56 protein-coding genes, 1 tRNA gene and 2 pseudogenes (1 of these 59 cut by a window edge) are annotated in these 55629 nt (G+C 62.7%); 25 read left to right on the top strand and 34 right to left on the bottom strand.

The window, feature by feature from the left end; translation table 11 throughout:
• Both FE851_RS09310 and folP read left to right on the top strand, forming a co-directional pair.
• Window positions 1-72, top strand: the 3' end of a protein-coding gene (locus FE851_RS09310; protein ID WP_017182051.1) for a site-specific DNA-methyltransferase. 1059 nt of this gene lie to the left of the window's left edge; only the last 72 of its 1131 coding nucleotides appear in the window; its start codon lies beyond the left edge, outside the window; the stop codon is at window positions 70-72.
• Window positions 73-213: 141 nt separating this feature from the next.
• The gene (gene folP, locus FE851_RS09305; RefSeq protein WP_145201865.1) at window positions 214-1335 is read left to right on the top strand and encodes a dihydropteroate synthase; all 1122 of its coding nucleotides are present in this window, start codon (window positions 214-216) and stop codon (window positions 1333-1335) included.
• A gap of 14 nt (window positions 1336-1349) precedes the next feature.
• On the opposite strand, the gene FE851_RS09300 is transcribed toward folP, so the two are convergent.
• The gene (locus FE851_RS09300; protein ID WP_145201862.1) at window positions 1350-1985 is read right to left on the bottom strand and encodes a hypothetical protein; all 636 of its coding nucleotides are present in this window, start codon (window positions 1983-1985) and stop codon (window positions 1350-1352) included.
• A 73-nt stretch (window positions 1986-2058) separates the two neighbouring features.
• The gene (locus FE851_RS09295) at window positions 2059-3507 is read right to left on the bottom strand and encodes a sigma-54-dependent transcriptional regulator (protein ID WP_017182054.1); all 1449 of its coding nucleotides are present in this window, start codon (window positions 3505-3507) and stop codon (window positions 2059-2061) included.
• Window positions 3508-3660: 153 nt separating this feature from the next.
• On the opposite strand from FE851_RS09295, the gene FE851_RS09290 reads away from it, so the two are divergent.
• The 6 genes from FE851_RS09290 (at window position 3661) to FE851_RS09265 (ending at window position 7959) form a co-directional block, all read left to right on the top strand.
• A complete protein-coding gene (locus FE851_RS09290; RefSeq protein ID WP_017182055.1) occupies window positions 3661-3786 on the top strand; it encodes an aa3-type cytochrome c oxidase subunit IV in 126 nt (41 codons plus the stop codon).
• Between the two features lie 36 nt (window positions 3787-3822).
• Window positions 3823-4947, top strand: coding sequence for an NAD(P) transhydrogenase subunit alpha (locus tag FE851_RS09285; RefSeq protein WP_145201858.1), 1125 nt, complete (start codon window positions 3823-3825; stop codon window positions 4945-4947).
• A gap of 136 nt (window positions 4948-5083) precedes the next feature.
• A complete protein-coding gene (locus FE851_RS09280) occupies window positions 5084-5446 on the top strand; it encodes an endonuclease domain-containing protein (protein ID WP_017182057.1) in 363 nt (120 codons plus the stop codon).
• Window position 5447: 1 nt separating this feature from the next.
• The gene (locus tag FE851_RS09275) at window positions 5448-5732 is read left to right on the top strand and encodes a proton-translocating transhydrogenase family protein (RefSeq protein ID WP_006950157.1); all 285 of its coding nucleotides are present in this window, start codon (window positions 5448-5450) and stop codon (window positions 5730-5732) included.
• Entirely contained in the window at window positions 5732-7153 is a 1422-nt protein-coding gene (locus tag FE851_RS09270; protein WP_107123655.1) for an NAD(P)(+) transhydrogenase (Re/Si-specific) subunit beta, read from the top strand. Before FE851_RS09275 ends, FE851_RS09270 begins: the two co-directional genes overlap by 1 nt.
• 116 nt (window positions 7154-7269) lie before the next feature.
• Window positions 7270-7959 (top strand): aspartate/glutamate racemase family protein, encoded by a 690-nt coding sequence (locus tag FE851_RS09265; protein WP_017182059.1) that lies wholly within the window; start codon window positions 7270-7272, stop codon window positions 7957-7959.
• Between the two features lie 129 nt (window positions 7960-8088).
• On the opposite strand, the gene FE851_RS09260 is transcribed toward FE851_RS09265, so the two are convergent.
• The 8 genes and pseudogenes from FE851_RS09260 to FE851_RS09225 all read right to left on the bottom strand — a co-directional run bounded on the left by FE851_RS09260 (window position 8089) and on the right by FE851_RS09225 (window position 15687).
• The gene (locus tag FE851_RS09260; RefSeq protein WP_145201855.1) at window positions 8089-8505 is read right to left on the bottom strand and encodes a DUF2147 domain-containing protein; all 417 of its coding nucleotides are present in this window, start codon (window positions 8503-8505) and stop codon (window positions 8089-8091) included.
• A gap of 132 nt (window positions 8506-8637) precedes the next feature.
• A complete protein-coding gene (locus FE851_RS09255; protein ID WP_130752226.1) occupies window positions 8638-9627 on the bottom strand; it encodes a type II secretion system F family protein in 990 nt (329 codons plus the stop codon).
• Between the two features lie 15 nt (window positions 9628-9642).
• Complete coding sequence (locus FE851_RS09250; RefSeq protein WP_107123653.1) at window positions 9643-10641, bottom strand: type II secretion system F family protein; 999 nt, start codon at window positions 10639-10641, stop codon at window positions 9643-9645.
• A 53-nt stretch (window positions 10642-10694) separates the two neighbouring features.
• Window positions 10695-11990 (bottom strand): pilus assembly protein CpaE, encoded by a 1296-nt coding sequence (locus FE851_RS09245; RefSeq protein ID WP_145201852.1) that lies wholly within the window; start codon window positions 11988-11990, stop codon window positions 10695-10697.
• A gap of 1 nt (window position 11991) precedes the next feature.
• Window positions 11992-12636, bottom strand: a complete 645-nt coding sequence (locus FE851_RS09240; RefSeq protein ID WP_145201849.1) for a CpaD family pilus assembly protein — start codon at window positions 12634-12636, stop codon at window positions 11992-11994.
• A 16-nt stretch (window positions 12637-12652) separates the two neighbouring features.
• Window positions 12653-14146 (bottom strand): type II and III secretion system protein family protein, encoded by a 1494-nt coding sequence (locus tag FE851_RS09235; RefSeq protein ID WP_145201846.1) that lies wholly within the window; start codon window positions 14144-14146, stop codon window positions 12653-12655.
• A gap of 1 nt (window position 14147) precedes the next feature.
• Complete coding sequence (gene cpaB, locus FE851_RS09230; RefSeq protein WP_145201843.1) at window positions 14148-15158, bottom strand: Flp pilus assembly protein CpaB; 1011 nt, start codon at window positions 15156-15158, stop codon at window positions 14148-14150.
• A gap of 51 nt (window positions 15159-15209) precedes the next feature.
• A pseudogene (locus FE851_RS09225) lies at window positions 15210-15687 on the bottom strand (prepilin peptidase).
• A gap of 41 nt (window positions 15688-15728) precedes the next feature.
• Between FE851_RS09225 and FE851_RS09220 the strand changes: the two are divergent.
• Genes FE851_RS09220 through FE851_RS09210 form a run of 3 tightly spaced genes read left to right on the top strand, consistent with a single transcriptional unit; the run spans window position 15729 to window position 17992 of the window.
• Window positions 15729-16691 (top strand): alpha/beta fold hydrolase, encoded by a 963-nt coding sequence (locus FE851_RS09220; RefSeq protein WP_181316581.1) that lies wholly within the window; start codon window positions 15729-15731, stop codon window positions 16689-16691.
• Window positions 16688-17791 carry an NAD(P)/FAD-dependent oxidoreductase gene (locus tag FE851_RS09215; RefSeq protein ID WP_145201835.1) on the top strand — a complete coding sequence of 368 codons (1104 nt, stop codon included), beginning with the start codon at window positions 16688-16690 and terminating at the stop codon, window positions 17789-17791. The genes FE851_RS09220 and FE851_RS09215 overlap by 4 nt, the downstream gene beginning before the upstream one ends.
• Window positions 17792-17815: 24 nt before the next feature.
• Window positions 17816-17992, top strand: coding sequence for a YegP family protein (locus tag FE851_RS09210; protein WP_017182070.1), 177 nt, complete (start codon window positions 17816-17818; stop codon window positions 17990-17992).
• A 323-nt stretch (window positions 17993-18315) separates the two neighbouring features.
• Here FE851_RS09210 and rplI read toward each other — a convergent pair whose 3' ends face one another.
• The 3 genes from rplI to rpsF are packed head-to-tail and all read right to left on the bottom strand — an operon-like array spanning window position 18316 to window position 19598.
• A complete protein-coding gene (rplI, locus tag FE851_RS09205) occupies window positions 18316-18915 on the bottom strand; it encodes a 50S ribosomal protein L9 (RefSeq protein ID WP_017182071.1) in 600 nt (199 codons plus the stop codon).
• A 13-nt stretch (window positions 18916-18928) separates the two neighbouring features.
• Complete coding sequence (rpsR, locus tag FE851_RS09200; protein ID WP_006950194.1) at window positions 18929-19153, bottom strand: 30S ribosomal protein S18; 225 nt, start codon at window positions 19151-19153, stop codon at window positions 18929-18931.
• Window positions 19154-19166: 13 nt separating this feature from the next.
• Entirely contained in the window at window positions 19167-19598 is a 432-nt protein-coding gene (gene rpsF / locus FE851_RS09195; RefSeq protein ID WP_017182072.1) for a 30S ribosomal protein S6, read from the bottom strand.
• Between the two features lie 275 nt (window positions 19599-19873).
• Between rpsF and FE851_RS09190 the strand changes: the two genes are divergently transcribed.
• Window positions 19874-21274, top strand: coding sequence for a GntP family permease (locus FE851_RS09190; RefSeq protein WP_145201832.1), 1401 nt, complete (start codon window positions 19874-19876; stop codon window positions 21272-21274).
• A 19-nt stretch (window positions 21275-21293) separates the two neighbouring features.
• Here the strand turns inward: FE851_RS09190 and FE851_RS09185 are convergent, their stop codons facing one another.
• From FE851_RS09185 to FE851_RS09160, 6 genes are all read right to left on the bottom strand, one after another.
• Complete coding sequence (locus FE851_RS09185) at window positions 21294-21701, bottom strand: BLUF domain-containing protein (RefSeq protein WP_261370885.1); 408 nt, start codon at window positions 21699-21701, stop codon at window positions 21294-21296.
• 144 nt (window positions 21702-21845) lie between these two features.
• Window positions 21846-22250, bottom strand: a complete 405-nt coding sequence (locus FE851_RS09180) for an RcnB family protein (protein ID WP_017182075.1) — start codon at window positions 22248-22250, stop codon at window positions 21846-21848.
• Between the two features lie 198 nt (window positions 22251-22448).
• The gene (locus FE851_RS09175) at window positions 22449-23654 is read right to left on the bottom strand and encodes an ABC transporter permease (protein WP_107123645.1); all 1206 of its coding nucleotides are present in this window, start codon (window positions 23652-23654) and stop codon (window positions 22449-22451) included.
• Between the two features lie 190 nt (window positions 23655-23844).
• Window positions 23845-24546, bottom strand: a complete 702-nt coding sequence (locus tag FE851_RS09170) for an ABC transporter ATP-binding protein (protein ID WP_017182077.1) — start codon at window positions 24544-24546, stop codon at window positions 23845-23847.
• Window positions 24547-24551: 5 nt separating this feature from the next.
• Window positions 24552-26036 (bottom strand): efflux RND transporter periplasmic adaptor subunit, encoded by a 1485-nt coding sequence (locus FE851_RS09165; RefSeq protein WP_145201828.1) that lies wholly within the window; start codon window positions 26034-26036, stop codon window positions 24552-24554.
• Entirely contained in the window at window positions 26036-27478 is a 1443-nt protein-coding gene (locus FE851_RS09160; RefSeq protein ID WP_130752233.1) for an efflux transporter outer membrane subunit, read from the bottom strand. Before FE851_RS09160 ends, FE851_RS09165 begins: the two co-directional genes overlap by 1 nt.
• 179 nt (window positions 27479-27657) lie before the next feature.
• On the opposite strand from FE851_RS09160, the gene fabD reads away from it, so the two are divergent.
• Genes fabD through fabG form a run of 3 tightly spaced genes read left to right on the top strand, consistent with a single transcriptional unit; the run spans window position 27658 to window position 30132 of the window.
• A complete protein-coding gene (gene fabD, locus FE851_RS09155) occupies window positions 27658-28593 on the top strand; it encodes an ACP S-malonyltransferase (RefSeq protein WP_017182080.1) in 936 nt (311 codons plus the stop codon).
• Window positions 28590-29390, top strand: coding sequence for a crotonase/enoyl-CoA hydratase family protein (locus FE851_RS09150; RefSeq protein WP_145201825.1), 801 nt, complete (start codon window positions 28590-28592; stop codon window positions 29388-29390). Before fabD ends, FE851_RS09150 begins: the two co-directional genes overlap by 4 nt.
• Before the next feature lies 1 nt (window position 29391).
• The gene (gene fabG / locus FE851_RS09145) at window positions 29392-30132 is read left to right on the top strand and encodes a 3-oxoacyl-[acyl-carrier-protein] reductase (protein WP_017182082.1); all 741 of its coding nucleotides are present in this window, start codon (window positions 29392-29394) and stop codon (window positions 30130-30132) included.
• Here fabG and FE851_RS09140 read toward each other — a convergent pair.
• The gene (locus FE851_RS09140; protein WP_145201822.1) at window positions 30086-31327 is read right to left on the bottom strand and encodes a glycosyltransferase family 87 protein; all 1242 of its coding nucleotides are present in this window, start codon (window positions 31325-31327) and stop codon (window positions 30086-30088) included. The genes fabG and FE851_RS09140 overlap by 47 nt on opposite strands.
• Before the next feature lie 206 nt (window positions 31328-31533).
• On the opposite strand from FE851_RS09140, the gene FE851_RS09135 reads away from it, so the two are divergent.
• The 3 genes from FE851_RS09135 to mltG all read left to right on the top strand — a co-directional run bounded on the left by FE851_RS09135 (window position 31534) and on the right by mltG (window position 34376).
• The gene (locus tag FE851_RS09135; RefSeq protein WP_006950224.1) at window positions 31534-31767 is read left to right on the top strand and encodes an acyl carrier protein; all 234 of its coding nucleotides are present in this window, start codon (window positions 31534-31536) and stop codon (window positions 31765-31767) included.
• A gap of 180 nt (window positions 31768-31947) precedes the next feature.
• Window positions 31948-33207: a beta-ketoacyl-ACP synthase II gene (fabF, locus tag FE851_RS09130; protein WP_017182084.1), complete on the top strand. Its 1260-nt coding sequence runs from the start codon at window positions 31948-31950 to the stop codon at window positions 33205-33207.
• 197 nt (window positions 33208-33404) lie between these two features.
• Complete coding sequence (mltG, locus tag FE851_RS09125) at window positions 33405-34376, top strand: endolytic transglycosylase MltG (protein ID WP_145204285.1); 972 nt, start codon at window positions 33405-33407, stop codon at window positions 34374-34376.
• A gap of 99 nt (window positions 34377-34475) precedes the next feature.
• On the opposite strand, the gene FE851_RS09120 is transcribed toward mltG, so the two are convergent.
• Together FE851_RS09120 and FE851_RS09115 are read right to left on the bottom strand one after the other, a co-directional pair.
• Window positions 34476-34895, bottom strand: a complete 420-nt coding sequence (locus tag FE851_RS09120; RefSeq protein WP_145201819.1) for a sugar transporter — start codon at window positions 34893-34895, stop codon at window positions 34476-34478.
• A gap of 42 nt (window positions 34896-34937) precedes the next feature.
• Entirely contained in the window at window positions 34938-35357 is a 420-nt protein-coding gene (locus tag FE851_RS09115; protein WP_145201817.1) for a sugar transporter, read from the bottom strand.
• 109 nt (window positions 35358-35466) lie between these two features.
• Here FE851_RS09115 and FE851_RS09110 point away from each other — a divergent pair, with 109 nt between their 5' ends.
• A complete protein-coding gene (locus FE851_RS09110) occupies window positions 35467-36006 on the top strand; it encodes a peroxiredoxin (RefSeq protein ID WP_130752238.1) in 540 nt (179 codons plus the stop codon).
• Window positions 36003-36506, top strand: coding sequence for a 2'-5' RNA ligase family protein (locus tag FE851_RS09105; protein WP_145201814.1), 504 nt, complete (start codon window positions 36003-36005; stop codon window positions 36504-36506). Before FE851_RS09110 ends, FE851_RS09105 begins: the two co-directional genes overlap by 4 nt.
• A gap of 119 nt (window positions 36507-36625) precedes the next feature.
• On the opposite strand, the gene FE851_RS09100 is transcribed toward FE851_RS09105, so the two are convergent.
• Both FE851_RS09100 and FE851_RS09095 read right to left on the bottom strand, forming a co-directional pair.
• Entirely contained in the window at window positions 36626-37852 is a 1227-nt protein-coding gene (locus FE851_RS09100; protein WP_145201811.1) for an NAD(P)/FAD-dependent oxidoreductase, read from the bottom strand.
• 287 nt (window positions 37853-38139) lie between these two features.
• Window positions 38140-39582, bottom strand: a pseudogene (locus FE851_RS09095) (hypothetical protein).
• 188 nt (window positions 39583-39770) lie between these two features.
• Between FE851_RS09095 and FE851_RS09090 the strand changes: the two are divergent.
• The 3 genes from FE851_RS09090 (at window position 39771) to FE851_RS09075 (ending at window position 42863) form a co-directional block, all read left to right on the top strand.
• A tRNA-Thr gene (locus FE851_RS09090) sits at window positions 39771-39846 on the top strand.
• 164 nt (window positions 39847-40010) lie between these two features.
• The gene (locus FE851_RS09085) at window positions 40011-41228 is read left to right on the top strand and encodes a tyrosine-type recombinase/integrase (protein WP_130752240.1); all 1218 of its coding nucleotides are present in this window, start codon (window positions 40011-40013) and stop codon (window positions 41226-41228) included.
• 1134 nt (window positions 41229-42362) lie between these two features.
• Window positions 42363-42863: a hypothetical protein gene (locus FE851_RS09075; RefSeq protein WP_145201803.1), complete on the top strand. Its 501-nt coding sequence runs from the start codon at window positions 42363-42365 to the stop codon at window positions 42861-42863.
• Window positions 42864-43677: 814 nt separating this feature from the next.
• Here the strand turns inward: FE851_RS09075 and istB are convergent.
• From istB to FE851_RS09040, 9 genes are all read right to left on the bottom strand, one after another.
• On the bottom strand, window positions 43678-44436 hold the full coding sequence (istB, locus tag FE851_RS09070) for an IS21-like element helper ATPase IstB (protein ID WP_137114004.1): 759 nt from the start codon (window positions 44434-44436) through the stop codon (window positions 43678-43680).
• Complete coding sequence (gene istA, locus FE851_RS09065) at window positions 44433-45932, bottom strand: IS21 family transposase (RefSeq protein WP_145201800.1); 1500 nt, start codon at window positions 45930-45932, stop codon at window positions 44433-44435. The genes istB and istA overlap by 4 nt, the downstream gene beginning before the upstream one ends.
• 118 nt (window positions 45933-46050) lie before the next feature.
• The gene (locus FE851_RS09060) at window positions 46051-47853 is read right to left on the bottom strand and encodes a patatin-like phospholipase family protein (protein WP_186378793.1); all 1803 of its coding nucleotides are present in this window, start codon (window positions 47851-47853) and stop codon (window positions 46051-46053) included.
• A complete protein-coding gene (locus tag FE851_RS26080; protein WP_186378792.1) occupies window positions 47850-48659 on the bottom strand; it encodes a hypothetical protein in 810 nt (269 codons plus the stop codon). Before FE851_RS26080 ends, FE851_RS09060 begins: the two co-directional genes overlap by 4 nt.
• Window positions 48660-49404: 745 nt before the next feature.
• Window positions 49405-50592, bottom strand: coding sequence for a Fic family protein (locus tag FE851_RS09055; RefSeq protein WP_222422937.1), 1188 nt, complete (start codon window positions 50590-50592; stop codon window positions 49405-49407).
• Between the two features lie 265 nt (window positions 50593-50857).
• Window positions 50858-51334, bottom strand: coding sequence for a MucR family transcriptional regulator (locus FE851_RS09050; RefSeq protein WP_145201794.1), 477 nt, complete (start codon window positions 51332-51334; stop codon window positions 50858-50860).
• A 154-nt stretch (window positions 51335-51488) separates the two neighbouring features.
• On the bottom strand, window positions 51489-51629 hold the full coding sequence (locus FE851_RS26075; protein ID WP_186378791.1) for a hypothetical protein: 141 nt from the start codon (window positions 51627-51629) through the stop codon (window positions 51489-51491).
• Window positions 51626-51826, bottom strand: coding sequence for a DUF5818 domain-containing protein (locus FE851_RS09045; protein WP_145201792.1), 201 nt, complete (start codon window positions 51824-51826; stop codon window positions 51626-51628). The genes FE851_RS26075 and FE851_RS09045 overlap by 4 nt, the downstream gene beginning before the upstream one ends.
• 55 nt (window positions 51827-51881) lie before the next feature.
• Window positions 51882-52778 (bottom strand): HNH endonuclease, encoded by an 897-nt coding sequence (locus FE851_RS09040; RefSeq protein ID WP_145201789.1) that lies wholly within the window; start codon window positions 52776-52778, stop codon window positions 51882-51884.
• Window positions 52779-53216: 438 nt separating this feature from the next.
• Here FE851_RS09040 and FE851_RS09035 point away from each other — a divergent pair, with 438 nt between their 5' ends.
• Complete coding sequence (locus FE851_RS09035; protein WP_145201787.1) at window positions 53217-55040, top strand: ParB/RepB/Spo0J family partition protein; 1824 nt, start codon at window positions 53217-53219, stop codon at window positions 55038-55040.
• Window positions 55041-55082: 42 nt separating this feature from the next.
• Here FE851_RS09035 and FE851_RS26070 read toward each other — a convergent pair whose 3' ends face one another.
• Window positions 55083-55247, bottom strand: a complete 165-nt coding sequence (locus tag FE851_RS26070) for a hypothetical protein (RefSeq protein WP_186378790.1) — start codon at window positions 55245-55247, stop codon at window positions 55083-55085.
• 212 nt (window positions 55248-55459) lie between these two features.
• On the opposite strand from FE851_RS26070, the gene FE851_RS09030 reads away from it, so the two are divergent.
• Window positions 55460-55629, top strand: a 170-nt coding sequence (locus FE851_RS09030; protein ID WP_145204280.1) for an ArdC-like ssDNA-binding domain-containing protein, incomplete at its 3' end; no start/stop codon positions are given.

Here is a 55629-nt window from a genome sequence, read left to right as displayed (position 1 = left end):
GTGGAGGTTGAGGGCAAGTTGCAGCCGATCGACACGCTGCGGCAGACCTATTTGCTGGCGAACGAGCCTTAAGATGACGGGGTGCTCCCGCGCAGGCGGGAGCCCAGCCCTGCCGACAGTTCTACCCTGAAGGGTCGGAACTGGGCTCCTGCCTTCGCAGGAGCACGGGATTGCGTTAAGGGCAGGCCGCCGGACCTGTCAGAAGGATAGTTGATGCTGCCCACCATTCCCGCCGACGCCCGGCTGTACCTGCGCCCGGTCTGGTTCGTGCCGTCGCCCTTTGGCCTGCCCGATGGCGCTGCTGCGCGGATGGGCAATGGGTTGCTGTGGTTCCAGGGTTATGAACTGACCGCCCTGCATGGTCGGGAGCGGGTGGCGCGTGTTACGGTTCCGGTCGCGGCGTTTGGCGATGCCATCGCGGCCCTGCCCGAACCGCTGGCGCAGCGGGCGCGGACGCTGGCCGCCAATATCTCGGCGCAGCGCGCCCCGCTGGTGCTGGGGGAGCGGACCATCCGTTTCGACGGGCCGCAGGTGATGGCGATATTGAACATCACGCCCGACAGCTTTTCCGATGGCGGCAAGCATGTCGGCGACCCGCAGGCAGCGGCGGACGCGGGCTTTGCCATGGCGGCGGCGGGGGCGGCGCTGGTCGATGTGGGCGGGGAATCCACCCGGCCGCGCGCGGAAAAATTATGGGAGGGCGATGAGATCGCCCGTGTCGTGCCGGTCATCGAGCGGCTGGCCGCGTCTGGCGTGCCGGTGTCGATCGACACGCGCAAGGCGGCCGTGATGGAGGCGGCGCTGGGCGCAGGCGCGAAGATCGTCAATGATGTGAGCGCCCTGCAACATGATCCGCGCGCGATGGAGGTGGTCGTGGCGGCGGGCTGTCCCGTCATCCTGATGCACGCGCCATCCGCAGGCGATGATCCGCACGACAATCCTGATGGCTATGGCGATGTGGTGGCGGACGTGTTCGACCATCTGGAGGCACGCGTTGCCGCCGCACTAGCCGCCGGGATTGCCCGCGACAGGATCATGGTCGATCCGGGGCTGGGCTTTGGCAAGGGGCTGGCGGACAATCTGGCGCTGGTCAACCGCCTTGCGACCTTCCAGGGGCTAGGCGTGCCCGTGCTGTTCGCGGGCAGTCGCAAGCGGCTGATCGGCGCGCTGTCGAACGAAGCGCCCGCGTCCGACCGGCTGGGCGGCTCGATCGCGCTGGCGTTCCGCGCGGCGGAGCAGGGCGCGCAGATGGTGCGGGTGCATGATGTGCGCGAAAGCGTGCAGGCGCTGCACCTGTGGCGCGGGCTGGCCGACGCGGGGTTGAGCGCGATTTAAGTCACAGGTGGGATTTAAGGCGCGGTCGGCTTGGCGGCTGCGCTGTTGCCCGCTTCCGCTGGAGCCGCTTCCGCTTCGTCCTTGGGCGGGAAGATGCGCATGCTGTCCAGCGTCTTGTCGACGATCGGCAGATATTGTTCGCTCAGCATTTCGGGATAGACGAAGGTGGCGGTCACGATCGAACCGTTGGGCTGCTTGAGCAGGCGGACCGCGACATTATTGCCTTCGCCGTCATTGGCGGTGCCGCGATATTCATTTTCGCCGATATATTCGCCATCGACGCCTTCGGCCCCGCTGCTGACCGCTTCGACGATCTGCTTGAGCGTTTCGTCATTATCATTCTTTTGCCAGAATACGCGCACGTCCGCGCCCGCGCCCTTATCTTCATAGATTGCGCCGTCGGCGGTGCTGCCCTCTGCATTTTTCGTCCAGCCTTCAGGGAAGCTGATCGAAAAGCCGCGTTCCAGATTGACGTAATTGCGCGGCTCCGCCTCGTCAGCGGCCTGTTGGCTGGCCAGCGCGCTGGCAGCGGCGGCATTGGCGGCGGCGGCCAGCTCCTCCTGGCTTGGCATGTCGGCCACCGGTTCGGTGCGGCCGCAGGCGGCGAGGAGCAGGATGGGCAGGCAGGCGGTGAGGGCGGCGTGTTTCATGCGCCGATCCAAAGCATAGGCAGCATGAGAATACAACGGTCGAGCGATGGGGAGCAGGCGATGGCGCGTCGGTTTACGCCGCGCTGTCGATGCCCAGTTCGGCGAGCTTGCGGTAGAGGGTCGATCGCCCGATGCCCAGGCGACGGGCCACTTCGGTCATGCGGCCGCGATAATGACCGATGGCGAGGCGAATGACATCGGCTTCGATCTCGGCGAGCTGGCGCACATGGCCGTCGCCTTCGAACAGGGTGATGCCTGCGCCGTCGCGGTGCGGCTGGCTGGCGGCGCGCGGGCGGATGGTGAGGCGGTCGATCGGCTCGCCGGTCCTGATCTGGGCCGCGATCTGCGGAAAATCCTGCGGCGTCAGCGCGTCGCCATCGCACAGGACGGCGGCGCGGAAGAGCGCGTTCTGCAACTGGCGGACATTGCCCGGCCAGCCATGCTGCATCAGCAACGCCAGCGCATCGTCGGTCAGGCCCAGGCTGCGCAGACCCGGCTGGGTCGCGATTCGCGCGAGCAGATGGCGGCAGAGCGCGGGAATATCCCCCATCCGTTCGCGCAGCGGCGGGATGGTCAGCTGGACGACGTTCAGGCGGTAATAGAGATCCTCGCGGAAGCGACCGGCCTCTATTTCCTCGATCAGGCGCTTGTTGGTGGCGGCGATGACGCGGACGTCGACATGGATCGGGCGGCGCGCGCCGATCGGCTGCATTTCGCCATCCTGTAGCACCCGCAACAGCTTGACCTGTGCGTCCAGCGGCATTTCGCTGACTTCATCCAGAAAGATGGTGCCGGTGTCGGCGCTGGCGAATTTGCCGACATGGCGGTCGAACGCGCCGGTGAAGGCGCCGCGTTCATGGCCGAACAGTTCGGATTCGACCAGGTTGGCGGGAATCGCGCCGCAATTGACCGTGACCATCGCCTGTTTGTGGCGGGGGGATGCCGCATGGATGGCGCGCGCGATCACATCCTTGCCGACGCCGCTTTCGCCCTCGATCAGGACTGGCACGCGGGCGCGGGCCGCCTTGGCCGCGATGGCGAGCGCGGCGCGGAATTGCGGGGCGGAGCCGACCACATCCTCGAAAGAAAGGGGAGCGGTGATCTTTTCGGTGAGCGGGCGCAGTTCGCCATGGGACGCCCCTTCGCTGATCGTCGCGTTGAGCGCCGCGAGCAGCCGTTCGGGCGCGATCGGCTTCGACAGATAATCGGTCGCGCCCGCGCGCATCGCCTCTACGGCAACGGCGACATTATTGTGGGCGGTGAGAATCAGGATGGGCAACGCGGGGCGACGTTCGCGAATCTCGCGGATCAGACCCGCGGGTTCATAGTCGGGGCTCCACTGGTCAAGAATGATTGCATCTAGCTGCATCCCGTCCTGGGTGCCCAATGTGGCTATTGCGGTTTCGCCGTCGCCCGCAAAGATCGTCCGCCATCCGGCACGCGCGGCCAGCGCCGAAACCAGCCGTCTTTGCGCCGGTTCGTCGTCGATCAGCATCAGCATCGGTATGCCGTCGCGCGCCATCTATACCCCTCAATAGAAACAGGTGACCTATGGTAAGGACGGGGGGTAAAGGCGGCCTTAACCGCGAAAGATTTTCTTGTGCCCGTGCGGGTTGAGGGGGTGCGCGGGACAGGATAAGAGGTTCGCCACAACCGCCACAGAAGGGGACCGGACATGGCGTCTGACGGAAATATCAAGAAAGCGACCGAAACCTATGCCGGATTTGTCGGCGTGATGAAGTGGGGCACGATCGCATCGATCGCGGTGGCCGCGCTCGTGGTGCTGCTGATCTCCAGCTAGGTCGATCACGCACGAACAGGAGGGGATGCCATAATAATGAAGATAGCGGTACTGAAGGAGCAAGCATCGGGCGAGCAGCGCGTTGCGGCGACACCGGAGACGGTGAAGAAATTTATTGGTCTTGGCGCGCAGGTTGCGGTGGAGACAGGGGCTGGCGTGACGGCGTCTGTGGCCGATGCGGACTATGCCGCTGCCGGGGCAAGCGTTGGGGATCGGGCCGCGACGGTGGCGGGCGCGGACATTGTGCTGGGCGTGCAGGGGCCGGATGTGGCGAGCATTGCCGGCGCCGGTCCGGGTGCCTGGATCGTGGCGGGGCTCAACCCCTTTGGCGAGCGGGCGCGGGTCGATGCCTATGCGGCGGCGGGCTATGAAGCGCTGGCGATGGAATTCATGCCGCGCATCACCCGCGCGCAGTCGATGGACATATTGTCGTCCCAGTCGAACCTGTCGGGCTATAAGGCGGTGCTGGATGCCGCCAGCGAATATGGCAAGGCCTTTCCGATGATGATGACGGCGGCGGGCACAGTGTCTGCCGCGCGCGCCTTCATCATGGGCGTGGGCGTGGCGGGCCTTCAGGCGATCGCCACGGCGCGCCGCCTGGGCGCGCAGGTGAGCGCGACCGACGTGCGCGCCGCGACCAGGGAGCAGATCGAATCGCTGGGTGCCAAGGCGATCTTCGTCGAGAAGGTCGCGGGCATCGAGGGCGAAGGGTCCGGCGGCTATGCGACGGAAATGTCGGATGAATATAAGGCGGCCCAGGCCGAGCTCATATCCTCGCACATCGCCAAGCAGGACATCGTCATCACCACCGCGCTTATTCCGGGCCGCCCCGCGCCGCGCCTGATCACCGACGCGCAGATCGCGTCGATGAAGCCGGGCAGCGTGATCGTCGATCTTGCGGTCGAGCAGGGCGGCAATGTCGAGGGCGCAGTGGCGGGCGAAGTGGTGATGCGCCACGGCGTCAAGATTGTGGGCCATCGCAACGTGCCTTCGCGGCTGGCCACCGATGCCTCGGCCCTCTTCTCGCGCAACCTGTTCAACTTTCTGTCCGCCTTCTGGGACAAGGACAAGGGTGCGCCGGTGCTGGACGAGGAAATCGGCAACGCCATCCGCCTGACGCAGGGCGGCAAGGTCGTGAACGAGCGATTGTTGGCCAGTTGATGGCGGATTTGGTCCCTGTCCTCCCCTGCAAGGGGAGGGGGACCGCCAGCTTGCTGGTGGTGGAGGGGTGTCACCCTCTCGATAGCGTGACACCCCTCCGTCTGGCTGCGCCAGCCACCTCCCCTTGCAGGGGAGGATGAGGGTGCTGCAAGGGCAGGTGAACAAGGCACGGCAGCTTCGCAAGGCCATGTCCTTGCCCGAAGTGAAGCTATGGCAGGGGCTTCGCGGACGTCCTGAAGGTTTCAAGTTTCGCCGCCAGCACCCCTCTGGTCCCTATGTCGCTGATTTTTATTGTCACGAAGCGCGGCTGGTGGTCGAGGTAGATGGCGAGGCACATGGCCGGGGCGATGCGCCGGTAAAGGATAAACAGCGTGATAGCTGGTTTGCGGCAAAAGGACTGACAGTCCTTCGCATACCGGCCATCGCAATTTTGAACGATCTTGACACAGCTGTCGCCGGGGTAGTCGCGATGGCGCAAGAGAGGATAGGGGAGGACTAGAATGGACTTTATTTCCATCCTGTCGGTTTTCGTGCTGGCATGTTTTGTCGGCTATTATGTGGTGTGGTCGGTGACGCCGGCGCTGCATACGCCGTTGATGGCGGTTACCAACGCCATTTCGTCGGTCATCATCGTGGGCGCGCTGGTCGCGTCGGCGGAAGCAGGGAGCGCTGCGGCCAAATATCTGGGCCTGCTGGCGGTCGTCTTTGCATCGGTCAACATCTTCGGCGGCTTTGCGGTCACCGAGCGGATGCTGGCGATGTACAAGAAGAAGGAGCGCAAGTGATGCATGAGATCGCACAGATCCCATGGGGCGTGAGCCTGGCCTATCTGGCCGCGGGCGTCCTGTTCATCCTGGCGCTGCGCGGGCTGTCCAGCCCGGCGACGAGCCGTCGTGGCAATCGCATGGGCATGATCGGCATGGCGATTGCGGTCGCCACCACGCTCTACACCCATGATGTGGTGAGCCTGCCCGAAATCATCGGTGCCATCGTCATCGGCGGCGGCATCGGCTTCATCATCGCGCGGCGGATCGCGATGACGGACATGCCGCAACTGGTGGCGGCGTTCCACAGCCTCGTCGGCATGGCCGCCGTCCTGGTCGGCGCGGCCGCCTTCCTCAATCCCGGTGCCTTCGGGATTTTGGACGTAGTGACCGGCGAAATCCACAATGCCAGCCGCATCGAAATGGGGCTGGGCGTGGCGATCGGCGCGATCACCTTCTCCGGCTCGGTCATCGCCTTCCTCAAACTCAACGGCAATATGTCGGGCAAGCCGATCATGCTGCCCGCCCGCCACCTCATCAACTTGGGCACGCTGGCCGCAATCCTGGGGCTGATCGGCTATTTCGTGACCGACCAGAGCCCGTGGATATTCTGGACGGTGACGGCGCTCAGCTTCATCATCGGCTTCCTGCTGATCATCCCGATCGGCGGGGCGGACATGCCGGTCGTTGTGTCGATGCTCAACAGCTATTCGGGCTGGGCCGCCGCGGCGATGGGCTTTACGCTGGGCAACAGCGCGATGATCATCACCGGCGCGCTGGTGGGCTCTTCGGGTGCGATCCTGTCCTACATCATGTGCAAGGCGATGAACCGCAGCTTCATCAGCGTCATCGCGGGCGGCTTTGGCGCCGATGCGGGACCGGCGGGCGCAGGCGGGCCAGTGATCGACCGCGCCTACAAGCGCGGATCGGCCGAGGACGCCGCGTTCCTGATGAAGCAGGCCGACAGCGTCATCATCGTGCCGGGTTACGGCATGGCGGTGAGCCAGGCGCAGCACGCGCTGCGCGAGATGGGCGACCTGCTCAAGGCCGAAGGGGTGAAGGTCAAATATGCGATCCACCCCGTCGCGGGTCGTATGCCGGGCCATATGAACGTGCTGCTGGCCGAAGCGAATGTCTCCTATGACGAGGTATTCGAACTGGAGGACATCAACAGCGAGTTCGCCCAGGCCGACGTCGCCTTCGTCATCGGCGCGAACGACGTCACCAACCCGGCGGCCAAGACCGACAAATCGTCGCCCATCTACGGCATGCCCATCCTGGACGTCGCCAACGCCAAGTCGGTGCTGTTCGTCAAGCGATCCATGGGCGGGGCTGGCTATGCCGGCGTCGACAATGAAGTCTTCTACATGGACAACACCATGATGCTGCTCGCCGACGCCAAGAAAATGGTCGAGGAAATCGTCAAGGGACTGGCGCACTGATAGCGACCTTATTTCCCGTCATTCCAGCGAAGGCTGGAATCTCTCTTTTCTTTCGCTATCAGGCAGAAGAGAATTGAGATCCCGGCTTTCGCCGGGATGACGGGATAGGGGTGACAATGCACAAACTTGGCCTGATCGGCGGTCTTAGCTGGACGTCAACCGCCCGCTATTATGAGATCATCAACCAGGCGGTGCATCGTGCGCGTGGCGGGCAGCATAGCGCGCCGCTGCTGATCGAGAGCCTGGACTTTGCGACCGTTGCGGCCTGCACCAGCGATGAGGAGTGGGACAGCGCGGCGGACGTGCTGATCGCGGCGGCGCGGCGGCTGGAAACGGCAGGCGCGGGCGCGCTGCTGATCTGCGCCAATTCGATGCACCGCGTCTATGACCGGGTGCAGGGCGCGGTGCATGTGCCCATCCTGCATATCGCCGAGCGCGTCGGCAAGAAGATGCAGGCCGACGGCGTCGAAAAGGCCGCGCTGATCGGTACGCGCAACGTGATGACCGAGAAATTCTACCGCCAGCGGCTGGTTGCGCATGGCGTGTCGCTGCTGCCCCCCGACATGGAACTGGCCGACCGGATCGACCGCATCGTCTATGACGAGCTGACTGTCGGCAAGATCAGCCGCGAATCCGAACGCTATATGAAGTCGGAAATGACCGACATCGCCAAGCAGGATGTGCAGGCGGTTGTGCTGGCCTGCACCGAGCTGGAACTGATCGTCGACGTAAAGGCCAATGTGCTGCCGATCTACGACTGCACGTCGATCCATGCCATGGCCGGGGTCGAGTTCATCCTGGGCTAGAGGGACAGCCTTCAGTCAGGCTGCCATCCTCGAACAGCCAGATCATCGCGTCGTCGCGATCGGTAAAGACCTGGACATGAGGGCGTCGCAAGGCGCTCCCTGTTGCCAGGGAGGCGCGCCAGCACGGCCTTAGCGAACCGCCGTCCATGTCTGCGTCTTGCAGAAGAAGGCGATGCAGCCCTGGACTTTCAGGGTGCCATCGGCGTTGCGGCTGATTTTGGACGTGTAGCTTTTGCCGCTTTCCGGGTCGTAGATCGTGCCTTTCCAATGACTGCCGGCGTCGCCAAAGCCGGTCAGCAGGGGCAACCCAACGAGCGGGCGGGAGCGCAGCGCCGGGTCGGCATTTTCGACATCGGTATTCGGGCGGCCCGGCGTGGGTTTTAGGATTTTTTCGATTTTGCCGCAGAGGCTTTTGCCGCACTGGGCGATGTTGACGATGGCTTTGGCCTCGACAGTGGCCCAGCGACCTATGACGGGCTGCGCGGCATAAGCGGGCAGGGTGGTGGCCGTGGTCAGGGCGGCAAGGGCAATGGTGGCAGCTTTCATGCGATCCGTTTCTCCATATCTTTTGCCGGAAGATATGCCGCAAATCGCGACGCCCGCCACCGCCTTTTTTTGGCGGAAGCGGGCGTTTTGGTTGGGAACGCTACGGCAGCGGGCCGCCGTGCGCCGGAATTTTCAGAAGGCCGTGCTGATCGAGCAGGCCGCCGGGCCCAGGATGACGACGAACAGGGTCGGCAGAATGAAGAGAATCAGCGGCACGGTCATGATCGCGGGCAGGCGCGCGGCCTTTTCTTCGGCGCGCATCATGCGCTCATGACGGAATTCGGCGGACAGCACGCGCAGCGCCGAAGCGAGCGGGGTGCCGTATTTTTCGGTCTGGATCATGGTGGTCACCACGCCCTTGACCGCGTCCAGCTTGACGCGGGTGGCGAGATTTTCGAACGCCATGCGCCGTTCGGTCAGGAAGCTGAGTTCGATCGCGGTCAACTGAAACTCGTCGCCAAGCTCAGGATAGGCCTTGCCCAGTTCGCGCGCCACGCGGTTGAAGGAGGCATCGACGGTCAGGCCTGCTTCGGCACAGATGACCAGCAGGTCGAGCGCGTCGGGCAATCCCTTGCGGATCGCGGCGGAGCGCTTCTGCACCTTGTTGTCGATGAAGATGTCAGGGGCTTTGTAGGAAAGCAGCAGCGCGATCGCGAAGGCGAAAAAGCGCTTCACCGGTCCCCATTCCGGCTCGATGCCGACGCCATAGAGCAGCAAGGCCGCTGCGCCGCCGATGACGATCGGCATGATCATGCGGCCAAAGATGACGGCGACGGCCATGTCCTTTGACCGGATACCGGCCTGCGCCAGGCGAATTTGCGCGTCCTTGAGCTGGTCGTCCTGCAGAACCTTCAGGCTCGACAGGAAGGAGCGCATATGGTCCGTCGTCTGGTTGCGCTGGACAAGCTTTGCGCGACGCTTGGCGGTCGATGCGGTGATGCCCGCCTTCAACTGTTCGCGACGATCGTTAAGCGCCTTGACCCGCTTGGCCATCGGATCGCGCACGGTCATGATCGCATAAAGGGCGAACAGCATGGCAAGCGTCGCCAGCGCGGCGAGCAAGGTTCCAAAATCGGTGGCGGTCATGCCGAAAAGTGTGCCGGCAGGGGTAGGGGCGTCCATGTCTCTTATCCCCGATCAGATTTCAAAATTGACCATCTGGGCCATGATGAAGGCGCCAATCGCCATCCAGCACATGCCCCCGATGCCGATCACCTGCATCAGCGAAAGCCCGAAAATGCCCGCCGGATCGGGCGTGAAGAAGGGGCTCATATAGTTGAAGTTGATGTAGCAGATCATGAAGAATACGAGGAAGGGCAGGCAGCCGATAATGTAGGCTGACGCCTTTGATTCCGACGACATGGCGCGGATCTTGAGCTTCATCTGCGCGCGCTGGCGCAGCACGGTGGCAAGGTTCGACAGGGTTTCAGCCAGGTTGCCGCCGGTTTCCCGCTGGATCGCGAGCGTGATGACGAAGAACTGGAATTCGGGCGTGCCGAGGCGATCGGCGGTTTCCTGAAGCGCCTGCTCCATCGTCTTGCCGATCTTGATCCGTTCGGTGATGAGCTTGAATTCCTCGCCTACTGGCCCTGGAATTTCGCTCGACACGATGCCCAGCGTTTCAGCGATGGGGAGGCCGGAGCGCAGGCCGCGCGTCAGCAGTTCAAGCGCGTCGGGGAATTTGGCGTTGAAGCGGTTGATCCGCTGCTTGATCAGGCGGCTGACCCACCAGTGCGGCAGGAACAGAGCGGCGGCCATGCCGACCATGACAGCCATGAGGAACGGAAAGCCGCGCACCATAAGGAACGCCGACAGTAGCAGGAATATGCCCGCGCTGGCGGTCATATACTGGCTGAGCGTCCATTTCTTGCCGGTCATCCTGATCCGCTTGGTCAGATTTTCCGGATTGGGGATCAGCGACACCAGCATCTTGGCTTCCACGCCGGTCGACCGGTTCGTGATCGCCTTGCGCATCCGCGCTTCCAGCAGCGCTTCTGCCGAATCGCTGTGACGGCCGCGGATCATCGCGACCCGGCGCTTGCGCGCCTTTTCCGGCGACGGACCGGCGAACGCTATGATGGCCATGCCCAACATGGTTGCCACCAAAACCGTTATCAGGATGAAATTGCCGTCCATCTGTTCGCCTATTCCCCAGTCAGCGCCGCCGCCCGGTCAGGCGGCGGACGCGATCAATCTTCCAGTGCGGCCGTCTTGGCCTTGCGGCGAGAGGGCATCATGTTGCGGAAGTCGCCGATCTTGCCGAGCAGGGAGTCGCCCTTCTTGCGCGGTGCCGCAGCGCCGGTGGCGCCATCGCCCGCATCGGCCGCGCCAAGCACCTGGTCGAGCAGGGCGGTGCAGGCTGCGCCGACCTTGCTGCCCTTGGCGGCTTCGGCCAATGTTTTGCCGAGCTTTGCCGCCTGCGCGCCAATCCGCAGGTCGAACGGGATGAGGACGTCGACCTTGCGTTCGATCGAGGTTTCGAAATCCTTGCGGCTGATTTCGGGCGAGCCGGGATGGACGCGGTTGGCGACCACCAGCACACGCGATTGCGGTGCGTTGCTCTTGAGCCAGGACAGGATGCGGATCGTGTCGCGTGCCGCCGCCAGCGTCAGTTCGGTCACGACCAGCGTGACTTGCGCGTCGGTCATGAGATGCGGATGCTGGATCAGCATGTTGCGCGGCAGATCGACGACGCTGCATTCAAACACCTGCCGGAATTCTTCCAGCAATTGATAGAAGGCGCCGCCATCGGTCATCATCGGCTGGCTGATCGGCGCTTCGGCAGACAGGATCGCCAGCGTGTCGCTCGCCCGCACCATGGCGCGTTCGATGAACAGGCCGTCGATGCGGCTGGGATTGTCGATCGCGTCGGTCAGGCCACGACCCGGTTCCAGGTCCATCGCCAGCGCATTGGTGCCGAAATGGACGTCGAGGTCGAGCAAGGCGGTCGGACGCTTCTTCTTGTCCGAGAGCATCCATGCCAGCGAGGTGGCGATGCTGGACGCGCCCACGCCGCCGCGCGTGCCGATGACCGCAACGGTCATGTGCGGGCGTTCGGGCGCAGCGTCGCGCGGGGCCATGAACACGGCCTGCGCATTGGCCAGCGCGTCGCGCAACTGGTCGGCGCCAAACGGCTTGAGCAGATAATCCTGAATGCCGCTGGCCACCAGATCGCGATAGAGGCGAACGTCATTGACCTGGCCCGCCGCGATCACGACGGTGCCGGGTTCGCACACTTCCGCCAGGCTGTTGATGTCATTGAGCGGATCGCCGCTTTCGGACATATCGACGAACAGGATTTGCGGCGATGCAGTGATCGACAGGCTCTGGACTGCGTTGCGCATCCCGCCCTTGTTCACCTTTTCCGGTGCCCAGCCCAGTTCGGCGCAGACCGAACGGATCAGATCATAGCTGTGATCGTCGCAGACGAAGGCGTGAAACGGATCACGCTGACCATTGAAACCGGGTTTCCATGGGGCGTTCATGTTACTGGCCTCCTGCTGACATCTGCTTGAGATCGCCAGCGCCCGTTGGCGGCTTGTCGCGATAGGTGGAAATGGCGCGGTTCGACGTGGCCGTACGCAGATTGCTGTCGGTGCCCTGACCCCGGACGAGGTCTTCGGGGTTGGCGACCATCGCGGCCAGATTGCTGTTGGTGCCGCAGCCGAAATTGGACGTGGTGCCCAGATTCATGTCGGTTTCCTGCTTGCTGCTCCAGTCGGGGCAGCCAGGGACGCTGGCGGTGGCGCGGCGCACGATCAGGCGGACGCTGCCCTGGGGCGCATTGCCGGCGGCGGCTGAACTATCCTCTGCGACCAGCAGGCCGTGACGGGCGACGACATCGGCGATGCCCTCGCGAATGCCGGGGCTATAATAGCCAGCATCCGTGACGATCGCGACCTGATCGCCATAGCCAAGCCCGATCGAGGCGAACCAGTCGTTGAGACGGCCTGCTTCATAGGCGGACAGCGAGTCGCCGCTGGCCTGCACGTCGAACGTGTAGGCGGCGTAGCTGACAACCGGCTGATGCACCGATTCGACGCTGCGATTGGGGCTGTCAGTGACACAGCCAGCGAGCGGCAGCGCCAATATGGCGAGGGCGGTGAGAGTCTTGGCGGACAGATAGGTCATGTCTTTGGTCCTTCCGTCAGAAGCTGAAACCGGGGGCAGCTTTGCCGGGCTTGCCCGGCTTTGCGACCGGCGCGGCGGCGGACGCCTGCGGGCCGGGGGTAACCGGCGTGGGCGATCCGGGGGCGCGGCGTGGCATTTCGCCGCGCTTGCCACTGATCCCGTCATTGCCCTGCTCAAGCAGCAACCCCTGACCGATATTGGCGTTGCGGAAGCCGTCGGTCGGCAGGCGCACGTCCGATGCGTTCATCGGCTTCACCAGATAGGGGGTGACGACGATGACCAGTTCGGTTTCGCTGCGCTGGAACTGGCGCGACTTGAACAGGCTGCCCAGGATTGGCAGGTTGCCGATGCCCGGCACCTTGTTGATGCCGTTGCTGGTTTCATTGTTGAGCAGGCCCGCAATCATGAAGGCCTGACCCGAACCCAGCTCCACCGTGGTTTCGGCGGTGCGGCTTTTCAGTGCTGGGACGTTCGCGTTCAGCGTGAAATCCAGGCTGGAAACGGTCGGGCGAACCCGCAGCGAAATGCGGCCATCGGCCAGCACCGTCGGTGTGAAGGCCAGCTGTACGCCATATTGCTTGAATTCGATGCTGTTGCCCTGCGTGCCGTTGCTGACCGTGTAGGGATATTCGCCGCCCGCCAGGAAGCTGGCCGTCTCACCAGACAAGGCAGTCAGGTTGGGCTGCGCCAGCGTGGTGGCAAGGCCGCTCGATTCGGCGAGGTCCAGAGCACCGGCGATGTCCATGCCCAATATGCGAGCAACGCCGCCAAGGCTGTAGCTGCCGTCGCTAGGGTTGTTGAAAGTCCAGGTCTGGCCTGCAGCTGTCGTTGACTGAGTAACGAAGTTGCGTGTGCCGCCTCCGATATTGCCCAGCACCTTGCCACCAGACGTATCCAGGCTGGAGAAATTCGTGCCGATCTTGTGACCGACATCCTTGGCGACTTCGGAAATCTTGACCTGGAGCATCACCTGCAACGGCGTAGCCATGCGCAGGCGGCTGACCACGGTGGTCTCCTTGCCGACAAAGGCCTGCGTCAGCCGTTCGGCTTCGGCGGCATCTTCGGGGGCCTGGATGGTGCCGGTCAGCAGGACCATGCCGTTCATCTTGTTGACTGCGATGTTCGCGCCGGGCATCGCCAGGCGGAGCATGTCATCGATGCTGGTCAGGTTGTTGCCGACACGAACCGTGCCGGAAAACAGTACCTTGCCGTTGGGGGCGGTGGCGAACACGGAGGTTTCGCCTGCCTTCTTGGCAATCAGGTAAAGCTGGTTCTGCGAGCGGACATGGACGTCGACCACTTCGGGATCGCCGATCACCACGTCGGACATCTTGGCGCCCAGGTTGACGACACGGCTGCCGCCGACCGACATGAGGATCGCATTGTCCTGTGCGCTGGACGGCGCGGCGTTGACGGCCGTTCCGGGCACGGCGGTCATGGCGACGGCAAGGCCGAGCGCGATCGCGGGTCCGGCGACCTTGCGCCCGGACATCTGGAGCATCGACTTCATCTTACTTCCCCCCGACCGGAACTTCGGTCACGTTGGTGCCGCGGGCGACGCGGATGACCGGGCCTCTGACGGCAGCCGGTGCGGTAATCTGGGCGCCGGTGCCAGCCATCGCCGGGCCGTTTTCGGCCTTGGCCGGGACCGAGCTGCGCTGGTAGCGCGACACGTCGGCGCCGGTCGAATAGGTGGAGCCGCGATCAATGGGGCGCGACGCGATCTTGGCGATGATCGCCTTTTCCGCGTTCGGGCTGGCGCCATCGGGCAGATCGACATCGGCACCGGCAATGGCAGCGTCCAGATCAGACGCGGTATCGGCGATCGAGCGCAGCGACATCGACAGGGAGCCGATGGTCTGGGCAACCGCGATCTTTTCCGCGATCTTGGGCGTCACTTCGATCGTGACGTTGGAATAGGTACGTACTTCCGGCTTGCCGTCCGCGCCCATCGCATCCATCCGCTGGTCGGTGGCAAGGACGCGCAGGTTGCGCAGGATGGTTTCGGAGACTTTGAGCGCTTCGCCATCGCCACCGCCCGCAACGCTTTGCGTCAGGACCAGGTCGATGCGGTCGCCAGGAAACACGAAGCCCGCGACCGAGCTTTGCGCCGAGACGGGAACGGTGACCGCGCGCATCCCTGCGCCAAGCGCTGCGGCCAGGAAGCCGCGATCGCCGGGCTTGACCAGGCCACCCTGGGTCAGCGGCTGTCCGGCGGAAATGGCGGTGCGTACTACGCTGCCTGCCAGTTTCGCCGGATCGGCCTGACCCTTGAGATAATAGGCCTGTTCGATCAGATCCTTGGGCCAGGGCTGGAAGCGGAAGCTTTCAGCATCCAGGATGGTGCCAACCGGCAAAGCCTTGGTCGCGACCAGCACATGGGGCTGATCGGCCTCCACGGGCATCGACGCGGCATTGACCTGCGGTGTGCTGGAGGAGCTCAACATGCTGCGGGCAAGCAAGGCCGTAGTGACCGCTATGATAAGCGCTCCTACCAGCAGCACGATTTTCTTGGCATCCATGACGAAATTCGCCTCCCTGTAATGGGAGCACTGCCCCCAGTGCTTCACTCATCACGTAAATTGGTTAAAATATCGTTGGCCACGGCAGCAGCCACAGCGCCGCGAGGGAAATCGCCACGCCATAGGGAATTTCAGGTTGTCCCAGCCTGTGGGTCATCTTGTGGTGGATGACGGTGACCAGCGTGACCACGCCGCCCAGCAGCGCCATCAGCATGACCAGCGACAATATCGCCTGCCACGGGAACCACAGCGCCAGCGCGGTCAGCAGCTTCACGTCGCCGCCGCCCATCATGCCGAGCGCGAACAGCGCGGCGAACAGGGTGAAGATGGCTGCGCCGACCAGCAGTTGCACCGCCATGTCGGGCCAGAGCGCATAGCCGTTAGCCAGCCACCAGAGCGGCGCGAGGGCCGCGACCGCCAGGTTGAGCCGGTTGGAGATGATGCGCGCACGCAAATCGGTGACCGCTGCCGCGATCAGCAGTGCGCCAAGGGCGCAGAGCAGTATGATTTTGAAATATTCCCCCGTCATGGGATTTGACCCTAGACCCGATGGCTTACCAAACCGTAACCATGGCCCGCATGGATTCGCCCCGCTTCACTACGCCATCCTTTGACCGCCGCGCCTGGCCGATGGGCGGGCGGCTGGACTATTGGAGCGCGCCCGACGGCTGGCCGATCCGCCGCTATCAACTGGGCGATGGAACGCGGGGCCGGATGCTGGTGCTGGGCGGGCGCGGCGACATGATCGAAAAATATCTGGAGGTGGTCCACCATTGGGCCGAACGCGGATGGGCGGTCACCACATTCGACTGGCGCGGGCAGGGAGGATCGGGTCGGCTGACCGACGATCCGATGACTGGCCATATTGGCGATTTTGCCGACTGGATCACGGACCTGAAGGCGCTGGCGGCAGACTGGCGCGCGGAGGGAGACGGGCCATATGCGATGGTGGCGCACAGCATGGGCGGGCATTTGCTGCTGCGCGCGCTGGCCGAAGGGATGCCAGCGCCCGATGCGGCGGTGACGGTCGCGCCGATGCTGGACGTGCATAGCGCGCCCTTGCCGCGATGGCTGGCCGTGGCCGTGGCGCGGGCGATGCTGTGCCTGGGCCAGGGCGCGCGGCAAGCCTGGACACAGAAGGAAGGGTCCGAACGGCAGCGACGGATACGGCAGAAGCGGCTGACCCATGACCCGGACCGCTATGCCGACGAACTATGGTGGCGTGACCATAGCCGTGACATTGCGCTGGGGCCGCCAAGCTGGACCTGGGTCAGTCAGGCGCTGGAATCGACGCGGGCATTGGCGGAGAGTGATGCATTGGCGCGGCTTGCCGTGCCGCTGCTGATATTGGCGACTCGCGCTGACCAACTGGTGTCCACCCCGGCGATCCGCCGCGTCGCCGCGCGGATTCCCGGTGCGCGATTGCATGTCTATGGGCGAGAGGCCGCGCATGAGATATTGCGCGAACTCGATCCTGTCCGGCTGGACGCGCTGCGGCGGATCGACGCCTTTCTGGACGAGATGGCGGCGTGAGCCATCCCGATATCGTTATTGTGGGCGGTGGCATGGCCGGGGCCAGCCTGGGCGCGGAACTGGTGGGAGAGGCGCGTGTCCTGCTGCTGGAGATGGAGGATCGGGCCGGCTACCACGCCACTGGCCGATCCGTGGCGTTTTGGGAAGAAACCTATGGCGGCGCGGCGGTACAGCCTTTGACGACCGCTTCAGGGCCGTTGCTGAGCGTTCCCGACCCTGATTTTCATGACGGCAGCTTCCTGTCGCCGCGGCGCACATTGCATGTCGGACGGGCCGGGGATGAAGGGCATCGCGATGCGCTGATGACGGAATTTGCGGGCAAGGTGGTTCTGGAGCCTGTCGATCCTGCCGCGCTGGTGCCGGGGTTGCGGCCGGACTGGACCATGGGCGTCATGGAGGCGAGTTGTCAGGATATTGACGTGGCTGCGCTGCACCAGGCCTATTTGCGCCAGTTCCGGCGGCGCGGCGGCGAAGTGCGGCTGGCCACGCGGCTATGTGCGGCGCGCGCCGTGGGTGGTGGCTGGCAGGTGGAGACGCCGGACGGAGTGATCGCCTGCGCGATCCTGATCAATGCGGCGGGGGCATGGGCGGACGATGTGGCGCGCGCCAGCGGCGTCGCGCCGATCGGCTTGACCCCGTTGCGGCGGACGGTGGTGCAATTGGGCGTGCCATCCATGCCATCGCCCGACCTGCCGCTGATCATGGATCTGGCCGGGCGATTCTATTTCAAGCCGGAAGGGCAGGGGCGCGTCTGGCTGACCCCGCATGACGAGGCGCCGTCGCCCCCGTGCGACGCTGCACCTGAAGAACTGGCGGTGGCGGAAGCGATCGCGCGGTTCGAAAAGGCGGTCGACTGGCCGATCGCGCGGGTCGAGCATGTCTGGGCGGGCCTGCGCAGCTTCGCGCCCGATCGTGCCCCGGTATATGGGTTCGACCCGGATAGGCCGGGCTTTTTCTGGTTCGCCGGGCAGGGCGGTTTCGGCATCCAGACCGCGCCCGCCGCCGCGTTGCTGGCGGCCGCCCGGCTGCGCGGGGAAGCCCCGCCGGAAAGCGTTGCAGGCATTGATGCGGATGCCTATTCTCCGACCCGGTTTCGCTGACGAAACGAATCTGGAGAACGGTACATGGCGCACAAGTTCGTGATCGAGAAGAACAAGGCCGGCGAGTTTGTCGCCAAGTTCAAATATAATAGCGAAACGATCTTCTGGACCGAAGGCTATAGCAGCAAGGCCGGCGCGAAAAACGCGATCGAGTCCGTGCTGAAGAACGGGCCGGGCGCGCCGGTCGAAGAGGCGGAATAAGGCGGCTATAAATCCGGCATCAAAAATTCTCCCCTGCAAGGGGAGGCGAATTGCACATAACCTTTCGCGGCATCTCTCCGTCATGCTGAATTTATTTCAGCATCCATTTCTCGTCTCAAGCGGCGGTTTTTGGGCACGATGGATCCTGAAATAAATTCAGGATGACGTCGGGGTATAACGAAAAGTCATATGCAGTTTCCCTCCCCTGCAAGGGGAGGATGAGATTTGGTCATCGCGCCAATATCCGCTCTGCAACTGGCACGACCCCAACAAAAAAGCCGCCCGTTACGGGGCGGCTTTTCTGTTTGATCTCTGACGAAAGCTCAGGCTTCTTCTTCGGCCGGGGCTTCTTCGGTGAGCGCGGCGAGATCGCCGGGTTCAGCGTTGGGATCATAATCTTCGGTGAAGCCGGCTTCGTCCTTTTCGAACAGGTCGGCCATGACGTCGACGCCCTGGCTTTGCAGGTCGGCCTCTTCAGGCGAACGCGCCACGTTCACCTTGATGGTGACGGCGACTTCGGGGTGCAGCGCGACCTTGACGTCGAACACGCCGAGCGTCTTGATCGGGCGTTCCAGAACGACCATCGCCTTGGTGACGTTGGTGATGCCCTGTGCCTGCAGCGCTTCGATGATGTCGCGAACCGCAACCGAACCATAGAGCGCGCCAGCGTTGGACGACTGGCGGATCAGGATGATCTGCGTGCCATCGACGTTGCCGGCGGCTGCTTCGGCGTCCGAACGGCGAGCGGCGTTGTCGGCCTCGATCTTGGCGCGGTTGGCTTCGAACAGCTTCTTGTTGGCGCTGTTGGAACGCAGCGCCTTCTTGTTGGGCAGCAGGAAGTTGCGGGCGTAGCCGTCCTTCACGGTTACGACGTCGCCGATGGCGCCGAGCTTCTCGACACGTTCGAGCAGAATGATTTCCATGGGGCTTACTCCCTTACTTCACGATGTAGGGCAGCAGGCCCAGATGACGGGCGCGCTTGATGGCCTGGGACAGTTCGCGCTGCTTCTTGGCCGAAACGGCCGTGATGCGGCTGGGGACGATCTTGCCGCGTTCGGACACGAAGCCCTGGAGCAGACGAACGTCCTTATAGTCAATCTTCGGCGCATCCTTCGCAGCGAAGGGGCAGCTCTTGCGGCGGCGGAAAAATGGGCGTGCCATGATCTAGATCTCCTTATTCGCCAGCGGCTTCTTCGCGGCGCGGGCCACGGTCGCCACGATCTTCGCGCGGACCACGATCGCCGCGGTCACCACGGGGGCCGCGATCGCCACGGTCGGGGCGGTCCTGCTTGCGCATCATGACCGACTGGCCAGCTTCCAGCTCATCGACCTTGACGGTCATGTAGCGGATGATGTCTTCGTTGATCTGCGTCTGGCGCTCCAGTTCCGCGATCACGCCGCCGGGGGCGTCGATGTTCAGCATCACATAGTGAGCCTTGCGGTTCTTGGCGATCTTGTAGGCGAGCGAACGCAGGCCCCAAGTTTCGATCTTGGTAACCTTCCCGTTATTTTCTTCCACGATCTTGGTGGCGTTTTCCGCCAGAGCGTCCACCTGCGCCTGTGCCAGATCCTGGCGCGCAAGGAACACATGCTCGTAAAGAGCCATGATGCTACCTTCTTCTGTTGGCCGATTGCTGACGCCCACCCCATGTGGAACGCCCCTCCGGCTATCGTCTTTCATGCTCCGCAAGCGGGCCGAGTCACCTCTGGTCCGATGCGAAGGCGCGCCTATGGGGCAAAGGCGGGGGAAAGGCAAGGGTGTGTGAGGTAAATCCATCCGTTCGGGCTGAGCTTGTCGAAGCCTTGTCCTTTCTTCTATCCCCGTAGAGAAGAACGACAGCACTTCGACAGGCTCAGTGCGAACGGTTGAGAGGTTAGCTTATGGCGGTCGGAATTGCAGCACTATCCCTGATCCTGCTGATGATCGCCGCCTATCGGGGGATGAGCGTCATCATCATGGCGCCCTTGCTGGCGATGCTGGCGGTGTTGCTGACCGATCCGGCGGCCGTCCCTGCCGCCTTTTCCGGGCTGTTCATGGAAAAGGTGGCGAGTTTCCTCAAACTCTATTTCCCCGTGTTCCTGCTGGGCGCCTTGTTCGGCAAGCTGGTCGAGATTTCCGGCTTTTCCCGCGCGATCGTGACGGCGGTGATCGGCATTGTCGGGGCGGGGCGGGCGATTCCGGCGATCATGGCGGTCACCGCGCTGCTGACCTATGGCGGGGTGTCGGTGTTCGTGGCGGTGTTCGCCGTCTATCCCTTCGCCGCCGAAATGTTCCGCCGCGCCGACATCCCCAAGCGGCTGGTCCCGGCGACGATCGGGCTGGGGGCGATCACCTTTACCATGGATGCGCTGCCCGGCACGCCGCAGATCCAGAATATCATTCCGACCAGCTTTTTTGGCACAACGTCCTGGGCCGCGCCGGTGCTGGGGCTGATCGGGTCGGCCTGTATCGCGGCGATGGGGCTGACATATCTGGGCTGGCGGCGGCGCGCGATGATGGCGGCGGGGGAGGGCTATGGCGCGCCGGAAACGCTGGTCAACGAGCCGGAGCCGGTGGACGCTTCGGTCACGGTGCATCCGCTGGTGGCGCTGCTCCCGTTGCTGGTCGTGGGGGTCGGCAATCTGCTGCTGACCATGGCGATCCCGCGCTGGGTCAGCGGTGATGTCATCACCCTGTCGCTGGTCGGCATGGCCGATCCGGTCGAGGTCAAGGTGGCGCAGGTGTCGGCGCTCTGGGCCGTCGAGGGCGCGTTGCTGATGGGCATCGCAACGATATTGGCGTTTGCCTATCGGACGGTGGCGAAGCGTTTTGCCGAAGGATCGAAGGCGGCGGTCGGCGGCGCCCTGCTGGCGGGGATGAACACGGCGGTCGAATATGGTTTTGGCGCAGTGATCGCGGCGCTGCCCGGTTTCCTGATCGTCAAGGAAGCCTTGCGCGCCATCCCCGATCCCCTGATCAACGAGGCGATTACCGTCACGTCGCTGGCGGGGATTACCGGGTCGGCGTCCGGCGGGCTGTCGATCGCGCTGGCGGCAATGGCGGACCAGTTCATCGCTGCGGGCGATGCCGCGGGCATATCACGCGAAGTGCTGCACAGGGTCGCGTCGATGGCTTCGGGGGGCATGGACAGCCTGCCGCACAATGGCGCTGTCATCACCTTGCTGGCGGTGACGGGCCTGACCCATAGGCAGGCCTATAAGGATATTTTCGCGCTGACGCTGATCAAGACTGTGACGGTGTTCATCGTCATTGCGGTCTATTATCTGACCGGACTGGTCTGAAAGGACTGGTCTGGCCGGATCAGGCGGCCGGGCGATGCAGTTCGGCCGATCCCAGGAAATGGGCGCTGGTCGATGGTCCGGCGCTGATCAGCAAGGCGGCGACCATATCCTTCAGACTGTCGGACGGGCGACAAGGGTCATCATAGGCCATGGCCCATTGCCCAAATTCGCGCGCCACGATCGCGCCCTCGCGCAGCTTGACCACGCCGCGATGACGACTGTCGTCGTAGATGCGGGCAAAAATGCGCTCTACCGCGTCCTTTGGACCTTCCAGTACCTGAAGGAAGCGGCGCGAGTTGAACAATAGCAGGCCGGTCACATCGTCCCGCCGATTGCGGATGGCGGCTTCGCGCGCGATGGTGGCGCAGTCGTCGGGCGTTACCGTCCCGGTGACGGTGCTGATATACATGATCTGATATAATGACATGGCCGTTCCCGATCCGCCCTCACCCTGGGACTTGTGCCGGGCAAGCCGTTAATTTCGGGTATTTAACCTGTGTCAGGGAAAGCGGGCACGCAAAAATGCCCCAGGGGAGGAGAGATCCCTGGGGCATGAAGGGGATGGATCGGCTTAGCGGATCGCGTTGCCGATGACCGCGCCGATCAGGCCGCTGGTGATGGCGATCAGCACCGCGTCGTTACCCGACTGGACCCACTGATAGCCGCGCGGAGGGGCGTTCAGGCGATAGCCGCGATAATTGTTGATGACGCGATAGTTGGTCGCCTGGCGCCGGTCGAAACGCTGGCCCTTCGCCCAGCGATGGTGCGAGGCGGCGTAGCGGTTGTTGCGCACATCCTTTCGAACGACCGTCCGCTGCTTGACCACGGTGCGGCCATTGGGCTTTTGCTTGACGACCGTGCGAGTCTGTTCCTGACGATGCGGCTGGCCATAGGCCTGCGCCTGTGCCTGGCTGCTGATGATCGGGCTGGCGACCAGGGTGGTGGTGGCCAGCGTCATGAGGATCTTCTTGAACATGTCTTGCTCCTTTGCCGTGTTCGGGCGCCCTCTGCGGCGTCGAGAACAGAGATAGGCGGCGCTTGTCGCAGCCATGTGTCGCGGAAGGGCAAAGAGTGTCGGAAATTGTAACAGATTGAGATTAAAGATGAATGTCCGTTCATCTGTGCAGCCTGCGGCGCCCCTTTTTCAGGTGGGCGCCGGTCGGGCCGCTCAGCGCTATTCGTGGCGCAGCGCGTCGATGGGGTTGAGCGCGGCGGCGCGGCGGGCAGGGAAATAGCCGAACACCACGCCAATGACGGCGGAAAAGATGAAGGCGATCAGATTGACCTTCACGTCGAACATGAAGGGCACCTGCATCAGCGGCGCTATGGACCAGGAGGCGATGAGGGCGAGAAAGAGGCCGATCACCCCGCCAAGGCAGGACAGCACGATCGCTTCGACCAGAAACTGCATCAGCACTTCGCCCGCGACCGCCCCGATGGCGAGGCGGATGCCGATTTCGCGGGTGCGCTCGGTCACGGAGACCAGCATGATGTTCATGATGCCGATACCGCCGACCAGCAGGGATATGGCCGCCACAGCGCCAACAATTTGCGTCAGGATGGTGGTGGTGCCGGTCAGCGTGTCGCTGATCTGCTTGGTGTCGAATACGTTGAAATTATCCTCGCTGCCCGCTTTGATCTGGCGTCGTTCGCGCATCAGGTCTTCCAGGCTGTTTTGCACGGTGGACGTGTCATAGGCATCGTCCACCGCGATCATGATCTGGCTGATGTCGCGATTGCCGGTGAAGCGGCGCTGCACGAATTTGATCGGCATGACGACGACGTCGTCCTGATCGCCAAAGCCGCCCTGGCCGCGCGTCGCAAGTGCGCCGATCACCTGGCAGGACACGCCCTTGATCCGCATCCGCTGGCCGATCGGATCGGCGTTCTGGAACAGGTTGGTGCGTACCGTATTGCCAATGATGCAGACCGGGCGCCCGGCTTGTTCCTCTTCCGGCATGAACAGGCGACCGCTGGTCAGCTTCCAGCTTTGCACCTCGAAATAGGCGGCAGTGGTGCCATAGATGGTGGTGGACCAGTTATTGCCTTCATAAATGGCGGTGCCGCTCGACTGGGCCATGGGCGCAACCGCGCGAACGCCGGTCAGCTGGTTTTCGATCGCGGTCAGATCGGCTGGCTTGAAGTCGGGCGGGCGCGGCCCGCCGCCGCCGCGGCCAAAGCCCTGGCCGGGGCGCAATTGCAGCACATTGGCGCCCAGCGAACTAATCTGTTCGCGCACGGCCGCCGTCGCGCCATTGCCCAGAGTCACCATGGTGACGACGGCGGCGACACCGATGATGATGCCCAGCGTCGTCAGGAAGCTGCGCAGCTTGTGCCGGTTGATCGCCCGGAAGGCGAGGATGACGGTGGTGCCTAGCATGATGATCCTTTCCTCTCCCCAGCGGGGAGAGGGATGCGGAGACTTGGCAGCTTGCTGCCTAGTCGTAGCTGGGAGAGGGGAAGAGCCAAAGGCTGCGTCCGGCCCCCTCTTCCAACTTCGCCTAACCCGCTGCGCGGGCAAGGCTGTGTATCCTTCTCCCCCCGGGGAGAAGGTTTGACCTGTGCGCAACTCACGCCGCCAGCCCCTTTTCGATCCGTTCGACCAGCCCGTCGCGAAAATGCACGATGGTGCGGGCAAAGGCCGCCATGTCGGGTTCGTGGGTCACCATCAGCACGGTGATGCCGCTGTTCCGGTTGAGGTCGGTCAGCAATTCCATGATTTCGACCGATCGTTCGGAATCGAGATTGCCGGTCGGTTCGTCGGCCAGCAGCACGTCGGGACTGGTGACGATGGCACGGGCGATGGCGACGCGCTGTTGCTGGCCGCCGGACAGTTCGGCGGGTGTATGATCCCACCATTGTTTGAGGCCGACCTTGTCGAGCGCGGCCATCCCCAGTTCGTAACGGGTCTTTTTGTCCTCGCCACGATAGAGTAGGGGCAGTTCGACATTTTCGAGCGCGCTGGTGCGGGACAGCAGGTTGAACCCCTGAAACACGAAGCCGAGATAGCGGCGGCGGAGCAGCGCGCGCTGGTCGCGGTCGAGCCGTTCGACATGATGGCCCTTGAACAGGAATTCGCCGCCCGATGGCACGTCGAGGCAGCCAAGGATGTTCATCGTCGTCGATTTGCCGGAACCGGACGGCCCCATGACCGCGACGAAATCGCCCTGCGCGATGTCGAGGTCGATGCCCTTCAACGCCTGAAATTCGGTCGCACCGCTGCCGTAGATTTTGGTGACGCCGCGCAGGGTGATGATGGGGTCCGCAGGCATGGCGATCAGGGCTTGGCCGTCACGGGGGCGGTTTGCGGCGCGGCGTCGCCCGAATTGCCTAGCTTGCCCACGGTCGCGGGCGTGCCGTCGGTCGCCGGGTTGCGCGGCGCGCTGTCCTTGCGTGGCGCGCGCTGGTCCGCGCCGGTGCGCGCCTGATCTTCGGCTGGCGGTTCCTGGCCCGCCGCCAATTGCCCGGTGATGACGCGCATGCCCGGTTTCAGGTCGCCCCCGGTGATGACGGTGCGCGACCCGTCGCTGGCGCCGACCACGACCTGTATCGCCTTGGGCTTGCCGTCTTCGCCCACGACATAGACAGTCTGGCTGATGCCCGCGCCGAAGCTGACTTCGCGGGTGGGGCGATTGCCGCGGCGGCGGGGGATGAGCGTGCTGGTGATGCCGCCACCCCGGCCTGCGCCCGCGCTTGGCTTAAAACGCAATGCGGCGTTGGGGACGAGCAGCACGTTGCGCAATTCCTGCGTCACGATGTCGGCGGTTGCCGTCATACCGGGGCGCAGCGTTTCATCGCTGTTGTTGACGCTCAGTACGGCTGTGTAGGCGACGACGGTGCCGGACGAGCTGCTGGCCGTGCTGGTCGTGGATGACGACGCGGTGCTGGCGCTGTTCGACCCGACATTGACCCGCGTGACCTTCGCCGGGAAATTGCGGCCGGGGAAAGCGTCGACCGCAAAGGTCGCGCTCTGGCCTTCCTTCACCTGACCCACATCAGCCTCATCGACCGAGACTTCGACCTCCATCTGGGTCAGGTCTTCGGCCAGGGTGAAGAGGACCGGGGCGTTGAGCGAGGCGGCGACGGTCTGGCCCGGTTCGATGTCGCGCGACAGGACGACCCCGTTCACTGGCGACACGATCTGGGCGATGGTCAGGTTGGTCTGCGCCGACGACAGCTGCGCGCGGGAGACGTCCACCTGCGCCAGCGCCGATCGCAGCGTGGCCAGCGCGCCCTCATAATTGGCGCGGGCTGAATCGATTTCGGTTTTCGCGGGCACCTTGCCGCCCGACAGTTGGAACACGTTAAGCTGACGATCCAGCGTCGCCTTGGCCAGCGCGACCTGCGCCTGCGCCTGCGAGACCTGCGCCTGCGCCGCGGCGACTTGCGCCCGGTTCTGGTTCACCGCGTCCACCAGGCGCCGCGTATCGAGTTCGGCGAGACGCTGGCCCTTCACGACCCGGTCATTCACATCGACATAGACGGCGGTGATCTTGCCCGATTGTTCCGACCCGACATCGACCTGATTGACGGGACGCAGATTGCCGGTGGCCGAAACGCTGACGGTCAGGTCGCCCTGGCGCACTTCGCGCGTCGCATAGCTGGGCTGATCCTCGCCCGCGAAACAACGGCTGACAAGCAGCACGAGCAGCAGCAGGCCGATGCCGATCGCACCGCGCACGGCCCATTTGCGCCATGGCCTGGCAGGCTTTGCCCCCAGAAATTCGTCCAGCGCCGGATCGGTGGTGGTGTCATTGCTCATCAGGGGCGGCTTTCCATGCTCTGCCAGCCGCCGCCCAGCGCATTGTAGAGCTGGGCGAGGGCAAGGATTTCATCCGATTGCGCGCCAGCCAGACTGTTGCGCGCATTCAAAAGGGTGGATTCGCTGTTGGACAAGGTCTGGAAGTCGGTAAGGCCCGCCTGATACTGGCTGCGCGCCAAAATCGCGGCGTTGTTCGACGCGTCATAGGCGGTGGCGAACTCCGCCTTGCGCAGCCGTGCGCTGCTGAGCGCCGCCATCGCATTTTCGACATCCTCCAGCGCGCCAAGCACGCTTTGCTTGTATGCCGCGAACGCGCCATCGGTCACTGCCTTCTGCGCCCGCACCTGGGAGGCGAGGCGGCCGCCGTCGAAGATGGTCTGCGCGACATTGGCGAACACGCCGCCCGTGATCAGGCTGAACAGGTCTTTGAACGCGTTGGAGGTGGTGCCGATATTGCCGTTGATGCCAAGCGAGGGATACAGCCGCGCCTGCGCCACGCCGATCCGTGCGGTAGCGGCGGCCAGCGTGCGTTCGGCGCTGCGCACGTCGGGCCGCTGGCGCAGCGTGTCGGCGGGAATGCCGGTGGCGATGTCGATCGCGGCGGTCGGAATGGGCGCGGGCGTTTCAAGCGCGCGGGTGGCGGCGCCCGGCGCCTGTCCAGTCAGCACCGCGATGCGATTGAGGCTGCCGCGCAGGCTGGCTTCGATCTGCGGGATCGACGCGCTGGTCTGCGCCAGTTGCGCGCGTGCCTGCTGCTCGTCGAGCGAGGAGACGAGGCCCGCCTGCAACCGCCAGCGGGCAATGTCATAATTGTCCTGCTGTACCTGCCGACTGTCGCGGGCGATGCGCAGCTGTTCCTGCGCCAGCCGCGCCTGCACATAGTTCGTCACCAGTTCGGAGATGATCGTCATCCGCACCGTTGCCAGGTCATAGCCCGATGCCGCCAGGTCCGCGCGCGCCGCTTGCGCGCTGCGCGACAGTTCGCCGAACAGGTCGATCTGCCAACTGGCGTTCGCACCGGCCGAATAGCTGCTCGACCAGTTGCTGGACCCAAGGCTGATGACATTGCCGCTGCTGTCGGTGCGGGTGCCGCCAGCCTGACTGCGGTAATTCTTGCCGCCGCTGGCCGATCCGCTGAGCTGAGGCAGGAAGGACGCATTGGCCTGGACCAGCGATTCCCGCGCCTGCCGCAACCGGGCCTGCGCCTGCACTATGTCGAGATTGGCGGTGACGGCGGTATCGATCAGCGTGGACAAGGCAGGATCGTTCAGGCGCGTCCACCATTGGGCGAGGTCCGCGTCGCTGATGGGGGCGCCGCTGCCCTGATCATAGGTGGCGGGGATGCCGAGCGCGGCAGGTTGCGGCGCGCGATAGTCCGGTCCCGCCGCGCAGGCGGAGAGGGCAAGCGCCGTTCCCGTGATCCAGACAATGCGATATCGCACCTTTTCCTAGCACTCCGTCATCGTTAAAGGGGCCGTCGTCAGTCCCCCCGTGAAGGGGGCAGGGTGTCGTATGCCTGCCTGCCGCAGACATGTGTATGCCTCAATGCTATTTATGTCACAAAGTGTAACACCATTGGAATTACGCGCTTTTTTACAGCGCTTGGGTCAGGGGATGATGAATGCGGGCTTTTCTATTTCCGGGGCAGGGCAGCCAGTCGGTCGGCATGGGCAAGGCGCTGGCCGATGCCAGCCCTGCCGCGCTTGAGCTGTTTCAGGAAGTCGATGACGCGCTGTCGCAGCATTTGTTCCGCATCATGGTCGAAGGCCCGGAAAGCGACCTGACCCTTACCGAAAACGCCCAGCCCGCGATCATGGCCAACGCGCTTGCGACGCTGCGGGTGATGCAGCGGGAGGGCGGCTTTTCGCTGAGCGACAAGGGCGATTATGTCGCGGGGCACAGTCTGGGCGAATATAGCGCGCTGTGCGCGGCGGAGGCGTTCGACATCGGCACCACCGCGCGGCTGCTCAAGCTGCGCGGTCAGGCCATGCAGGCGGCCGTGCCGGTGGGCGAAGGCGCGATGGCCGCGTTGCTGGGGGCGGATATGGAAAAGGCGCAGGCGCTGGCCGACGCCGCGGCGCAGGGTGAGGTCTGCACCGTCGCCAATGACAATGATCCCTCGCAGGTGGTCATTTCCGGTCATCGTGGCGCGATCGAGCGGGCGGTGGCGATGGTCAAGGATCATGGTATCAAGCGCGGTGTGCTGCTGCCGGTATCCGCGCCCTTCCATTGCCCGCTGATGCAGCCCGCGGCCGACGCCATGCAGGACGCGCTGGCCGGGGCGGTGATCAACGCGCCGCTGCTGCCGGTCTATGCCAATGTGCTGGCCGCGCCGATCGCCGACCCGGACGAGATTCGCGCGCGGCTGGTCGAGCAGGTGACGGGCCGGGTGCGCTGGCGCGAATCGGTTGCCGCCATGTGGGAAGCGGGCGTCACCGAATTTGTCGAACTGGGCGGCAAGGTGCTGGGACCGATGGTCAAGCGCATCGCACCGGACGCCACCGTACGCAGCGTCGTGACGATGGATGACATAGAGGCCGCGCTGGCATCGCTATGAGCGCGGTCCTCACCCAGCGTGACGGGCCGGTACTGACGGTCACGCTGAACCAGCCCGACCGGCGCAACCCGATTTCCGACCCGGCGATGGTCGACGCGCTGTGCGATCTATTCGAAGCGGCGGATCGCGACATTTCCATCCATGTCGCGATCCTGACCGGGGCGGGCAGTGCCTTTTCGTCGGGCGGAGACCTGAACGCGATGCGGCCCGACGCTAGCGGACTGCGTGCCGGGTTGCCCGCGCAGACGCGGCGCAACTATCGCGCGGGCATCCAGCGCCTGCCCCTGCTGTTTCAGGCGATCGAACTGCCGGTGATCGCGGCGGTCAACGGCCCGGCGATCGGCGCTGGACTGGACCTGGCCTGCATGTGCGACGTGCGGATTGCTGGCCAGTCGGCGCGTTTTGCCGAAAGTTTCGTCAAGCTGGGACTGGTGTCCGGCGATGGCGGCGCATGGTTGCTGCCGCGCATTGTGGGCATTTCCAAGGCATCGCAATTGTCGTTGACGGGCGAGATGATCGACGCCGCCGAAGCATTGCGCATCGGCCTGGTGAGCGAAGTCGTGCCGGACGAGGATTTGATGGCGACCGCGCGCCGACAGGCCGACGCTATCGCCGCCAACCCGCCCCATGCGACCCGCATGACCAAGCGCCTGCTGCGCGCGGCGCAGACGGCGGAGCTTTCACATATATTGGAAATGGCAGGCGCCATGCAGGCGCTGGCCCATGCGACGGCGGATCATGACGAGGCAATCGACGCCTTCTTCGACCGCCGCCCGCCGACATTCAAGGGAGACTGACATGTTCGATCTGACAGGCATGACCGCGCTGGTGACCGGCGCTTCGGGGGGGATTGGCTCTTCCATTGCCAAGGCGCTCGCCGCGCAGGGGGCGACGCTCGCGCTTTCGGGCAGCAATGAGGATAAGCTCAAGGCGTTTGCAGCGGAACTGGGCGGCGATCACAAGACGATCGTCTGCAACCTCAGCGACCCGGCATCGGTCGATGCGCTGGTGCCGCAGGCCGTGGAAGCGTTGGGCGGCAAGATCGACATTCTGGTCAACAATGCCGGTGTCACCCGCGACAACCTCATCCTGCGGATGAAGGATGAGGAATGGTCGAGCGTGATCGCGATCAATCTGGAGGCTGCTTTCCGCCTCTGCCGCGCGGCGGCCAAGCCGATGATGAAGGCGCGCTTTGGCCGCATCATTTCGATCACGTCGGTCGTCGGCGTCACCGGCAATCCGGGCCAGTCCAACTATTGCGCGTCGAAAGCGGGCATTATCGGCATGTCCAAGTCGCTGGGTCAGGAACTGGCCAGCCGCGGCATCACCGTCAACTGCGTCGCGCCGGGCTTCATCCGGTCAGCGATGACCGACGCGCTCAATGATGCGCAGAAGGGCGCGATCCTCCAGAAGATACCGGCGGGCGATCTCGGCGATGGCGACGATATTGGCGCGGCCGTGGTCTATCTGGCTAGCCGTGAGGCGGGCTACGTTAATGGACAAACTCTTCACGTGAACGGCGGAATGGCCATGATCTGACGTTTGCGAGCGCGCCGTCCAGCAGGATGGCGCGCCGCGTTGCCAGAGCCAGCACGGCGATGGCGGCGATCAGGTCGACCGGGATCAGCGTCATTTCAGAGACGGCCCGGCCAAACAGCTGTGCGATCCAGGCATAGGCCAGCCATGTCGGCTCCCAGCGCAGCGGGCCGCGCTTGGCCATGTCCGCCATCATGAAGGCGATGGCCACGCCCAGCAGCACGAAATCATAATCCAGCACATAAGGCGTGCAAAGCAGAGCCGCGCTCAAGGCCGCAGCGCCGCGCACCGCCATAGAGCCGCGCCGCGCCGCCAGTGCGGCCGCCGCGATGGCGATGGCGGAGACGATCGCCTGCGCGCCATAGGCGGCCGGGATCGACCCGCCCCACTGGCGCACGGCGGCGAACGGGCTCTGGATCTTTTCCCAGCCCGTAGCGCCTGCCTCTATGATGATGTGGCGCGTCAGTGGCAGAGACTCGATGAAGGCGTGCCATACGGGCCATCCCCATATTGCCAGCGTCAGCAGGCACAGGGCCGTCGTGGTCAACCCCGCCGACACGAAGGCGCGCAGATTGCCGCGCGCCAGGATCAGCACGGGGATCAGCACGGCAAATTGCGGCTTGTAGACCAGCGCGCCGAGCAGCATCCCCGCGATCCATGGCCGCCGATCCAGCAGCAGCATCCCGGCGCCAAGCAGGCTGGCGGTCAGAAAAGCGTTCTGCCCATGGCCCAGGCACACCAGCACCACCGGCGCGCCCAGCGCGACCAGCACCGCGTCGCGATCATCGGGCAGGATGCGCCGCACCAGCGTCACGCACAAGGTCAGGCTCAACCCCTGCCAGATCAGCAGCGCCGCGACATAGGGAAATTGCGCGAGCAGCGTGGCGATGATCAGGAAGGGCGGGGGATAGTGCCAGCCGTAAAAGGGGATGGCGTCATCATGATGCACCTTTTTTTGTACCGCGTGCTGGGTTGGCCAGTCCCACGCCTCTGGCGCGCGGCCCTGATCGGCCATCTGCCCGGCGGTCCAGACGTTCGAAAAATCGGTCCCCAGCGGTCGCCCCAGCGAATCCACCGTGCCATGGGCGGTCGCAAACAGGGTGCAAAGGCCGATGATCGTGGCGGCCAGAACCAGCGCCGCCGTCAGCCGGACGCGCGCGCGCGTAATGAAATGGTCGGGAGCTGACGGCATGATCATGGCCTAATCCCTCCCACAAGCCGCTGAAATTTTGGTAAATGAAGCGTTGCCAGGGCGCGATGAGCGCGAATTTATTGCGGAATCATGGCCAAGCGCGAATGTGGGGGCTTGGCGGCCTTGCCTCTTGCCTGTATCGGCGCTTGGCACTAGGGCTGCCTTAACAGTTATTCAGACCCACTAACGATACCAGTCAAGAAGGACCACTCATGAGTGAGACCGCGGATCGCGTAAAGAAAATCGTCGTCGAGCATCTGGGCGTTGAAGCCGAAAAGGTGACCGAGGATGCCAGCTTCATCGACGATCTGGGCGCTGACAGCCTCGACATCGTTGAGCTGGTCATGGCGTTCGAAGAAGAATTCGGCGTCGAAATCCCGGACGATGCGGCTGAGAAGATCGGCACCGTCAAGGATGCGATCGACTATATCGACAGCAAGCAGTAAGGCGTCTTGCGGCTTGCCCCCACGGGGCGGCGGGCCGGTAATGCGTTGAGAGAAATGGCTCCTCCTGTCCGGTGATGCCGGGGTGCGGGGAGCCTTTTCGTATCTGGCGCGTCGTTCACAACAGTCGCAATTGCCGCTACAGGAACGTCAGGCGCCAACAAGGAATTTCGGAGCTAGCATATGCGTCGTGTCGTCGTAACCGGTCTTGGCATGGTGACTCCGCTTGGCGGAAATGTCGAAACCACCTGGAAGAACATCATCGCGTCCAAATCCGGCGCGGCGACGATAACCCGGTTCGACCCGACCGATTATAAGTGCCGCATCGCGTGCGAAGTGAAGCCCAAGGACCATGAATATGGCTTCGACGCCAATCTGGACGTGGACCACAAGGTCCAGCGCCAGGTCGACCTGTTCATCGTGTTCGGCATCGCGGCGGCCAGCGAGGCGCTGCGGGATGCCGGCCTGCTCGACATGAGCGAGGAAGAAAGGCTGCGCGCGGGGTGTTCGATCGGATCGGGCATTGGCGGCCTGCCGGGCATCGAAAGCGAATCGCTGGTGCTGGCGAACAAGGGGCCGGGCCGGGTCAGCCCGCATTTTGTCCATGGCCGCCTGATCAACCTGATCTCCGGCCAGGTCAGTATCAAATATGGCCTGATGGGGCCGAACCATGCCGTCGTCACCGCCTGTTCGACCGGCGCCCATTCGATCGGCGACGCGGCGCGGATGATCGCGATGGACGACGCAGACGTCATGCTGGCGGGCGGCGCGGAAAGCGCGATCTGCCCGATCGGCATCGCCGGCTTCTCGCAGGCGCGCGCGCTCAGCACCGGCTTCAACGACGATCCGACCCGCGCCAGCCGTCCTTATGACGTCAACCGCGACGGTTTCGTCATGGGCGAAGGTGCTGGCGTGGTCGTGCTGGAGGAATATGAGCGGGCCAAGGCGCGCGGCGCGAAAATCTATGCCGAAGTGGTGGGCTATGGCCTGTCGGGCGACGCCTATCACGTCACCGCGCCCCATCCCGAAGGGTCCGGCGCGTTCCGCTCCATGGCGATGGCGCTCAAAAAGTCGGGCCTCAGCCTGGAAGATATCGACTATGTGAACGCCCATGGCACGTCGACGCCGCTGGGTGACGAGCTGGAACTGGGGGCGGTCCGTCGCCTGTTTGGCGACCAGATCAGCGCCATGTCGATGAGCTCGACCAAATCGGCGATCGGCCATTTGCTGGGCGGCGCGGGCGCGGTGGAAAGCATTTTCTGCATCCTGGCGATGCGCGATGGCATCGTGCCGCCGACGCTGAACCTGGATGAGCCGAGCGAGAGCTGCAAGGGCGTGGATCTGGTTCCCCATGTCGCCAAGCAGCGCAAGGTGCGCGCAGTGCTGAACAATTCGTTCGGCTTTGGCGGCACCAACGCCTCGCTCATCATGAAGGCGCTCTGAGGCGGTTTTGAAATCCTCCCCTTGCAGGCAGGGGAATTGCATCTGACTTTGCGTTATCTCTTCATGACGAAGTAGAATGAGGTGCGTTCCATATGCGATAGTCCTCTCCTCGCAGGAGAGGATTTGGCGGTAATGGATATTCTCTTGCTGCGGATTGGGCGGTTGTAATGATGGCGAGACGATCCGGCGCAAATCCGATGCAGAAGTTCGGCTGTATCATTCTGCTGATCGGCCTGGCCGTCGCTGCCTTTATCGCCTTCCGCTTCGTCGCGGGCTGGACCGAGCAAGGCCCGGCGAAACAGGATATTAGCATCGTGGTGCCGGAGGGGGCGACGCTCTCCGACGCGGCGGTGCTGCTCAAGCGGTCTGGCGCGGTGCTGTCCGCAGACGCTTTTCTGACGCGGGCCAAGATATTTGGCGGCAGCAAGTCGATCAAGGCGGGCGAATTCGTCATCCCCGCCGGCGCCAGCAACAGCGACATTCTATCGATTCTGCAAGGCGGCAAGACGCTGACCCGCCTGATCACCATCCCCGAAGGGATGCCGTCCATCCTGGTGCATGAGCGGCTGATGGCCAACGACCAGTTGACCGGCGACATAAAGGTGCCGGAGGAAGGCAGCGTGCTGCCCGACAGCTATGCCTTCGACAAGGGCGAAAGCCGCGCGGCGGTGCTGGCGCGGATGCAGGCGGCGATGGACAAGGAACTGGCGAAGCTATGGGCCGAACGGGCGCCGAACACGGTCGCCAAAAGCCCGCGAGAGGCCATCATCCTGGCCAGCATCGTCGAAAAGGAAACCGCCCTGCCGTCCGAACGGCAGATGGTGGCGGGCGTCTACAGCAACCGGCTGCGCACCAACATGATGTTGCAGGCCGACCCCACCATCATCTACCCGATCACGCGCGGCAAGCCGCTGGGCCGCCGCATCCGCAAATCGGAGATTGCGGCGGTCAACGATTATAATACCTATGCGATGGTTGGCCTGCCCAAGGGACCGATCGCCAATCCGGGGCGCCTGTCGATCGCCGCCGTGCTGCATCCGGCGGAGACCAAGGCGCTCTATTTCGTCGCGGATGGCAAGGGCGGGCATATCTTCGCCGATACCTATCAGCAGCATAATGAAAATGTGCGCAAATGGTTTGAGATCAGGCGGTCGAGGGGTGAGCTATAAAGCTGCGCGGTCATCCTGACGAACGTCAGGATCCAGGGTGTCGGAAGGCCGTGCGTGGCGCTCTGGATCCCGGATCAAGTCCGGGATGACGGAGGTGCTTTACCGCAGCACCCCTCTGGCCTTCATCGCCCGCGCATAGAATAATTGCGCAACCCCGGCGACAAAGATCAAAGCAGGCACCAGCACCGCGTCCCATCCCTCCACCGCCAGCATGTCGGTCGCCAAGAAATTCTGCGCGAACAGCAGGACGATCGCCGCCAGTGACAGCGTATAGACCGGCACCGCCAGTGCCTTCTTCAACAGCAGCAAAACCGCCCCCAGCGTCCCGGCACCCACGGCGACCGCGAACACGGCCCAGACCCAGCCGGGCATCTGGCCATAAACCCGCGCCATGTCGGGCGTGGTTTTGGCCAGTTCGTGCATGTCCATCGCATATTGCGCGGCAAAGGACATGGTGCCCAGCAGGTTCCACGCCAGCGCGGCGAGACCAATGGCCAGAAAAGAACGCGGTGTTGGCATGATCCAATCCTTTTCCTGTGGCTCTCCGCACTGGCTATGGCGTCAACGCAGCATGGCTTTCCCAACCAGATGACGGGCGTAGAGCAGTTGGACGACAGCCATCACCACGATGAAGGCCGGAAATGCGATGACCGATGGTCCCTTCACCGCCAGCAGATCGGTGCCAAGGAAGGTATAGCCGAACTGGACGACGACAGCGATCAGCGAGAGCAGGAACAGGCTCGCGGCGGCCGCCTTCTTCATCAGCAGCAGAACAGCCCCCAGCGTGCCTGCACCCACGGCGATGGCATAGGCGATCCACACCCAGGCCGGCATGGCGGCGAACGCCTGTGCGGTAACCGGATCGGACTTGGCCAATTCGGTCAGGTCAGCGGTATATTGCATGGCAAAGGCAGCCAGTCCCATCAGGTTCCACAACAAAAGGACGATGGCGATGACGACAAAATATCGCGGCATATTCATGATCCAATCCCCTCCCTCTATGACGTGTCCCGTTGCAGGGGCGTCATGGACTGATCATATACGTGTGAAGGGCCGCGCGGAAGCGGCGAGACATGGAAGGACATGAACCATGCTGGGACGATCCGTACCGAATGTAACGCTCAAGACCCGCGTGCGCGACGAAAGCGTCGAGGGACCGAACCCATTTCGCTGGGAGGATGTGCATACCGGCGATCTTTTCGCCGGCAAGCGGGCGGTGGTGTTTTCTCTGCCCGGCGCGTTCACGCCCACCTGTTCGACCGAACAATGCCCCGCCTTCGAACGCTATTATGATGATTTCAAGGCGCTGGGCGTGGATGATGTCTATTGCGTATCGGTCAACGATGCCTTCGTCATGTTCCAGTGGGGCAAGCATCTGGGCGTTAGCAATGTGAAGCTGCTGCCGGACGGATCGGGTGATTTCACGCGCCGCATGGGCATGTTGATCAAGAAAAATCATCTGGGTTTTGGTGACCGCAGCTGGCGCTATGCGATGGTCGTGGACGATGGCAAGGTCGTCGCCTGGTTCGAGGAGCCGGGGATTAACGATATGGGCGAAGATGACGACCCCTATGGCGAAACCCGGCCAGAACCCGTGCTGGACTGGCTGAAGGCGCATCCCGCCGGGTGAGCGCCCCGATTATCGTCAGCGCCTTGATGGGCGCGGCGGACTTTGCCTGGGCGGATGGATTGCGCCGCGCGCATTTTCCGCCCGACCGCAATGTCCTGTCCGCGCACATCACCCTGTTCCATCAACTGCCGCCTTCCGCGCTGGCGGAGGTAAGCGCGCGCATCAAGGCGCTATGCCGTGGCCCTGCGCCGGTCGCGCGACTGAGCGAGGTGATGTTGCTGGGGCAGGGGGTGGCCTTCCGGATCGACAGCCCGCAACTGTCGGCGATGCGCGACGAACTGGCCAACGCCTTCACCGGCCTGCTGACGCCGCAGGACCAGGCCCGGCCGCGCCTGCATGTGACGGTGCAGAATAAGGTGAAGCCGGCAGAGGCCAAAGCGCTGGCGGAGGCACTACGCGCGGATTTCCAGCCGCGCCCGTTCGTCATCGCGGGCCTTGCCGCCTGGCATTATCGCGGCGGTCCGTGGGAACTGGCCATGAAGGCAAGTTTCCGGGGGTAGGGGACTTGTCGCCCAATCCGTTCGGGCTGAGCCTGTCGAAGCCCAACCCTTCTTCGCCAGGAAGAACGCCCCTTCGGCACGCTCAGGGCGAACGGATCGTTATTTCGGTAGCTGGCGTTTCAGGCCAACCCGACTTCCTTCAAAGGCACACTCGCATCCGCCAGTTGCTCCGGATCGAGCGCCGCGCCCGCCAGCACATGGGCGCGGCCCTGGACATAATCCTTGACCATATTGACGCAATCCAGCGCGATCACCTTGCCGCCCTTGAGATACACTATCGAAAAGCTGCGCGCCGCCGGATCGCCACGCAGGATCGTCTGGTCGTAGCCGGTCGACAGGCCGACGGTCTGGAGTTTCAGATCATATTGGTTCGACCAGAACCATGGCACCGCGTTATAGGCTTCTTCCTTGCCCATGATGTGCGCCACGGCGGTCTTGGCCTGGTCATTGGCGTTCTGCACCGATTCCACGCGCATCTGCGCGCCGCCCGCAAAGCGGTTGGCATGGGCGGCGCAATCGCCCACGGCATAAATATCGGGCAGGCTGGTGCGGCAATATTCGTCGACATCCACGCCATTGCCCCCCGCAGCGCCCGCCGCGATCAGCGGGCCGGTTTCGGGGATGATGCCGATGCCCACGATGACCATGTCGGTGACGATCCGCTCACCATCGGCCATCAGCACGGCCGTTGCCTTGCCGTCTGTGACTTCGATGCAATCCATCCGCGCGCCGGTGCGCAGGTCGACGCCATGGGCGCGATGTTCCGCTTCGTAAAAGCGCGACAATTCCTCGCCCGCGACCCGCGCCAGCACCCGGTCGAGCGCTTCCAGCAGCACGACCTTCTTGCCGAATTTGGACAGGACGGCGGCGGCTTCCAGCCCGATATAACCACCGCCGATGATGGTCACATGGTTGATGCTGTCGATCTTCGCCATCATCGCATCGACATCGTCGCGACGGCGCACGGCATGGACATTGGCCGCGTCCGCCCCGTTGCAGGTCAACATCCGGGGATTGCCGCCGGTGCACCAGATCAGCTTGTTATAGCCGATTTCCTGATCCCCTACGGTCACGAACTTGCCAACGGGATCGACGCTCTTCACGCGGCGGCCCAGCAGCATGTCGACATTGCGCTCACTCCAGAAGGCGGCGGGACGGATCAGGATGCGGTCGAAGCTCTTGTCGCCTGCGAAATATTCCTTCGACAGCGGCGGACGTTCGTAGGGCGGATCCTTTTCGTCGCCGATCATCGCGACGGAGCCTTCAAAGCCCGACTGACGCAGGGAAATCGCCGCCTGTGCTCCCGCATGGCCTGCGCCCACGATCAATACGTCATAATAGCTCATTGGCCCGCTATCCTCTTTATCCCCATTGCGCCGCTGATTGGCGCGCTTTGCCGGTGGTGGCAAGGGCGATGTGCGGCAATTGCGGTCAAAAGAGCGACGTCCGTGCTGCACCCCCGCGCTGTTCCGGCTCCGAATTGTGGCGCTTTGATCGCTCCGTAAGGGCGCTAAGGCTTCGAAAATGTCGGCAGGCCAGACCCGCGCATGAAGCAGGTCATCGCGCCGATACAGAATATCGGTCGATTCGCGTTTCCACGCCTGCGGGGATTGCGCAGGGGTTGCTTGCCCGCTTAGCGCGCGGCGGCGAGCATGACCCGCTGCGCCAGGTCCGATCCTTCGGGCAACTGCGCGACCAGCGCCAGGCTGCCGTCGGCTTCGCGCCGTGCGACGACAATCGCCAGCCCGTCTGTGTCCCTGTCTCTTATACACATCTAGATGTGTATAAGAGACAGGCTGCCGTCGGCTGCGCGCCGTGCGACGACAAGCGCCAGCCCGTCTGTGTCCATGGCCAGGGCCTGCGGATCGATGGCAGCGGCGGCTTTCATCGCGTTTCGCGCCGTTTCGCGCTTGTCGGGGCGCGGCGGTGCCTCGGCCCGGCGCAACGCCCGCTCGTCGCGCACCAGCGCCTTGAGCCCGCCTGCATAGTTTGTCAGATGGTCGGCCAGCATGCCCACGCCCAGGCCCAGGGCACGGCCATGGTCCAGAACGGTCGCATATTCGGTGATCCGCGTCTTGTCATATCCGGCGCCGAAAACCAGCTTGATGATCGCGGTCATCGGGCTGCGCGCCTGCACCTTGATGCCGCAATCGGCCAGCAGTTCTGCATAGTCGTCGGGCCGCGCCTGCGCCACCAGCGCAAAATCATAGGCCAGGCCGATCGCGCGATAGAGCGCGGCATGGCTGCGCGCTTCGCTGGTGCGGAACTGGTCGGCACCGTCGCGCGCCAGCGCCAGCCAGTCGGCGAGCGGCGCGTCATCGGTCGGGCTTTCCATGCCGGACAGGTCCAGCGGCTCTTCATCGAACGAAGCGACGGGCATGGGGGCGGAAGGGGCGGCGGAAGGGGGCAGGGGGGCAGCATCGACCGCGGCATCGACCGTGTCGCCGCCCGCCGGGCCATCTGCCCATACGGGCACGTTCGTCGGCGCTGGCATGATGCTGGACAGCGCCGCGCTGACTTCCAGTTCCAGCGCCTGCCGCTCGTCGCGGCTGGCCAGTTCCTTCCAGTTGATCACGCCGAACACGAAATCTATCGTCTCGTCATCGGACGAAAAGGGCATCAATATGCCGCGATATAATATCTCTGCATCGCGCTGGTTGACGAATTCGGCTTCGAACCCGATGGGCGCGGCATTGGCGATAATCTGCAGATAATGATCGGTCAGCCGCGACAGCAGCGACCGGGCGGGCACATCGTTGATATAGCTGATGGACCCGTCAATTTCGCATTCCTGCCGCAAGGCGGAGCCGAGATATACGATGGCGGGATTGTCGAGTCCGGTGGAAAAATCCAGCAATACGCTGTGCGGGCCGAAATCTTCCAACTGGTCAGGCGACAGATCCTCGATCGAAGGCAGGGTGCGATCCCCCAGCAGCGACGCCCAGTAATTATAGGCGCGCACCTGCATCCGCCGCTCGTCCGATACCACCGTCAACGGTGCGTCGATCGCCGCATCATCGGCATAATCGAAATCGTCCTGGTCGTTGGCGACGTCATGCCCCCGCAGAGTGTCCATCCGGTCCGTCCCTATTTCAGGCAAAATTCTGCCTCTTTGGGACTCGACAGTGGCATCGGATGGTAAATTTGCCGTAAAGATGGCAGCGCCGAACGGCCATATACCGTGCCGCCTGCAAAAAGACCGACCCGACAATGCAATTGCCCGCTTGTCCTAAGGCCCAACCACTGTTATCTGCCCGCCGCAACGCCGCTTTAGCTCAGTTGGTAGAGCATCGCATTCGTAATGCGGGGGTCACAGGTTCGAGTCCTGTAAGCGGCACCAGGATAGCCCCTGTTATGGGGCTGAAAATCCTCGAAAACCCCCGGAAATACTGGTATATTGAGGCATCGGCTTTCCGGTGTCGTTCGCCTTTGTTCATCCTGATCCGGATGATTTGGGGGCTCGAATCTGGGGGCCTCAACGATCTTTCTGGATAGAGGCCCCCAATGCTTACCGTTGTGCAGATCAAGGCACTCAAACCGCGGGAAAAGGCTTACAAGGTAGCCGACGGTAAAGGCCTGTATCTCGCGGTTCAGCCGTCCGGCTCTCTGATATGGCGGGTCAAATTCCGGTATCATGGCGTGGAGAAGAAGATCACGCTGGGCCACTATCCCGCCATCGGCGTCAAGGAGGCACGGGAGAAGCTGGAGGAAGCACGCGAGTTGTTGTTGGGGGGCGTCGATCCGGTTGCCGTAAAGGCCCAGGCGAAGCTGCAGGCCGAAATTGCTGCCGCGACGACATTTTCGGTCGTAGCCGACGAATATATCATGAAGATGGAACTGGAGGGAAAATCCCCGGCAACACTCAAGAAGGCGCGCTGGTTTCGCGATCTTCTGGACCCCCATGTAGGCCGACGTCCGGTAGCATCTGTGACACCGCATGAATTGCTTGCCGCCTTGAAGCGGCTCGAGCGCAAAGGGCATCACGAGACAGCACACCGTCTGAGGGCTTTTTCGGGGCGCATATTTCGTTATGCGGTTTCCACACTCCGCGCCCAGCATAACCCCGCTGACATATTGCGAGGAGCCTTGATAGCGCCCAGGGTCAAACATCATGCCGCGGTGCTTGAGCCGGTAAAGGTCGGCGAACTGTTGCGTGCAATTGATGGATACAGCGGCCGAATCGAGACCAGGATCGCGTTGCAGCTCGCTCCTCATGTCTTTCTGCGTCCCGGAGAGTTGCGCAAGGCGGAGTGGTCGGAAATTGATCTTGGCGCTGCGGTATGGCGTATCCCGGCCGCAAAAATGAAGATGGGCCAGGCCCATGTCGTCCCGTTGTCGCGCCAGGTGATGGACCTGCTTCACAAGCTTCGAGCCTTGAAGAATAGCGGAGGATTTCTCTTTCCCGCATTCCACACGTCGTTGCGGCCAATGTGTGAGAATACGCTCAATGTCGCCTTGCGACGATTGGGCTATGGTGGCGATGAAATGACATCGCACGGGTTTCGGGCCATTGCCAGTACCCTCCTCAATGAGTCAGGCTTGTGGCACCCCGACGCCATCGAGCGCGCTCTGGCTCATAGCGATCGCGATCATGTGCGCGCTGCTTACCATCGCGGTGCTCACTGGGCTGAGAGGGTGAAAATGGCACAATGGTGGTCCGACCATCTTGACCAGCTCCGTGATGGCGCCGAAATTATTTACCCGCAATTCGGGAGCGCGTGAAAGGGTGAGCTGATCGGTTCGTCCAAAAAGCGAAGCTGTTTTTCGGACCACCGGACGATCGAAAATTGTCTGAAAAAGACACACGATTTTCGGACATGAGCTCCTGTCGCGCAAAATCCCTCTTTCCTACATGAGAACATATAGCGAACATATGGGCCAGGAAAGGAGTCGGCAATGGTAATAATCGACGGATCGTTTCTTCTCGGGATCGCTGCGGTGCTGACCAGCATCGCGACGTTGTGGCGCAGTCTGAAAGGTCGAAGATAAGGATCGGGGGCGGTCCGACCTGGCGTTCCAACGACGAGGTCGGACGGTCGCCCGCAGGCTGTCTCATTTGGCGCGCCTGTTGCCGAACGATTCGGGCTCAAGCGCAACCGCGCTTTCACTGGCGCGTTCGATCCACCCAAGGAGAGAATATATGACATATCTGCCTTCCGTGCCGCCAGGCAGCACGGCACCCTATCCCGCACACCCAGCGCCGCATGCTGAAAGCATACAGGCAGATGAACGTACGACCGATACGAGCGAAGGCGAACAGGAAGCCAGACTATCGGGTCCACTGAAAATCCTGGGAGCCACGGTTGGGATCGGTTCCGCTGCTATTGTAGCGGCACCGCTCTACGCGCGGCAGCGAAAGGCCTGATGAAAGCCTACGTGGCCCGACCTCCGCTGCTGCGCGGATCAGGCCTTTGTGGACTCACTACTCGTCTGATGGTTCCGTTTTGTCGCCATCATCTCGGCTGTTTGTGTTGGCCTAGCTGGACACCCGCAAAAAACCTCAGTTTCCTCGAATTTTCAGGTGCCAACTAATTGAAATTATTCGATAGAATTTGTTGGATTCAGGGTTTTTGCGGGGGCAAGCTCTCAGGGCAAATTCTGGCCGATTTGAGACTGTCGGCTGTCCGGCGTGCAGGACGCTATAGCTGCCATTCCTCTTTTGGGGCAGGCAACCGATGGTTGGCGCTAATTGCTGGCTGTCGCTCGTCGACAAGCAATTGCCGCAAAGGCAGGCCGCGCGCATCTGCCAGCACGCGGGCAACTTGCCGCTGACGACGCGTTTGGCGCAATTGATTGCGCGCCAAGCATAGGAATTCTTGGGGTAACGGGTCACCCCATATTTAGCTGGGGGACTATATGAGCGATATGCCGCTGTGGGGGACGATCACATTCGAAGTTGTAAAACTTGGCGCGCAATTCAGCGGGGCGCTGGTGGTCGCCAGGCTGGCGGTAAACTGGGCGTTGCGCCGCTACAAGTCAGAGAAAATATGGGAACGACAACTGGCGGCGTTCAGTGACTCTGTGTCCGCCTTGGCCCATCTGCGAAAAGTTCTGCATGCGGAAATCGATCAGTTTGAGGAGCAAGGCGGCAGCCATATTGACCGCGACCTATATCAAAAATCTTGGCGGACTCTCGAAGAGGTAATAGCTACGGCACGCTTACTTCTTCCGCTGGACGTTGCCACTCGGCTTCACCAATTTGACGTGGAGTTCAGCGCGGCAGATGGCTATTTTAGTGGCGATCCGGTCGATGTTCTTTATCCGCAAGTGGCAGCGGTTAATGGGTTGCTGGAATTTCTTGTTGAACGTGGGCGCACAGATATTGGCGGATTCCCCAAAGTCACTCCCGAACAGTGAATGGATTTGTGATAGTTGCCTTATCCTGTCCCATCTTGGCCAGACGGGATTTTGCCCCGGCGATCGACAGCAGTTCCATCTGTTTGCGCAATTCTGACCGGTAGCTGCATTCACTACCTGGCCATCTTTCACCGACTGGATAAAGACAGCCGTGGTTTCGCAATAGAGCGCGAACGCCCCAGCATCGATGCTGGTGGCCCCCGTCGCGACTAGGGATTGCAGGCAGTCGTGTAGCTGTCCCTGTCGAAAATCCTGTTTGTCGCACAATGGCTGATAGGCGAACGTCTGGTCCGGAGCGTAGATACAGGGATGGCTGCCGCTCACGCTGCCTTCCCTGCCGACCAACTCACGCCAATCATCGCGTCGGCGGAACGTCAACCTGCTCCAGAGATGCCGTTCGGGAGACATGGACGTGCCAGGTAGCAACTTCAACTCTTCAAGTGCGCTAGCATCAGAAAGTGTGGATAGCTGACCGCCTCCTGGTGATTGCCGAACCGAGTATCCGGCCATCCATTCAATTGAAGCTCGATCGCAGCTATGTGAATCATTCGCGGACGAATTTTTCGATCAAGCGAAACCGACTCTGAACAAAACTCTTGAAGAGCCGATCCGATGGCAGGGTCTTGCTCGAGACACGGGTATCCACAAAACGGCTTGGCGTGCCCGGCAAAGGCTCGCTTGTCAACGGCGGAGCAAAATCCGGCCACACGGCGGCGTAAAAGTAGGCCACTTGGCGGCGCAAGCGGGGAACGTCGGGAGGGCGTAGCCCGACCAGAGTTTCCCGCTTGCGGCGTCGGCGATTTTGGTGAGGGTTTCAGCCTGCCTTTCGGGCGCGGCTTTGGGCGAGACGGTAGCTTTCGCCGTTCATCTCGAGGATGTTGACATGGTGGGTGATACGGTCGAGCAGCGCGCCGGTCAGGCGCTCGGACCCGAGTGTTTCCGTCCACTCGTCAAAGGGCAGATTGCTGGTGATCAGGGTCGCGCCGCGCTCGTAGCGTTGCGAGATCAGCTCGAACAGCAGTTCCGCGCCGGTCTTCGAGAGCGGCACGAAGCCCAACTCGTCGATGATGAGGAGCTTGTAGGCGGCCATCTGCTTCTGGAAGCGTAACAGCCGCCGCTCGTCGCGCGCCTCCATCATCTCGCTGACCAGTGCGGCGGCGGTCGTGAAGCCGACGGCCAGGCCCCTCTGGCAGGCGGCCAGGCCGAGCCCGAGGGCGACATGAGTCTTGCCCGTGCCGCTGGGACCGAGCGCGATGACATTCTCGCGCCGCTCGATCCATTCGCAACGCGCCAGTTCCAGCACCTGCATCTTGTTGAGCTTCGGGATGGCGGCAAAGTCGAAGCTGTCGAGACTTTTGACGACCGGGAACTTCGCCGCCTTGATGCGGCGTTCGACCTTGCGGCGGTCGCGCTCGATCATCTCCCGTTCGGCAAGCCGGGTCAGATAGCCGATATGATCGACGCCCTCGGCGGCGCATTGCCGGGCCAGCTTCTGGTACTCGCGCTGGAAGGTCGGCAGCTTCAAGGTTTTGAGATAGTGGGCAAGCAGGATCTCGGGGGCCTCGGTGCTCATGCCGCTTCCTCCCCCTCAACGTTACCGAGCAGGCGCATGTAGGCCTTGACCGAGGTCGTCTCGACATTCGCCCTCGGCAGGTATGGGTAGATCGACAGGTCCAGTCGCGGCGGCCGGCGCTCCACCTGGCACAGGACCAGATGCTTGACCGCATCGAAGCCGATCGCACCGAGATGCAGGGCCTGCTTCACCGCCGCATGCAGATCGGCGAGGTCGAAGCTTTCCAGCAGCCGCAGAACCTGCACGTACTCGCGCCGGCCGTGCTTGTTCATCCTCGCCTCCATCAGGCGGCGCAGCGTGGCGAACTCGCCGGGCAAGTCCCAGCCCTGGAGAGGAGCAGCCTGATCCAGCGCGTTGATCTTCTGCTCGATCAGCGGCAGGTAATGCAGCGGATCGAAGACGACGTCTTCGCGTTCCCAGCACCGCGGATGGCGGGCGATGATCTCGCCGCGGCAGCCGATCACCACCGCGTCGACGTAGCCGCGAACCCAGACATCCTGATGCCCGTAGGCGACCGGGACCGAATAGTCGTTGGTCTTGTAGCGCACCAGCGACTGCGCCGTCACTTTGGCGCTGGCCTGGTCGCAGGCATCGAAGGGTGCCGCCGGCAATGGACGCATGGCGGCAAGATCCCGCTGCAGCCGTTCCCCGATCGTCTCGCTCTCGCCGCGCAGCCTGTCATGCTGACGCTTGCGGCATTGCTCTTCCAGCCAGGCGTTGAACGCATCCCATGTCGCAAACCGCGGGATCGGCACCATGAAGTTGCGCCGGGCATAACCGACCAGCCCCTCGACGTTCCCCTTGTCGTTGCCCTTTCCCGGACGGCCATAGCGATCCCGGATCAGGTAGTGGGACAGGAAGCCACTGAACAGTGCCGCACGCTTGCGTGTCCCGTCGGGCAGGATCTTCGCCACAAGGCAGCGGTCATTGTCGTAGACGATCGATTGCGGCACCGCGCCGAAGAAGGCGAACGCATGGATGTGGCCATCCACCCAGGCCTCGGCCACCGCCGCCGGATAGGCTCGCACATAGCAGCCGTCGCTGTGCGGCAGGTCGAGCACGAAGAAGCGGGCCTTCTGCTCCACGCCGCCGATCACCACCATCGCCTCGCCAAAGTCGGCCTGCGCATGGCCCGGCGGGTGCGACAGCGGCACGAACACTTCCTGTCGGCGCTGCTCGCGCTCGCGCATGTAATCCTTGATGATCGTGTAGCCGCCGGTGAACCCGCATTCGTCGCGAAGCCGGTCGAACACCCGCTTGGCCGTGTGCCGCTGCTTGCGCGGTACCTTCACGTCCTCATCAAGCCAGTGATCGATCGTTGAAACAAACGCATCCAGCTTCGGCCGGCGCACCGGAGCCTGCCGCCGGTAGCCGGGTGGGGTCGAATACGACAGCATCTTGCGAACACTGTCGCGCGATATGTTGAAATGCCTCGCCGCCTCGCGCTGGGTCATGCCGTTCCCACAGGCGACGCGGACCTCCCGATAAAGTTCCACGGTATAGATCTCCCGGCCCTCCCTGCACGCTGCAGACAGGACATAGGTGGACGACTTTTACGCCGCCCGAAGCGGGACTATCCCGCCGCTACCGTGGTAGGTTTTTGCACCGCCGCTCTCACTCGCTTGCACCTCTCACTCGCACCGCCTTCATGGACGGCACCCCCAGCCTCATGCAGTAGTAGGCACGTGAGTGCCCCTCTATAAGAACAAGCGATTCGCCTACCTCTTCCACCACTGGAGGTGTTATCAGGGACTCCGATCCATCACGAAGAATGGCGAACATCGGCGCGAACAAGGCAACGCCTTCGCTGCGAAACTGCTCGGCAAGGTCGGCTATTTGTAGAAGCTTAAACTCCTTCACCTCTGCTTGCATGCTCTGGAGTTTATCGTCGAGCTGCAGATCGATCAGTTCGAACGTTGCCTTCTCATATTGCGGGACCCGCCGTAACAAATCGAAAAGGTGCTCAGTAGGCACAGTTTGCAAACGAATCGAAGTATCACGCACCTTCGCCGCTAAGCTGTCGTGACCTGTCGCGCGTCGCAGGACTGACATCACCCCCGCGTCGGTAGCAGTCGTGTAAAGCCGTGTTTCTCCCACCTCATACGGGAAGTCGATCCCAACGCGCCCTTCTACCGAACTTACAGCTGAAACAGCAAACTCGTGGTCGGCGTCAGTAAACAAGCCCGTAAAAGGCAGCTCGGACAATTCGATGACGTCGAAGCCAAGTCGTCTAAGCGTCGTACGTCGCTTAATTTCCTCGGCATCCGCCGTCGGGTCGCAGAAGTAGCGGAGCACAAGGCCGCGCCGGGCTGACGCGAGTAGCGCGGGAAAAATCATGAAAAGAAAGTAGCTTGAACGATCGACAAACAAAGCCGACCGTGACCCCCGCTGCAGCATGTGCACATAGGCGAGCATACGCTCGTCGTAGCCTTCATACGTGCGCGACTCGGTCACCGCGCTCATCGTGAGCTGCTCGTTCGCAACAAATGACCGCATGGCGCTTCGGCCACTCTCGACGAGTTTCATCTGCGCTTCGGCATCAAGTTTATCAAAGTCTGTGGACTTGATGGTACCGGTGTCGATCTCCACGGAATGCACATTTGATTGAAGCTTCAGCTGCACCGCTGTCCCACCAGACACTACCGCGTCCGCAACCGAGCCTGCAAATGCGCTGAACTCGCGGAAACCGGCACTGTCATTCTTTGCTGACCTTAGACGAAACGCCAGCACTCGTTCCGAGAAACGAGCCGCAGACGGCTGAGCTTCCGCGAACACATAGCTAGGAAGATTGCTGATGATGCCGCCGTCTACGTGCAGCGCGCCGCCGCTCCGAACCGGTTGAAAGAAGAACGGGATCGATGATGAACAGCGCACAGCGACAGCTACGCTCTCATCGCGAGTCGCTGACTTGCTCCAGATTTTCGGACGCCCGGCTGCCAAGTCTGCCGACACGATGAAGATCGGTAAGGTGAGATCCGCGAAGGTCACCCGGTCTCCAGCGGGAGTGACACCCCGCAACGTCAGGACACGCCGCAGCAGGCCTTCAATCCAATGCTCTATTTTGGCCGAGCTATGAAGGCCCCCGTTCTTAACGATTGTCGCCACAGATCCGATTGCGCCCGGAATCGCTCCCCCCAACGACGCTAACCACTTCGCACGGTTAAAGGGCCTGTCTACTTCACGGGGGGCATCCAGCAAATCCCTGAAGCTCGTTTGAGCAAGCTCCTCCAAAAGAAACTCAGGTGTCGCCCCTGCGGCTATGAGCGCAGCCACGATCGAGCCAGCAGACGTACCGGCAACCGCATTGAATTTTACCCCGAGAGCGATAGCCTCGGCGTAGGCGCCTGCGAATGCCGCAGCCCGCACGCCACCACCTTCGAACACGCCGAAAGTATTCGAGAAGTAGTGTGTCTTCATTGAGCAGCCTTCATCTGGCGAAGAAGGAGCAAGGCGCTTCGGGCATGGTGCGGCGCATGGCTGCGAATACCTTGTTCGATCGACAGGTGATTTTCCGGTACTCCAGCGACCTTTCGGATGAACCGTGATATGCGGTCGGAGAACTGAAACTTCAGCTTCGTGCCGTAAATGAGTAACCGTGCTGCTTGGAGAACTGGGAAGGGCACGACTTCGCATTGGAAGTCGATCGTGCGCAATTTCAACGCAGTCAAGCAGCCGCCATCTATGAGGCTGGGCGAACTGCGAGCTGTTGCGGGCGAGAAGATAGCTGAATTAATGTTGAAGTCGGTAACTCGAAGCAACGTATCTAGATTAGCGGACAGGCCAAGCCGCCGAATGAGGAATGTATCGCTCAGTGCCCAAACATCGAATGGCCAAGCACCATTATCGCAGGCGTACCCGCCGAATATGGTCATACGGTATGGCGGATTGATGACTTGGCCGAGTTGCGTGCCGCTTATGTTTTCGACAACGAGGTCGATGTCCTTCGCAGTGATTGCTTCATTCCCAAAGGTGCTGCTTGTCAGATTGTCGCGCACCCAGCCCCCATAAGCATAATAGGTGGCGCCGAGAACATCGAGTTCGCGCAAGGTGGCGCGGAGCTGGGCATTCGACGCGACGAACCTCTCGAACTGTGCCTGAAGATGCTCGACCTGCGGTGTACGGGTGTGCCTTGATGGCAACAGCACATTCGTGGGACTAACTCTGATCGCCTCAACCTCTAGGCCCTCGACGGTCGGAAATTCGGAGGTTTCGTGAAATGGCATGATCCAGCCAGATGCCGCCAAAAGGGGAGAAATACAACCGTTCGATGAGCAGGGCTACCCAGGGCCGTGCCAAGGGAACGCAATCGGAAACCTGCCCGTCGTAAGCGGATCGTTTTGCGACCGTGGCGGATTTGGCCACCTTGTAGCTCCTGAAGCTGGCACTCTAATCGTTCACAATGGCCAGCCCGTTCGTCGAGCCGTGCTGGACCAAAGATCGCCAGAGATCATTTTTGCGCTTACTGTGCTTGGGTGCTAATCGCCCGCCTGCTCATTTCCCTAGCGCAGAGCAGCAAGTTGGTTTGCCGCCTAAACTGGCCCTCACCGGGCGGGCTGAGCCGCCCAAAAATGGCTGTTTTCCCCAGAACCTGTTGTTCACGGTTTCGGCGGGAATGGCCACATAGTCCCAGACATTGCCTTTTCCTGCGTTTTATAATTGTGGCAACGAGTGTCTGATTCTGGGGTCGGCGAGCGAGCTGCCGAGCGACTAAGAATGGCGCAAAATAGACAGATGGGCTGTTTTCTTTTCGCTTTCCGGGGCAGCAAAATAGCCCGTGTTCGACGGTGAGTGACCGTTGCTCGTGCGCAGTTACCCTGCGCATTTTTTTGCGCCGGATTGGCTGACCCTGCCGTCGTGAAGGACGAACGGTCATATAGACGCGCGCTGCTATCCTCATCAGCAGGGTGCCTGGCGCAAGTCCTCTTTGATCGAGTTCCGCTGCTTGTTGGTTCAGTTAGGCGAGGCTCATCATGTCGGCCGCCCGATCCCTGCCGGATATAATCGGGGGAACCACCGTTCGGCGACATCCGCAGGGAAGCCGAGACGCAGCGATGCCCTGTGGCTGGTTGAAGTAAGCATGCCGCGATCAAGCAAGGCCGACGTCACCTTCCGCGCCGCCCGTTCCTCATATCCGGTGAGCATCGGCACGCGTCCGCGCTCAACTTCGCCCGCCAGCGCAGCCTCACGCAGGACCATATAACTTCCCTTGGGCAGCGTCTTGGCGCGAACCTCTTCTTCAACATGGATTTCGATCCGGCGCAGCAGCGTCTCGGGATCGAGAAGCTCACCCATATAGCGGACCTGGTCGATGGCACTATCGAGGAAGAATTGGCAGAATGCCATCAGGCCCCGCTGGGTCAGATTGCCCCGCCCGTCACGGTCTCCTTCGCGCGGACCATCGGCCTGCATCAGCAAATTCTTGTATCGAGCTTCCTCCCGCGCAAGGCCGCGTGCAACGGACCACAGGCTGGCTCCAATCCCCAGGCGCTTGAGCAGCGCATGGGACATCAGCCGCGCAACGCGCCCATTGCCGTCAATGAAGGGGTGAATCCACAGGAAGCGATGATGGACGGCGCCAACCGTCTGGATTTGGCGAAGCCGCGACAAGGGTGGTGCCGCATAGGCCCGGTCGAACCGGTCGAGGAAGCGCGGCAGGTCGTCAGGATCCGGTGGCATGTGCCGCCCGACAATCACCTGCCGGTCACGCCATTCGCCCGGGATCACAGGGAGGCGCTCGCCCGTGTCGGGATTGCCGACCCAGAGCATTTCGGGCGGCAGGCGTGTGCAGAATTCGCGATGCAGCCATGCCGCATAGTCCGCCGTCGCCGGCCAGATGTCCGGATCGCGGCCTTCGTCGATCAACCGCTGGACATGGATATGGGCAACCGCTTCCTGCTGGAGTTCACGCTTGCGCGGCTCGACGGAAAAATCATCAGCAAGGGCGCGGTCGATGTCGCGCGGATGGGTGTCATGCCCTTCGATGAGGTTGGAGTAATAGCAGTTCATGGAACGGACGAGCGTTCCTACCGATTCCTGTAAAATGGGATGGATGCGACCGGCCAGCCTGTTGGCTTCGGCGATCAGCGTGACCGCGCAATCCTCAAGGCCATGAGCGGCCTCTTCCGGCACCATGGGTTCCATCGTGAATATGTTCATGCCGGATAACATGCCGGTTAATTTGCCGGTTTAAAAGGCGTAATATCTGGCGATTTTGATATTTTCAGAATAATTCTGTGCCGGTTTAATTGCGGGAGATGGACTATAAATATCTCAGCAATCTTTCGGGTACGGGCTCTTGCTGCCAGCGCGTGCGCCTATGCGGAGCATATTGCGTGTCCTCTCAAATGGACATTGCGCAGGCGCTTCTTGAACGACAGTGGACGGCATGATGCCGCCCCTTGTGAATTTTCGGTTTCCCTGCTCAGACGAGTGCGGGTTCCTTGGCCTTGCGGGTGCGTGTGGCCGGTGTTTTTGCGGCGGGAGCGACAGCCGCTGCCCTGGGCTTGCGACCAAGGCCAATCCTGAGAGCCAGCTCCTTGCGGGTGGCGGTGTAACTTGGCGCAACCATAGGATAGTCGGCAGGCAGGTCCCATTTTGCGCGATAGTCGTCCGGGGTCATCTGATAGTGGGTCATCAGATGGCGCTTGAGCATTTTGAGCTTCTTCCCGTCTTCGAGGCAGATGATATAGTCCGGCTTCACCGAGGCACGGATCGAGACGGCGGGCTCGAGCTTGGGGGTTTCGGGCTCTTTCGTGCCAAGGCCGTTGAGCGCCTGATGCACATTGGCGATCAGTTGCGGCAGGTCGCCGATGCTGACACTATTGTTGGCAACATGGGCCGCGACAATGTCGGCGGTCAGCGTGATGAGCATATCCTGTGCAACCGGCTGTTCGGACATTTTTTTAGGATCCTGAATGGAGGACAAGAAGATTGCCACCGCTAACGGGTGGCGATCGACCTGAGATAGAGTTGTGCGGATATAATATCAAATGACGCGGCTAGTGCGATGTTCCTGTGTCACGCCGCTGATGGATGCAACAGGCGATTTTCTTTCACATCCGGATGCCTTCGTCATCGCCGATTGCGGTCAATTCCGATATTCGACTTTCGGCGTGCGCTTCTGCTTGGTTCCCATGGCGGCGGATAAGCATGGACGCAGCGCCCCAAGCTATCTGCACCTGCGTCAGCGTCATCGGGCCGTGATCCTGTCGACAGCAACAATATCATGGCCTTCCCGCACGCCCTCGACGCGCACATGGCGGCCCAGAAGATGGTCTTGTCTGCCCTGGGCCAGAAGCCGCCATTGTCCGCCGTCTGCCATTTGCAGAACGGGCTGACGGCCTTCCTGCAATAGCAGGCCTTCGAGGATGATCGGGCGGTATCTGGCCATGGGATGATAGTCCTTGGCTATTCTTCTGGAGGCGGGTCAGGCGGGATTGGCGGGTTCAAAGCTTGAAGACATTGTCCCGATGCCAGGCGAGGAAATGGGGATGGGGTCGGTCTTGGGCGCGGATGGGAAGAGTGGCGCGGCGGCTCTTGTTGACAAGGCCCGTGATGCTGTCGCTGTCATTGGCCTGGCGGGAGATCATGATGTCGAGATCGTCCGAGAGGCTGATCAGCCCCCGGTCGAACATCCAGTGGACAGTGCCGGACAGGGCAATACCGTTCTGGACGCTATCAGGGCCATTGGCTTCGACCGGGCGGATATGCGCGGCTTCCGCTTCCGCGCGGCCGCCACCATTGATGAGTTTGAGACCAGTGATGGCGCAGCGCTCGTCATAGGCGCGCAGCACGACCCGGCGGAAAACACGGTCGCGCTCGATCCTGGAAACGAGTGTTGTCGTGCGGCGGCGTTCCTGTTCGGCGATGAAGGGCATCGCCCCATCCTGGAAGAGGGGCGGCGTCAGGTCATCGACACGCGGCAGAAGCGGCGCGCGTTCGTCCAGGCCTAGATCGAGGATATGGTTGAAGTCGGCGGTCGAAATGGGGCGCACCGCTGCCTGGGCGCGACCGGAAATCTTGCCGGCCTCATTGAGAAGGCCGCGCTCCGCCAGGCCATGAGGACCGTTGAAGGGCACGGCGTTGGCAAATTCAAGATAGCTGCCCGGTTCGATCATGGCGATATACATGCCCGGCGCCTGGGGATCGGGAATGACCTGACTCACCTTGGCGACCGCAAAATAGCCGCGGGTGCCGCTGACCTTCACGGGTTCATAATAGACGATCCAGTCATCAAGGCAGGCAGAGACGCGGCCAAGATATTGGGACGGGAACTGATAGCGCTCGGCTGGGCTGTCGTCGTAGATCGAATCCGACCGGTGTATGAAAACGCCAAAGGCCATGGCCTTGTTATCCCCCCGATGCGGTATCAGCCGCAATATCGACCATGGCCCGGTTAGTGGGGACCAAGCAAGGGATAGCTGTTTTGCTTGGGGGTTTTCTGGGCGTCCCCTTTGGGCTGCGCTCTATTGCGCTTCCGCTCCACCGAGCCAGCTTGGCCTGTCTCGGCCCTTTCGGGTTCTGATCGCTGACGCGCGACCCTTGGCGGATCGCTGGCGGACATCGCTTGTGGGCGATGGCGTGGGCCGGTCCCGGCCAAGCGGTGTGGGCGTCGCTACCCTCTAGGCCCGTCGCGGCAGGCGGCAAGCCGGCCGGTGGCGCGGCTCCTTCACTAATGTTGCGGTCCTGCGGATGCAGCCCGCCGCTTATCCGGGCCTGCCGGTGCGCTCTTGCCGCCCACCCCGCTTTCCGGGGCCGGTGTTTGGCAAGGAGTAAGGACCATGGAACTCAAGCATATCGATATCGCCTGCCTCTCGGTTTCGCCTGCGAACATGCGCGGCGTGAAGAAGGTGCCGGACCTCACCAACATCCTTCCGTCCATTCGGGCGCGGGGTGCGCTGGTGCCGCTGATCGTGCGTCAGAATGGATCACCGACCACCTATGAGATTGTCGCGGGCAAGCGGCGCTATCATGCCGCGCTGATCGTGGCGCAGGAGGAGGGGAGCGTCGAGCCGCTGCCCTGCGCGATCATGGAGGCGGGCGACGATGCGGCAGCGCTGGAGGCATCGCTCATCGAGAATATCGCCCGGCTCGATCCCGACGAGGTGACGCGCTGGGAAACCTTCACCCGGCTGGTGAAGGAAGGCCGGTCGCCCGAGGATATCTCGCTGACCTTTGGCCTCACCGCCTTGCAGGTGAAACGGACGCTCGCCTTGGGCAATCTGCTGCCCCGCATCCGCAACCTCTATCGCAGCGACAGCATCGATGCTGTGACCGTGCGGCATCTGACCTTGGCGTCAAAAGCCCGGCAGCGCGAATGGCTGGCGTTGCTGGACGACGAGGATGCGCGTCCGCCGATGGGCCATTATGTGAAGGCGTGGCTGCTGGGTGGTAGCGCCATCGCCACCGACAAGGCGCTGTTCGATCCGGCGGGCTATACCGGCGGGATCGTGGCTGACCTGTTTGGCGATCACAGCTATTTCGCCGATGCCGACCTCTTCTGGCAGATGCAGGAGGCGGCGGTTACCGAGCGCGTCGAGGGCTATCGTGATGCCGGGTGGCAGGAAGTTGCCGTCATGGCGCGGGGCGAGGCCTTTCATTCATGGGAGCATGAGCGCTGTCCCAAGACCAAGGGCGGGCGGGTCTATGTGACCATGGGTCATGGCGGGGACGTCAGTTTCCATGAAGGCTATGTGACCCTCAAGGAGGCGCGGAAGCTGGAACAGGGCGGCAGCGTCGAGAAAGCGGTTCGGCCCGAACTGTCTGCACCGCTTGCCAGCTATCTCGATCTCCATCGTCATGCCGCCGTGCGGGCCAAGGTCGGGGCTTCGCCTGCCATCGCGTTGCGGCTGATCGTCGCCCATGCCATTGCCGGATCATCTTTATGGCGGGTCGATGTCGCGTCCCAGCGCGGCGCAACCGATGCAATCAGCGAAAGCGTCGAAAATTGCGTGTCCGAAGCCGATTTCGACAGGGAGCGACGGATCGCCCTCGACCTGCTTGGTCTTGATCCCGACACGCCGACCGTGACCGGCCATGCCTATGACAGAGAGCTGGTCCCGCTTTATCTGCGGCTGCTGGACCTCGACGACGCCATGGTGCTGGGCATCCTTGCCGTCGTCATGGGCGAAACGCTGGAGGCCGGAACGCCGCTGATCGAATATCTGGGGGTTCAGATGGACGTGGATATGGCGTCCTGCTGGCAGGCCGATGATGCTTTGCTTGATCTTATCCGCGACCGGGAGGTGATGGGGCATGTCCTTGCCGATGTCGCAGGCAAAGACGCCGCAACCGGCAATGGCAGTGCAACGGCCAAGGTGCAGCGGCAGATCGTGCGGGACTGCCTTGCCGGGACCAATGGGCGGGAGAAGCGGGACGGCTGGGTGCCGCGCTGGATGGCCTTTCCGCCGTCCACCTATACCCAGCGGGGCGGGGTTGGCAGCGTCGAGCGATGGGAGGCGGTCGCGCCGCTGCTTGAGGGGGCAGGCGCGGACGACGCGGGGACGCAGGGCGAGGGCGAAGCGCAAGGCGCGGACGAAACGCAGGATGACAGCGCGGTTGCTGCAACCGAGCCGGAAGACGAGCCGGTCCAACAGGCGGCCTGATCGATGGGGCGGGCGGCGCGGAGACGTCGCCCGCTTGGTTTCCTAAGCCAATGGATAGTCATGATCGCGCGGAATTTCGCGCCGGTCGGCTTCGCCGCCCGGCGTCATTGTTTGCGGGAATTTCCAGGGGATGCGGAGCGCTGCGAAAGGCAGCGCGAAGGGTTCGGCAGCGGTCATCGCGCAATCGGCACGATGGCGTTGGATCATTGTCTGATCGGCCTGTCGGCGCGGCGGGGGTGGGCGTCGCTACCCTCTAGTCCCCCCGCGGCGGGCCTCAAGTCGGGCTTCGCGCCAACTCCTCCACATCCGTTGCGGCCCTTGCGGGTGCGGCCCGCCTCTGTCGGGGCGCCTGCCGGTTCGCTCCTGCCGCCCACCCCCGCCACTCCGGCGGCCGGTGCGATGCGGGAAGGAGAAAGGTCATGGGACATCACGACAAGACCACGCGCACGGGCGCGACCCTCTACAGCGAGGTGACCGACCGGATCATCGCGCAACTGGAGGAAGGCACGCTGCCATGGGTGCGGCCATGGGATAATGGCAAGGCCGCGCTGGGCCTGCCGCGCAACGGCGGGACCGGCAGGCGCTATTC

It is taken from the genome of Sphingobium sp. B2, assembly GCF_007693735.1.
In the GTDB taxonomy this organism is placed as follows: domain Bacteria; phylum Pseudomonadota; class Alphaproteobacteria; order Sphingomonadales; family Sphingomonadaceae; genus Sphingobium; species Sphingobium xenophagum.
This window is presented reverse-complemented; position numbering and strand designations above follow the sequence as displayed.

Excerpts from the sequence above, each read along its gene's own strand:
- folP (WP_145201865.1), top strand. The coding sequence starts at position 214 with ATGCTGCCCACCATTCCCGCCGACGCCCGGCTGTACCTGCGCCCGGTC.
- FE851_RS09300 (WP_145201862.1), bottom strand. The coding sequence starts at position 1,985 with ATGAAACACGCCGCCCTCACCGCCTGCCTGCCCATCCTGCTCCTCGCC.
- FE851_RS09295 (WP_017182054.1), bottom strand. The coding sequence starts at position 3,507 with ATGGCGCGCGACGGCATACCGATGCTGATGCTGATCGACGACGAACCG.
- FE851_RS09290 (WP_017182055.1), top strand. The coding sequence starts at position 3,661 with ATGGCGTCTGACGGAAATATCAAGAAAGCGACCGAAACCTATGCCGGA.
- FE851_RS09285 (WP_145201858.1), top strand. The coding sequence starts at position 3,823 with ATGAAGATAGCGGTACTGAAGGAGCAAGCATCGGGCGAGCAGCGCGTT.
- FE851_RS09280 (WP_017182057.1), top strand. The coding sequence starts at position 5,084 with ATGAGGGTGCTGCAAGGGCAGGTGAACAAGGCACGGCAGCTTCGCAAG.
- FE851_RS09275 (WP_006950157.1), top strand. The coding sequence starts at position 5,448 with ATGGACTTTATTTCCATCCTGTCGGTTTTCGTGCTGGCATGTTTTGTC.
- FE851_RS09270 (WP_107123655.1), top strand. The coding sequence starts at position 5,732 with ATGCATGAGATCGCACAGATCCCATGGGGCGTGAGCCTGGCCTATCTG.
- FE851_RS09265 (WP_017182059.1), top strand. The coding sequence starts at position 7,270 with ATGCACAAACTTGGCCTGATCGGCGGTCTTAGCTGGACGTCAACCGCC.
- FE851_RS09260 (WP_145201855.1), bottom strand. The coding sequence starts at position 8,505 with ATGAAAGCTGCCACCATTGCCCTTGCCGCCCTGACCACGGCCACCACC.
- FE851_RS09255 (WP_130752226.1), bottom strand. The coding sequence starts at position 9,627 with ATGGACGCCCCTACCCCTGCCGGCACACTTTTCGGCATGACCGCCACC.
- FE851_RS09250 (WP_107123653.1), bottom strand. The coding sequence starts at position 10,641 with ATGGACGGCAATTTCATCCTGATAACGGTTTTGGTGGCAACCATGTTG.
- FE851_RS09245 (WP_145201852.1), bottom strand. The coding sequence starts at position 11,990 with ATGAACGCCCCATGGAAACCCGGTTTCAATGGTCAGCGTGATCCGTTT.
- FE851_RS09240 (WP_145201849.1), bottom strand. The coding sequence starts at position 12,636 with ATGACCTATCTGTCCGCCAAGACTCTCACCGCCCTCGCCATATTGGCG.
- FE851_RS09235 (WP_145201846.1), bottom strand. The coding sequence starts at position 14,146 with ATGAAGTCGATGCTCCAGATGTCCGGGCGCAAGGTCGCCGGACCCGCG.
- cpaB (WP_145201843.1), bottom strand. The coding sequence starts at position 15,158 with ATGGATGCCAAGAAAATCGTGCTGCTGGTAGGAGCGCTTATCATAGCG.
- FE851_RS09220 (WP_181316581.1), top strand. The coding sequence starts at position 15,729 with ATGGCCCGCATGGATTCGCCCCGCTTCACTACGCCATCCTTTGACCGC.
- FE851_RS09210 (WP_017182070.1), top strand. The coding sequence starts at position 17,816 with ATGGCGCACAAGTTCGTGATCGAGAAGAACAAGGCCGGCGAGTTTGTC.
- rplI (WP_017182071.1), bottom strand. The coding sequence starts at position 18,915 with ATGGAAATCATTCTGCTCGAACGTGTCGAGAAGCTCGGCGCCATCGGC.
- rpsR (WP_006950194.1), bottom strand. The coding sequence starts at position 19,153 with ATGGCACGCCCATTTTTCCGCCGCCGCAAGAGCTGCCCCTTCGCTGCG.
- rpsF (WP_017182072.1), bottom strand. The coding sequence starts at position 19,598 with ATGGCTCTTTACGAGCATGTGTTCCTTGCGCGCCAGGATCTGGCACAG.
- FE851_RS09190 (WP_145201832.1), top strand. The coding sequence starts at position 19,874 with ATGGCGGTCGGAATTGCAGCACTATCCCTGATCCTGCTGATGATCGCC.
- FE851_RS09185 (WP_261370885.1), bottom strand. The coding sequence starts at position 21,701 with ATGTCATTATATCAGATCATGTATATCAGCACCGTCACCGGGACGGTA.
- FE851_RS09180 (WP_017182075.1), bottom strand. The coding sequence starts at position 22,250 with ATGTTCAAGAAGATCCTCATGACGCTGGCCACCACCACCCTGGTCGCC.
- FE851_RS09175 (WP_107123645.1), bottom strand. The coding sequence starts at position 23,654 with ATGCTAGGCACCACCGTCATCCTCGCCTTCCGGGCGATCAACCGGCAC.
- FE851_RS09170 (WP_017182077.1), bottom strand. The coding sequence starts at position 24,546 with ATGCCTGCGGACCCCATCATCACCCTGCGCGGCGTCACCAAAATCTAC.
- FE851_RS09165 (WP_145201828.1), bottom strand. The coding sequence starts at position 26,036 with ATGAGCAATGACACCACCACCGATCCGGCGCTGGACGAATTTCTGGGG.
- fabD (WP_017182080.1), top strand. The coding sequence starts at position 27,658 with ATGCGGGCTTTTCTATTTCCGGGGCAGGGCAGCCAGTCGGTCGGCATG.
- FE851_RS09150 (WP_145201825.1), top strand. The coding sequence starts at position 28,590 with ATGAGCGCGGTCCTCACCCAGCGTGACGGGCCGGTACTGACGGTCACG.
- fabG (WP_017182082.1), top strand. The coding sequence starts at position 29,392 with ATGTTCGATCTGACAGGCATGACCGCGCTGGTGACCGGCGCTTCGGGG.
- FE851_RS09140 (WP_145201822.1), bottom strand. The coding sequence starts at position 31,327 with ATGATCATGCCGTCAGCTCCCGACCATTTCATTACGCGCGCGCGCGTC.
- FE851_RS09135 (WP_006950224.1), top strand. The coding sequence starts at position 31,534 with ATGAGTGAGACCGCGGATCGCGTAAAGAAAATCGTCGTCGAGCATCTG.
- fabF (WP_017182084.1), top strand. The coding sequence starts at position 31,948 with ATGCGTCGTGTCGTCGTAACCGGTCTTGGCATGGTGACTCCGCTTGGC.
- mltG (WP_145204285.1), top strand. The coding sequence starts at position 33,405 with ATGCAGAAGTTCGGCTGTATCATTCTGCTGATCGGCCTGGCCGTCGCT.
- FE851_RS09120 (WP_145201819.1), bottom strand. The coding sequence starts at position 34,895 with ATGCCAACACCGCGTTCTTTTCTGGCCATTGGTCTCGCCGCGCTGGCG.
- FE851_RS09115 (WP_145201817.1), bottom strand. The coding sequence starts at position 35,357 with ATGAATATGCCGCGATATTTTGTCGTCATCGCCATCGTCCTTTTGTTG.
- FE851_RS09110 (WP_130752238.1), top strand. The coding sequence starts at position 35,467 with ATGCTGGGACGATCCGTACCGAATGTAACGCTCAAGACCCGCGTGCGC.
- FE851_RS09100 (WP_145201811.1), bottom strand. The coding sequence starts at position 37,852 with ATGAGCTATTATGACGTATTGATCGTGGGCGCAGGCCATGCGGGAGCA.
- FE851_RS09085 (WP_130752240.1), top strand. The coding sequence starts at position 40,011 with ATGCTTACCGTTGTGCAGATCAAGGCACTCAAACCGCGGGAAAAGGCT.
- FE851_RS09075 (WP_145201803.1), top strand. The coding sequence starts at position 42,363 with ATGAGCGATATGCCGCTGTGGGGGACGATCACATTCGAAGTTGTAAAA.
- istB (WP_137114004.1), bottom strand. The coding sequence starts at position 44,436 with ATGAGCACCGAGGCCCCCGAGATCCTGCTTGCCCACTATCTCAAAACC.
- FE851_RS09060 (WP_186378793.1), bottom strand. The coding sequence starts at position 47,853 with ATGAAGACACACTACTTCTCGAATACTTTCGGCGTGTTCGAAGGTGGT.
- FE851_RS26080 (WP_186378792.1), bottom strand. The coding sequence starts at position 48,659 with ATGCCATTTCACGAAACCTCCGAATTTCCGACCGTCGAGGGCCTAGAG.
- FE851_RS09055 (WP_222422937.1), bottom strand. The coding sequence starts at position 50,592 with ATGAACATATTCACGATGGAACCCATGGTGCCGGAAGAGGCCGCTCAT.
- FE851_RS09050 (WP_145201794.1), bottom strand. The coding sequence starts at position 51,334 with ATGTCCGAACAGCCGGTTGCACAGGATATGCTCATCACGCTGACCGCC.
- FE851_RS26075 (WP_186378791.1), bottom strand. The coding sequence starts at position 51,629 with ATGACGCTGACGCAGGTGCAGATAGCTTGGGGCGCTGCGTCCATGCTT.
- FE851_RS09045 (WP_145201792.1), bottom strand. The coding sequence starts at position 51,826 with ATGGCCAGATACCGCCCGATCATCCTCGAAGGCCTGCTATTGCAGGAA.
- FE851_RS09040 (WP_145201789.1), bottom strand. The coding sequence starts at position 52,778 with ATGGCCTTTGGCGTTTTCATACACCGGTCGGATTCGATCTACGACGAC.
- FE851_RS09035 (WP_145201787.1), top strand. The coding sequence starts at position 53,217 with ATGGAACTCAAGCATATCGATATCGCCTGCCTCTCGGTTTCGCCTGCG.
- FE851_RS26070 (WP_186378790.1), bottom strand. The coding sequence starts at position 55,247 with ATGATCCAACGCCATCGTGCCGATTGCGCGATGACCGCTGCCGAACCC.